Annotated in this window: 55 protein-coding genes and 1 tRNA gene (2 of these 56 only partly in view); 15 read left to right on the top strand and 41 right to left on the bottom strand. The window is 57.7% G+C overall.

What is annotated here, in order from left to right:
- The 3 genes from alsA to M2416_RS13840 all read right to left on the bottom strand — a co-directional run.
- On the bottom strand, positions 1–379 hold the 5' end (the start) of the coding sequence (gene alsA / locus M2416_RS13830) for a D-allose ABC transporter ATP-binding protein AlsA (protein ID WP_123709964.1). It extends 1,154 nt beyond the left edge of the window; 379 of the gene's 1,533 nt are visible here — the first part of the coding sequence; the start codon lies at positions 377–379; the stop codon falls past the left edge of the window.
- Positions 380–450: 71 nt separating this feature from the next.
- Entirely contained in the window at positions 451–1,386 is a 936-nt protein-coding gene (gene alsB, locus M2416_RS13835; protein WP_259224883.1) for a D-allose transporter substrate-binding protein, read from the bottom strand.
- Positions 1,387–1,451: 65 nt separating this feature from the next.
- Complete coding sequence (locus M2416_RS13840) at positions 1,452–2,339, bottom strand: MurR/RpiR family transcriptional regulator (RefSeq protein ID WP_041143655.1); 888 nt, start codon at positions 2,337–2,339, stop codon at positions 1,452–1,454.
- Positions 2,340–2,698: 359 nt separating this feature from the next.
- Between M2416_RS13840 and rpiB the strand changes: the two genes are divergently transcribed.
- Positions 2,699–3,148, top strand: a complete 450-nt coding sequence (rpiB, locus tag M2416_RS13845) for a bifunctional allose-6-phosphate isomerase/ribose-5-phosphate isomerase RpiB (RefSeq protein ID WP_143717732.1) — start codon at positions 2,699–2,701, stop codon at positions 3,146–3,148.
- Positions 3,149–3,217: 69 nt separating this feature from the next.
- Positions 3,218–3,568 carry a DDRRRQL repeat protein YjdP gene (gene yjdP / locus M2416_RS13850; protein ID WP_076947081.1) on the top strand — a complete coding sequence of 117 codons (351 nt, stop codon included), beginning with the start codon at positions 3,218–3,220 and terminating at the stop codon, positions 3,566–3,568.
- Positions 3,569–3,614: 46 nt separating this feature from the next.
- Here the strand turns inward: yjdP and phnP are convergent, their stop codons facing one another.
- The 12 genes from phnP to M2416_RS13910 form a co-directional block, all read right to left on the bottom strand.
- On the bottom strand, positions 3,615–4,373 hold the full coding sequence (gene phnP, locus M2416_RS13855) for a phosphonate metabolism protein PhnP (RefSeq protein ID WP_259224892.1): 759 nt from the start codon (positions 4,371–4,373) through the stop codon (positions 3,615–3,617).
- A gap of 65 nt (positions 4,374–4,438) precedes the next feature.
- Positions 4,439–5,002 (bottom strand): ribose 1,5-bisphosphokinase, encoded by a 564-nt coding sequence (gene phnN, locus M2416_RS13860; protein WP_041143659.1) that lies wholly within the window; start codon positions 5,000–5,002, stop codon positions 4,439–4,441.
- Positions 5,002–6,138, bottom strand: coding sequence for an alpha-D-ribose 1-methylphosphonate 5-triphosphate diphosphatase (phnM, locus tag M2416_RS13865; RefSeq protein ID WP_076947079.1), 1,137 nt, complete (start codon positions 6,136–6,138; stop codon positions 5,002–5,004). The genes phnN and phnM overlap by 1 nt, the downstream gene beginning before the upstream one ends.
- The gene (phnL, locus tag M2416_RS13870) at positions 6,135–6,821 is read right to left on the bottom strand and encodes a phosphonate C-P lyase system protein PhnL (protein ID WP_259224894.1); all 687 of its coding nucleotides are present in this window, start codon (positions 6,819–6,821) and stop codon (positions 6,135–6,137) included. The genes phnM and phnL overlap by 4 nt, the downstream gene beginning before the upstream one ends.
- An 85-nt stretch (positions 6,822–6,906) precedes the next feature.
- Positions 6,907–7,665 (bottom strand): phosphonate C-P lyase system protein PhnK, encoded by a 759-nt coding sequence (gene phnK / locus M2416_RS13875; RefSeq protein ID WP_259224896.1) that lies wholly within the window; start codon positions 7,663–7,665, stop codon positions 6,907–6,909.
- Positions 7,662–8,510 carry an alpha-D-ribose 1-methylphosphonate 5-phosphate C-P-lyase PhnJ gene (locus M2416_RS13880; RefSeq protein WP_041143663.1) on the bottom strand — a complete coding sequence of 283 codons (849 nt, stop codon included), beginning with the start codon at positions 8,508–8,510 and terminating at the stop codon, positions 7,662–7,664. Before M2416_RS13880 ends, phnK begins: the two co-directional genes overlap by 4 nt.
- Positions 8,503–9,567: a carbon-phosphorus lyase complex subunit gene (locus M2416_RS13885; RefSeq protein ID WP_259224897.1), complete on the bottom strand. Its 1,065-nt coding sequence runs from the start codon at positions 9,565–9,567 to the stop codon at positions 8,503–8,505. Before M2416_RS13885 ends, M2416_RS13880 begins: the two co-directional genes overlap by 8 nt.
- Positions 9,567–10,151, bottom strand: coding sequence for a phosphonate C-P lyase system protein PhnH (gene phnH / locus M2416_RS13890; protein ID WP_041143665.1), 585 nt, complete (start codon positions 10,149–10,151; stop codon positions 9,567–9,569). The genes M2416_RS13885 and phnH overlap by 1 nt, the downstream gene beginning before the upstream one ends.
- A complete protein-coding gene (phnG, locus tag M2416_RS13895) occupies positions 10,148–10,600 on the bottom strand; it encodes a phosphonate C-P lyase system protein PhnG (RefSeq protein ID WP_045853406.1) in 453 nt (150 codons plus the stop codon). Before phnG ends, phnH begins: the two co-directional genes overlap by 4 nt.
- Entirely contained in the window at positions 10,601–11,326 is a 726-nt protein-coding gene (phnF, locus tag M2416_RS13900; RefSeq protein ID WP_259224907.1) for a phosphonate metabolism transcriptional regulator PhnF, read from the bottom strand.
- Positions 11,327–11,487: 161 nt separating this feature from the next.
- Entirely contained in the window at positions 11,488–11,922 is a 435-nt protein-coding gene (gene yjdN, locus M2416_RS13905) for a VOC family metalloprotein YjdN (protein ID WP_076947090.1), read from the bottom strand.
- 243 nt (positions 11,923–12,165) lie between these two features.
- The gene (locus M2416_RS13910; protein WP_041143668.1) at positions 12,166–12,501 is read right to left on the bottom strand and encodes a zinc ribbon domain-containing protein YjdM; all 336 of its coding nucleotides are present in this window, start codon (positions 12,499–12,501) and stop codon (positions 12,166–12,168) included.
- Between the two features lie 542 nt (positions 12,502–13,043).
- On the opposite strand from M2416_RS13910, the gene proP reads away from it, so the two are divergent.
- Positions 13,044–14,546, top strand: a complete 1,503-nt coding sequence (proP, locus tag M2416_RS13915; RefSeq protein WP_259224919.1) for a glycine betaine/L-proline transporter ProP — start codon at positions 13,044–13,046, stop codon at positions 14,544–14,546.
- Positions 14,547–14,611: 65 nt separating this feature from the next.
- Here proP and melR read toward each other — a convergent pair whose 3' ends face one another.
- Positions 14,612–15,550: a transcriptional regulator MelR gene (gene melR, locus M2416_RS13920; protein ID WP_076947077.1), complete on the bottom strand. Its 939-nt coding sequence runs from the start codon at positions 15,548–15,550 to the stop codon at positions 14,612–14,614.
- Between the two features lie 259 nt (positions 15,551–15,809).
- Between melR and M2416_RS13925 the strand changes: the two genes are divergently transcribed.
- Together M2416_RS13925 and melA are read left to right on the top strand one after the other, a co-directional pair.
- Entirely contained in the window at positions 15,810–16,499 is a 690-nt protein-coding gene (locus M2416_RS13925; protein ID WP_259224922.1) for a hypothetical protein, read from the top strand.
- Positions 16,500–16,896: 397 nt separating this feature from the next.
- Positions 16,897–18,243, top strand: coding sequence for an alpha-glucosidase/alpha-galactosidase (gene melA, locus M2416_RS13930; RefSeq protein ID WP_076947074.1), 1,347 nt, complete (start codon positions 16,897–16,899; stop codon positions 18,241–18,243).
- A 59-nt stretch (positions 18,244–18,302) separates the two neighbouring features.
- On the opposite strand, the gene cbpM is transcribed toward melA, so the two are convergent.
- From cbpM to M2416_RS13945, 3 genes are all read right to left on the bottom strand, one after another.
- On the bottom strand, positions 18,303–18,608 hold the full coding sequence (cbpM, locus tag M2416_RS13935; RefSeq protein ID WP_041143674.1) for a chaperone modulator CbpM: 306 nt from the start codon (positions 18,606–18,608) through the stop codon (positions 18,303–18,305).
- The gene (cbpA, locus tag M2416_RS13940; RefSeq protein ID WP_259224947.1) at positions 18,608–19,525 is read right to left on the bottom strand and encodes a curved DNA-binding protein; all 918 of its coding nucleotides are present in this window, start codon (positions 19,523–19,525) and stop codon (positions 18,608–18,610) included. The genes cbpM and cbpA overlap by 1 nt, the downstream gene beginning before the upstream one ends.
- Before the next feature lie 136 nt (positions 19,526–19,661).
- A complete protein-coding gene (locus M2416_RS13945) occupies positions 19,662–20,324 on the bottom strand; it encodes a TerC family protein (RefSeq protein ID WP_259224958.1) in 663 nt (220 codons plus the stop codon).
- A 235-nt stretch (positions 20,325–20,559) separates the two neighbouring features.
- On the opposite strand from M2416_RS13945, the gene M2416_RS13950 reads away from it, so the two are divergent.
- Complete coding sequence (locus tag M2416_RS13950) at positions 20,560–21,351, top strand: DsbA family protein (protein ID WP_259224960.1); 792 nt, start codon at positions 20,560–20,562, stop codon at positions 21,349–21,351.
- A gap of 118 nt (positions 21,352–21,469) precedes the next feature.
- Here the strand turns inward: M2416_RS13950 and M2416_RS13955 are convergent, their stop codons facing one another.
- The 13 genes from M2416_RS13955 to aspA form a co-directional block, all read right to left on the bottom strand.
- The gene (locus M2416_RS13955; RefSeq protein WP_374761795.1) at positions 21,470–23,485 is read right to left on the bottom strand and encodes a TonB-dependent copper receptor; all 2,016 of its coding nucleotides are present in this window, start codon (positions 23,483–23,485) and stop codon (positions 21,470–21,472) included.
- 122 nt (positions 23,486–23,607) lie between these two features.
- Complete coding sequence (locus tag M2416_RS13960) at positions 23,608–24,057, bottom strand: DUF2946 domain-containing protein (RefSeq protein WP_259224974.1); 450 nt, start codon at positions 24,055–24,057, stop codon at positions 23,608–23,610.
- A gap of 104 nt (positions 24,058–24,161) precedes the next feature.
- Positions 24,162–25,169 (bottom strand): FecCD family ABC transporter permease, encoded by a 1,008-nt coding sequence (locus M2416_RS13965; RefSeq protein WP_259224976.1) that lies wholly within the window; start codon positions 25,167–25,169, stop codon positions 24,162–24,164.
- Between the two features lie 2 nt (positions 25,170–25,171).
- A complete protein-coding gene (locus M2416_RS13970; RefSeq protein ID WP_259224979.1) occupies positions 25,172–25,921 on the bottom strand; it encodes a class I SAM-dependent methyltransferase in 750 nt (249 codons plus the stop codon).
- Entirely contained in the window at positions 25,918–26,865 is a 948-nt protein-coding gene (locus M2416_RS13975; protein WP_259224984.1) for an ABC transporter substrate-binding protein, read from the bottom strand. The genes M2416_RS13970 and M2416_RS13975 overlap by 4 nt, the downstream gene beginning before the upstream one ends.
- On the bottom strand, positions 26,865–28,949 hold the full coding sequence (locus tag M2416_RS13980; protein ID WP_259224992.1) for a TonB-dependent siderophore receptor: 2,085 nt from the start codon (positions 28,947–28,949) through the stop codon (positions 26,865–26,867). The genes M2416_RS13975 and M2416_RS13980 overlap by 1 nt, the downstream gene beginning before the upstream one ends.
- Positions 28,950–31,855: 2,906 nt before the next feature.
- A tRNA-Phe gene (locus M2416_RS13985) sits at positions 31,856–31,931 on the bottom strand.
- Between the two features lie 115 nt (positions 31,932–32,046).
- Positions 32,047–34,134: a DUF1176 domain-containing protein gene (locus tag M2416_RS13990; RefSeq protein ID WP_259225000.1), complete on the bottom strand. Its 2,088-nt coding sequence runs from the start codon at positions 34,132–34,134 to the stop codon at positions 32,047–32,049.
- 68 nt (positions 34,135–34,202) lie between these two features.
- Positions 34,203–34,778, bottom strand: a complete 576-nt coding sequence (locus M2416_RS13995; RefSeq protein ID WP_071844997.1) for a transcriptional regulator — start codon at positions 34,776–34,778, stop codon at positions 34,203–34,205.
- Positions 34,779–34,813: 35 nt separating this feature from the next.
- A complete protein-coding gene (locus M2416_RS14000) occupies positions 34,814–36,625 on the bottom strand; it encodes a protein-disulfide reductase DsbD (RefSeq protein WP_259225002.1) in 1,812 nt (603 codons plus the stop codon).
- The gene (gene cutA / locus M2416_RS14005) at positions 36,601–36,924 is read right to left on the bottom strand and encodes a divalent cation tolerance protein CutA (RefSeq protein ID WP_041143683.1); all 324 of its coding nucleotides are present in this window, start codon (positions 36,922–36,924) and stop codon (positions 36,601–36,603) included. The genes M2416_RS14000 and cutA overlap by 25 nt, the downstream gene beginning before the upstream one ends.
- A gap of 95 nt (positions 36,925–37,019) precedes the next feature.
- A complete protein-coding gene (locus M2416_RS14010) occupies positions 37,020–38,321 on the bottom strand; it encodes an anaerobic C4-dicarboxylate transporter (protein WP_045853385.1) in 1,302 nt (433 codons plus the stop codon).
- Positions 38,322–38,437: 116 nt separating this feature from the next.
- Positions 38,438–39,874, bottom strand: a complete 1,437-nt coding sequence (gene aspA, locus M2416_RS14015) for an aspartate ammonia-lyase (protein WP_041143685.1) — start codon at positions 39,872–39,874, stop codon at positions 38,438–38,440.
- A gap of 339 nt (positions 39,875–40,213) precedes the next feature.
- Here aspA and M2416_RS14020 point away from each other — a divergent pair, with 339 nt between their 5' ends.
- Positions 40,214–40,684: an FxsA family protein gene (locus M2416_RS14020; protein ID WP_041143686.1), complete on the top strand. Its 471-nt coding sequence runs from the start codon at positions 40,214–40,216 to the stop codon at positions 40,682–40,684.
- A gap of 70 nt (positions 40,685–40,754) precedes the next feature.
- Here M2416_RS14020 and yjeH read toward each other — a convergent pair whose 3' ends face one another.
- Positions 40,755–42,017, bottom strand: a complete 1,263-nt coding sequence (gene yjeH, locus M2416_RS14025; RefSeq protein WP_259225004.1) for an L-methionine/branched-chain amino acid transporter — start codon at positions 42,015–42,017, stop codon at positions 40,755–40,757.
- Between the two features lie 230 nt (positions 42,018–42,247).
- Here yjeH and M2416_RS14030 point away from each other — a divergent pair, with 230 nt between their 5' ends.
- The 3 genes from M2416_RS14030 (at position 42,248) to M2416_RS14040 (ending at position 44,719) form a co-directional block, all read left to right on the top strand.
- Positions 42,248–42,541 carry a co-chaperone GroES gene (locus tag M2416_RS14030; RefSeq protein WP_041143688.1) on the top strand — a complete coding sequence of 98 codons (294 nt, stop codon included), beginning with the start codon at positions 42,248–42,250 and terminating at the stop codon, positions 42,539–42,541.
- 44 nt (positions 42,542–42,585) lie between these two features.
- Positions 42,586–44,232, top strand: coding sequence for a chaperonin GroEL (gene groL / locus M2416_RS14035; protein WP_041143689.1), 1,647 nt, complete (start codon positions 42,586–42,588; stop codon positions 44,230–44,232).
- A 133-nt stretch (positions 44,233–44,365) separates the two neighbouring features.
- Positions 44,366–44,719 carry a DUF4156 domain-containing protein gene (locus M2416_RS14040; RefSeq protein WP_041143690.1) on the top strand — a complete coding sequence of 118 codons (354 nt, stop codon included), beginning with the start codon at positions 44,366–44,368 and terminating at the stop codon, positions 44,717–44,719.
- Positions 44,720–44,763: 44 nt separating this feature from the next.
- On the opposite strand, the gene epmB is transcribed toward M2416_RS14040, so the two are convergent.
- The gene (epmB, locus tag M2416_RS14045; protein WP_041143691.1) at positions 44,764–45,792 is read right to left on the bottom strand and encodes an EF-P beta-lysylation protein EpmB; all 1,029 of its coding nucleotides are present in this window, start codon (positions 45,790–45,792) and stop codon (positions 44,764–44,766) included.
- Positions 45,793–45,832: 40 nt separating this feature from the next.
- On the opposite strand from epmB, the gene efp reads away from it, so the two are divergent.
- The 4 genes from efp to sugE all read left to right on the top strand — a co-directional run bounded on the left by efp (position 45,833) and on the right by sugE (position 47,361).
- On the top strand, positions 45,833–46,399 hold the full coding sequence (gene efp / locus M2416_RS14050; RefSeq protein ID WP_041143692.1) for an elongation factor P: 567 nt from the start codon (positions 45,833–45,835) through the stop codon (positions 46,397–46,399).
- A gap of 77 nt (positions 46,400–46,476) precedes the next feature.
- Positions 46,477–46,608 carry an entericidin A/B family lipoprotein gene (locus tag M2416_RS14055; protein WP_041143693.1) on the top strand — a complete coding sequence of 44 codons (132 nt, stop codon included), beginning with the start codon at positions 46,477–46,479 and terminating at the stop codon, positions 46,606–46,608.
- A 149-nt stretch (positions 46,609–46,757) separates the two neighbouring features.
- Positions 46,758–46,904: a lipoprotein toxin entericidin B gene (ecnB, locus tag M2416_RS14060; protein WP_071844879.1), complete on the top strand. Its 147-nt coding sequence runs from the start codon at positions 46,758–46,760 to the stop codon at positions 46,902–46,904.
- Between the two features lie 139 nt (positions 46,905–47,043).
- On the top strand, positions 47,044–47,361 hold the full coding sequence (sugE, locus tag M2416_RS14065; protein ID WP_259225016.1) for a quaternary ammonium compound efflux SMR transporter SugE: 318 nt from the start codon (positions 47,044–47,046) through the stop codon (positions 47,359–47,361).
- Here the strand turns inward: sugE and M2416_RS14070 are convergent.
- From M2416_RS14070 to frdA, 5 genes are all read right to left on the bottom strand, one after another.
- Positions 47,358–47,888, bottom strand: coding sequence for a lipocalin family protein (locus M2416_RS14070; RefSeq protein ID WP_076947047.1), 531 nt, complete (start codon positions 47,886–47,888; stop codon positions 47,358–47,360). The genes sugE and M2416_RS14070 overlap by 4 nt on opposite strands.
- Before the next feature lie 111 nt (positions 47,889–47,999).
- Entirely contained in the window at positions 48,000–48,359 is a 360-nt protein-coding gene (frdD, locus tag M2416_RS14075) for a fumarate reductase subunit FrdD (protein WP_041143696.1), read from the bottom strand.
- A 10-nt stretch (positions 48,360–48,369) separates the two neighbouring features.
- Positions 48,370–48,765: a fumarate reductase subunit FrdC gene (frdC, locus tag M2416_RS14080; RefSeq protein ID WP_259225028.1), complete on the bottom strand. Its 396-nt coding sequence runs from the start codon at positions 48,763–48,765 to the stop codon at positions 48,370–48,372.
- 10 nt (positions 48,766–48,775) lie between these two features.
- The gene (frdB, locus tag M2416_RS14085) at positions 48,776–49,510 is read right to left on the bottom strand and encodes a fumarate reductase iron-sulfur protein (protein WP_041143698.1); all 735 of its coding nucleotides are present in this window, start codon (positions 49,508–49,510) and stop codon (positions 48,776–48,778) included.
- Entirely contained in the window at positions 49,503–51,293 is a 1,791-nt protein-coding gene (gene frdA / locus M2416_RS14090) for a fumarate reductase (quinol) flavoprotein subunit (RefSeq protein WP_076947045.1), read from the bottom strand. The genes frdB and frdA overlap by 8 nt, the downstream gene beginning before the upstream one ends.
- 274 nt (positions 51,294–51,567) lie before the next feature.
- Here frdA and epmA point away from each other — a divergent pair, with 274 nt between their 5' ends.
- Positions 51,568–52,545 (top strand): elongation factor P--(R)-beta-lysine ligase, encoded by a 978-nt coding sequence (epmA, locus tag M2416_RS14095; RefSeq protein WP_045853374.1) that lies wholly within the window; start codon positions 51,568–51,570, stop codon positions 52,543–52,545.
- Positions 52,546–52,623: 78 nt separating this feature from the next.
- On the opposite strand, the gene mscM is transcribed toward epmA, so the two are convergent.
- Both mscM and asd read right to left on the bottom strand, forming a co-directional pair.
- Positions 52,624–55,950, bottom strand: a complete 3,327-nt coding sequence (gene mscM, locus M2416_RS14100) for a miniconductance mechanosensitive channel MscM (protein WP_041143701.1) — start codon at positions 55,948–55,950, stop codon at positions 52,624–52,626.
- A 23-nt stretch (positions 55,951–55,973) separates the two neighbouring features.
- Positions 55,974–56,580, bottom strand: partial view of an archaetidylserine decarboxylase gene (asd, locus tag M2416_RS14105; protein WP_259225036.1) — the 3' portion only. Its footprint extends 320 nt past the window's final position; the window shows 607 of its 927 coding nt (coding positions 321–927); the start codon falls outside the window, past its right edge; it ends in the stop codon at positions 55,974–55,976.

Genomic DNA, 56,580 nt, shown 5'->3' on the forward strand with positions numbered 1-56,580 from the left:
CCGCCCGTAAGCGCATCTCTTTCCAGTCGATAATATTGACGCCACAGACTTTTTTTGTCAGATGTCGGCCAATATATAAATTTTCCAGCACCGTTAATTCATCGATCACGCTGAGTTCTTGATAAATAATGCCGATGCCAAGCCGCGCGGCTAATTTATGATCGAGCTTGTCATAATTAACGTTGTTAATCGTAATGGTACCTTTGGTCGGTTCATGGATCCCCGACAAAACTTTCATTAGCGTTGATTTACCGGCACCGTTTTCCCCGAGCAATGCATGTATTTCATGCGGGTAAACGGTTAAATCGACCGATTTTAATGCGTGAACCGGACCAAAGGATTTGCCGATCCCCGCCATTGAAATATATGGCGTGACCATAATCACTCCTTATTTATTCTTACCCGCTGGTAGCCATGAGGGTAAAGGGAATTCAATCACCCAGCGGAAAGTTACTTCGTGACCAGAATCGAGTCCACCAGCTTAAATTCTGGCGTTTTATCCAGAGGAATGACCTTACCGGTCTTCGCGGCATCGACCATCATTTTCAGGCCCGTAGCGCCGATATTGGTCGGGTTCTGGGCGATGGTTGCGGTCATCTGTCCGGCAGCGACCATTTTGCGCGCCTCGGGAATACCGTCAGTGCCGACGACCAGTACCGTTTTGCTTTTACCGGCGTTGGCTACGGCCTGGGCAACGCCCATTGCCATCGTATCGTTAGCGCAGTAAAAGGCTTTCAGGTTGGGGTTACGCTGCAGAACATTGGTAGCGACATCCAGCGCTTTAATGCGATCCCAGTCGGCAGGCTGGCTGGAAACAAGCTTGATCTGGCTGGCTTTTTTGAAGGTCTCCGCCGCACCGCTGCGGCGGGCTTCCCCTGAGGCATTGCCGGCTTTACCTTCGATGATGGCCACTTCGCCGCCCTCAGCGCCCAGCTTGCCGATAATAAAGTCGGCCCCTTTCGCCCCGACCGCGACGTTGTCAGTGGTGACGAATCCTTCAACGTTACCGCCGGCCTTCTTCAGGTTATCCATGTCGATCTTTTCATCGAGGTTAACCAGAAAAATACCTTTCTTCCAGGCTTTGGCTACCGGCATGACCAGGTTTACCGAGGAGAGCGGGGCGAAAGCGATACCTTTGTAGTTCTTGTTGCTTAAATCTTCAAATAGCTGCAGCTGTGATTGAAAATCGCCTTCTGAGGGGGAGGCAAAAACATCGACGCTGACGCCGAGGGTTTTGGCCTCGTCTTCAATACCTTTTTTCATGTCAACCCAAAACGGGTTTGATAACGTTTTTAATACCACGGCATAATCGGCGGCGGCAAAAGCGCTGGTGGATAGCATTACGCCCATAGCCGCGCCGCTGAAAATTTTCAGATATTTATTCATAGTCGTATTCTCGGTGTAGGATACAGTAATATTGATCCCACCGATCGTGGGATCGGTGTTTTTATTTACTTCAGCGCGCCTGGTGAAAAGAAATCAACAATAGCGCCGGTTTTTTGCATATTTAAAGTGGCCTGTTCAATATTCAGTTGGGCGACGGAAACAAAAAAAGCATCTAATAATGTCAGTTGTAGTATACGCGCAGAGGCGTTCCTGCCTAATAAGGGCGTTTCTGGTGCTGGCGAGCAAATAATAAAATCAGCTAGTTTAGCAATCGGCGAATGGTAGCTGTGCGTAATACAGATAATTTTAGCCCCGTTCTTTTTCGCCAGTTCGACTGCGGATTTAATATCGCTGGTGCGCCCGGAGTGGGTGACGACCAGCACGACATCGCCTTTTTTCAATAACGAGGCGGACATCATCATGATATGTGCATCCGGATAGGTCTGGCAGCGCATGCCGATGCGCAGAAACTTGTGCTGGACGTCGGCACAGATGGCGTTCGAACCGCCCGCTCCGTACAGATCGCGCTGGTTGGCCTGGGCGAAAAAGCGCGCCGCACGATGAATCTCATCGACGTTCACGATCGACTGGCCTTCCATGATGGTGCGCAGGGTAATGTTAAACACCTTATTCACCACGTCCTGCGGCGCTTCATCAAAGGAGAGCTCGGCAGGGAGTACCTGTTCAGATTGAGAGAAATACTCCACCAGGGCGCTGCGCAGGTTACGAAAACCGCTGAAACCCAGCAGTTTGGAAACCTTAACGATCATCGCTTCGGAAACCGATAGCGCTTCCGCCACATCTTTAATGGCGGGGGCATCGCTCAGGTTGCCGGGTTTAAGCAACCACTCGACGATCCGGCTTTCATTTTCGGTCATCCCTTCTTGCTTCATACGCAACCAGGGGGCGAGACCGATACCGTTGGGGAGCGAACTGGATTCTGACTGACTCATCGCTTTCTCTTGTCCATAAAATGAAGACGACACTATATCACCACACTCCAGGCAGAAAATATACAATCAACTTCACAAAAATATAAATTTTATAAAGTTGGGTTTTTTGTGAAGTTGCGCTGCGTGTGGAGATGTTTGCTTTAATTAAATCAAATTTAAAACAATTAGTTATGTTTTTATTGGCCTGGTTTGCTGCTGGCGCATGCCGTAGATAGCTCGTTTTGTGCGCTTGATTTGTGAAAAATTGCCGTGTAGAAAGATGCTTAAAGGCGGTTTTTTGCGCGCTTTATCGCCGTTATTTACGGCTTAAATCACAACGTCAATAGTTTTTGTAAAGTTAACAACAGGCGAGGCTAAGTATGAAAAGGATTGCCATTGGCTGCGATCACGTGGGGTTCATCCTCAAAGACGAGATCCTTATGCACCTGCAGATGCGGGGTATCGAGGCTTTGGATAAGGGGACGTGGTCGTCCGAGCGGACGGATTATCCGCGCTACGCCAGCGCCGTCGCGCAGGCCATTGTGACAGGTGAAGCGGATGGCGGGATCCTGATCTGCGGTACCGGCGTTGGGATCTCGATTACCGCCAATAAGCATCCCGGCATTCGTGCGGTGGTGTGCAGCGAACCCTATTCAGCCCAGCTTTCACGTCAGCATAACAATACGAATGTGCTGGCATTCGGCGCGCGTGTGATAGGCCTGGAGCTGGCCAAAATGATCGTTGACGCCTGGCTGGATAGTGAATTTGAAGGCGGTCGTCATCAGGCACGAATTGACGCAATCGCGGCGATTGAGCAGCAGCAGATTTGAGATTCCTCCGCTACTCGCGGCGACGGGCGTTGATTACCGTAGGGCCAGCCCCCCGAAGAGACTGGCCCTATGAAACGCTATTTGACCGCTTTGATCCTCTGCACCCTGTCGCTGAGCAGCCAGCTTGCGCACGCCGATCTTATTGACGACGCCATCGGCAATATTCAGCAGGCGATTAGCGATGCTTACCGCCCTGGCGATAGTCGCTCCGATGACGACGATCGCTATAACGACGGCCGCGATGATGATGGACGCTATCAGGGCAGCCGTCAGCAAAGCAGCGATCGCCAGCGGCAGTACGACGATCGGCAGCGTCAGCTGGACGATCGCCGTCGACAGCTTGACGATCGCCAGCGCCAGCTGGATCAGGATCGTCGGCAGCTGGAAAACGATCGCCGTCGGCTGGACGACGACTACTGATCCTGCCCCGATCGCGCCGCTTCCCCTGCTTGTGCCGGGACCGGGCTTAATCCAGCACGATCTCCATACCGTCATAGCCCGCCTCAAACCCCGGCGGCAGCGCGTTGTCCATCATCCAGGCATCAAACTGGTGGCCGATATGGGTGAGAATGACCCGCGGGCAGCCCACGATCAGGTTGATGGCCCGCACCGTATTTAAATCGCAGTGGTTACGCGGGGTTTGCGGACGCGGCTCGTGGCTGCAGTCGATAATCATCGCCTGCGGCTGGTTATTGAGCAGGAACTTCAGCGTCTTCTCCGGCAGCCCGGCGGTATCCGACAGCCACGCCACGCGGCTGTGCGCCGACTCCAGCAGATAGCCGAACGTCAGCTTTGAATGGTTTAGCGGCAGCGGGGTCACCCTGAGCCCCTGCAGCTCGAACATCACAAAGGGCGCAACGGTATGGCTAAAATCCAGCAGCCCGGGATGCTTAAACAGATCGTCACAGCCCGCTTCATCCGGCGGACCAAAAACCGGGATCCGCGCGCCCACGCCCCAGCGCAGCGGGAACAGGCCCTGGACATGATCCATATGGTAATGGGTGAGCAAGATCTGCTGAAAAGTTCCGGCGGGCCAGCGCTCCATCAGGTCCGGCAGGCCGGCGTCCAGCAGGGTCACGGCGTGGTTGAACTTCACCGCCGCGCTGCAGGGGCGGCGGCGGTGGGCCTCATGAGTGCGGGCACGGCGACAGGCGGCGCAGTCGCAGCCGAAGACCGGCACCAGCTGGGCGCCGCCGGTGCCGGTTAAGCGGATAGTCAGGCTCATACCTCCTCCTTACAGCGCTTTTTTAAAACCAGGATGGCCTGGCGTACCCTTCGCGTCGCTGACGGTCAGGCATGCTGATTCTCTTGCCTGGCGTAGCGGCGGCGCAGAAGCGTGAAGAACTGCTCCACCGATTGCCCGAGAGTGCCGTCGTTGTTGAGCGTCAGGCAGTCCGTTGGCGCGTAGCGCGCGGCGCGCTCAAGCCGCTGGGCGATCTCCGTTTCATTTTCCCGACCGCGCTGCTGCAGACGCTGGCGCAGCACGTCCGGCGTGACCTGCAGGCAGATAGGCAGCAGGGCGTCGGCGTAGCGCGCTCGGGCCTGCGCCAGATGCGCGCGGGAGCCGTTGGCCACCACGTCGAAACCGGCGTGCAGCCAGAGGTCAATTTCGATGCCAATGCCGTAGTAATTATTATTGGCGTGCCAGCTCAGCGCAAAAAGCTGGCGCTCGGCGCGGCTAAAAAACTCCTGCTTGCTGAGGGCGATATGGTTCTCGCTCCCGGCGTTAAAGGGGCGCGTAATATAGCGATGCGCAACCAGCAGCTGCGAGTGCTCGCGCTGGCGGAGCGCCGCCAGCAGGCTATCTTTTCCTGAGCCGGAAGGCCCCACCAGCCAAATCAGTTTCCCGGACATTAGAAGACCCTCTTTCCTTGACGCCAGACGTGGTCGATATGCACATGCTCCCCGCGGCGATGGGCCAGCACGAGGTCGGCGCGTTTACCTTCGGCAATGGCCCCGCGGTCGCCTAGCCCCAGCGCCTGCGCCGGATTTTTGCTCACCAGGCGAATCGCCTGCGGCAGCGTAAAGCGGTTGCCGTCGTCATCGGCGATGCGGAAGGCGGCATCCAGCAGGCTGGCGGGATAGTAGTCGGATGAGAGAATATCCAGCAGATTGTCGGCCGCCAGCCGGTGGGCGGCGACGTTGCCGGAGTGCGAGCCGCCGCGCACGATATTCGGCGCTCCCATCAGCACGTTCATGCCGTGCTGACGCGAGGCCTCAGCGGCGGCTAAGGTAGTGGGAAATTCGGCGATCACGCTGCCAAGCTGGTGCGATTCGACGACGTGTTCACGAGTGGCGTCATCGTGGCTGGCGAGGGCAATCTTACGTTCGCGGCAGATGGCGGCGATGGTTTCGCGGTTCGGCTGTGACCAGGTCGCCGCCAGCGCCATCTGCTCCTCTTCGAAGCGGTCCATCTCTTCGTTGGTCAGATGATATTTCCCCTGGTAGTAATCGCGGTACTTGCTGCGGTCGGCGTACTGGCGCTGTCCCGGAGAGTGGTCCATCAGGGAGACCATGCTCACCGGCTCGCGGCCAACCAGCTTCTCAAACAGCGGCAGGGTGGTGTGGTGCGGCAGCTCGCAGCGCAGGTGCAGGCGGTGCTCGGCGCGGTTAACGCCGCGCTTTTGCGTCTCCTCGATGGCGTTGATCATCTTTTCCAGATTCTCCAGCCGGTCGCCGCCGTCGCGGACGTCGCCGATGGCCACCGCATCCAGCACGGTGGTGATCCCGCTGGCGATCATCAGCGCATCGTGGCTGCTCATCGCCGAGTGGGCGGGCCAGTCAACCTTCGGGCGCGGGGTAAAAAACTTGTCCAGATTATCGGTATGCAGCTCGATGAGCCCCGGCAGCAGCCAGCCGCCCTCGCCGTCGATAGCCTGCGGCAGCTGGCTCTGGCTTTCGGCAAACGCGTAAATCATGCCCTCCTGCACCTCCAGCGAACCGTCCACCACTTCATCTTCGAGAACCAGTTTTACGTTGTTGATAATCATGCTGTTATTCCCATCGGATGCAGCCGGTCGGCCACCAGGTTGCGTATCGTTTCATCATGGAAAATGCCGACGATAGCCGCGCCTCGCGCTTTAGCCTCGTTAATCAGCTCCACCACCGCGGCGCTGTTTTTGGCGTCGAGGGAGGCGGTAGGCTCGTCGAGCAGGAGGATCGGATAGTCAACGGCGAAGCCGCGGGCGATGTTGACCCGCTGCTGCTCGCCGCCGGAGAAGGTGGACGGGGCAAGGTGCCACAGGCGTTCCGGGACGTTCAGGCGCGTCAGCAGGCGCGCGGCCTTGGCGGCGCACGCTTCGCGCGGGACGCCGAGATCCAGCAGCGGCTGCATCACCACCTCCAGCGCCGAAATCCGCGGAATGACCCGCAGAAACTGGCTCACCCAGCCGATGGTGGTTTTACGCACTTCCAGCACCTTGCGCGCCGAGGCGCTCACCAGGTCAACCCACTCCTCGCCGTGGCGGACGTGAATATGCCCGGTGTCCGGCAGGTAGTTGGCGTACAGCGAGCGCAGCAGGGTGGATTTACCGCTGCCTGAGTGGCCGTGCAGCACCACGCACTCTCCGGTGTTAACCGTTAGCGAAGCGTCGGCGAGCACCGGCAGGCGGACGCCGTTTTGCTGATGCAGGACAAAGGTTTTATGTACGTTTTCAACGCGGATGGCGTTCATTTGTTGCCTCATTGTGCCTGAGTTTTCCCGGAGGCGACGCGACGCGCCCGTCCGGGCTACCTGACCCAGCGAATGTGTTCGTGGGCTAGTTCTGCAAGACCGACGACACCAGCAGCTGGGTATAGGGATGGTGCGGATCGTCGAGCACCCGGTCGGTTAAACCACTTTCCACCACTTGACCCTGCTTCATCACCAGCAGGCGGTGAGCCAGCAGGCGCGCGACGCCGAGATCGTGGGTGACAATCACCACCGCGAGGTTCAGCTCCACCACCAGGCTGCGCAGCAGGTCAAGCAGGCGAGCCTGCACCGACACGTCCAGTCCGCCGGTGGGTTCATCCATAAACACCAGCTTCGGCTCGGTGACGAGATTGCGGGCGATCTGCAGGCGCTGCTGCATACCGCCGGAAAAGGTGGTCGGCAGGTCGTCGATGCGCGACGCCGGGATCTCCACCTCTTCCAGCCAGCGTCCGGCGGTAGCGCGAATATTGCCGTAGTGGCGCGCGCCGGTGGCCATCAGGCGTTCGCCGATATTGCCCCCCGCTGAGACCTGGCGTCGCAGGCCGTCCATCGGGTGCTGATGCACCACGCCCCACTCGGTGCGCAGCAGGCGGCGGCGATCCGCTTCGCTCATCGCGTACAGCGAGCGGCTGTGGTACAGCACCTCGCCCTGCTGCGGCGCGAGGCGCGCGGAGATGGCCTTCAGCAGGGTGGTTTTGCCGGAGCCGGACTCGCCGACGATGCCCAGCACTTCCCCCGGGAACAGCTCAAAAGAGACGTCGCTGAAGCCTTTGCCCGGCGCGTAGAGGTGGGTCAGGTTATTGACCGCAAGTAACGGTTGGCTCATTTTTGTTGCGCCTCGCTCTGTTGGCGGCAGTAGTCGGTATCGGAGCAGACAAACATGCGCTTGCCGCTGTCATCCAGCACCACTTCATCAAGATAGCTGTGGCGCGAGCCGCAGATGGCGCAGGGCTCATCCCACTCCTGGACGGTGAACGGATGATCGTCAAAATCGAGGCTTTCCACCGGCGTATAGGGCGGGACCGCGTAGATGCGCTTTTCGCGCCCGGCGCCGAACAGCTGCAGCGCCGGCATCATGTGCATTTTCGGGTTATCGAATTTCGGGATTGGCGACGGGTCCATCACGTAGCGGCCGTTGACCTTCACCGGGTAGGCGTAGGTGGTCGCAATGTGGCCGAAGCGGGCAATGTCTTCGTACAGCTTGACCTGCATCACGCCGTACTCTTCCAGCGCGTGCATGGTGCGGGTTTCGGTTTCGCGCGGCTCGATAAAGCGCAGCGGTTCCGGGATCGGCACCTGGAAAATCAGGATCTGATCTTCCGTCAGCGGCGTTTCCGGGATCCGGTGGCGGGTCTGGATAAGCGTCGCGTCTTCGGTGCGCTCGGTGGTGGCGACGCCGGTCACCCGGGTGAAGAACTGGCGAATCGATACCGCGTTGGTGGTGTCGTCGGCGCCCTGGTCAATCACCTTCAGCACGTCGTTCTCGCCAATCACGCTGGCGGTCAGCTGGATACCGCCGGTCCCCCAGCCGTAGGGCATCGGCATTTCGCGGCCGCCGAACGGCACCTGATAGCCGGGGATGGCGACGGCTTTCAGAATGGCGCGGCGGATCATGCGCTTGGTTTGCTCATCAAGATAGGCGAAGTTATAGCCGGAGAGGGTATTAGCCACGTTCGTTCTCCCGTTGCAGGCGTTTCAGCAGCGCCAGTTCGGCCTGGAAATCGACATAGTGGGGCAGCTTAAGGTGCGACACGAAGCCCGCGGCCTCGACGTTATCGGCATGGGCCAGCACAAACTCTTCGTCCTGCGCCGGACCGGCCGCCTCCTCGCCGTAGTCCGGCGCCTGGAGCGCGCGGTCAACCAGCGCCATCGCCATCGCTTTGCGCTCGCTCATGCCGAACGTCAGGCCGTAGCCGCGGGTGAAGTGCGGGGGCTCGTCTTGCGGGGCAACGAAGCCGTTGACCATTTCGCATTCGGTCATCAGCAGCTCGCCAATATTGACCGCAAAGCCCAGCTCCTCCGGAACGATCTCTACCGCCACGTAGCCGCTGCGTATTTCACCGGCAAACGGGTGGTTGCGGCCGTAGCCGCGCTGGGTCGAGTAGGCCAGCGCCAGCAGATAGCCTTCGTCGCCGCGCACCAGCTGCTGCAGGCGCGATGAGCGCGAGCAGGGGTAAACCGGCGGGCTGCGGGTGATATCGTCAGGCTCGGCGAGGGTCTGCTGCTCTGCTTTCGCCAGCCCCTGCTGGACCAGCAGGTTAAAGACGTGCGGCGTGGCTTCCGGCGGCTGCTCGGCGGTTTTCAGCGCCGGCGCCTCGCCGTTGGCCAGCAGGGTAAAATCGAGCAGGCGGTGGGTGTAATCGTAGGTCGGGCCGAGCATCTGGCCGCCGGGGATATCCTTATAGACCGCCGAAATTCGCCGCTCCAGGCGCATGCCGGCGGTGTTTACCGGCTCGCTGACCGCCAGCCTCTGCAGGGTGGTGCGGTAGGCGCGGAGTAAAAAAATGGCCTCGACGCTGTCGCCGCTGGCCTGCTTGAGCGCCAGCGCCGCCAGCTCGCGATCGGCGATGCCGCCTTCGGTCATCACCCGGTCAACCGCCAGGTTCAGCTGCTGGGTAATCTGTTCAACGCTAATTTCAGGAAGCCGTCCATCGCCTCGTCGTTTGTGTTCCTGAAGGGCGTGAGCGGCGACTATCGCCTTCTCACCGCCTTTGACGGCAACGTACATTAGCAAACCTCCACGTGGGTGGTGCGCGGGATGGCCAGCAGACGTTCTCCACAGGTCAGGATCAGGTCAATGCCTAAGGGGAACGGGTGCGGGCGCTCGGTCAGTTCATCAATGATGCAGTCCGGCAGCTGCGGGGCGATCATCCGCTCTTCGGCAATGCCGGCGCCGGTCAGACGCAGCATGCGTCCGCCGCTGAGGCTCGGGAGCTGGACGATCAGCGTTACGCCGGTTTCCGGAGCGACAACGGTGCCGGCGGAGAGCTCGTTCAGCTGTTCGGCGCTGATGCGCTCGTTGGTGACGGCAAAAACCGCCTGCTGCGGCTGCTCAACCAGCGGCGCGCCGGTATGAAAACGCAGGTTCTGGCCGACAAGATCGTTATGCAGCGCTGCGGTAAACCAGACCGGCGTGTCGCGATCGGCAAGCGTCAGCAGGAGGCTGGTCGAGGCGACGTTCAGCGGCTGCCAGCCGTGCTGAAGCTGCTGCAGGGAGACGATAACGCCCGGCTCGCTCATGGCTTTCAGCAGGCGACGAAAACTGTGTTGGGCATCCTGCGCCGGTAGGGTAAAGGCGGTTTGTAAGGTCATGCGTTATCTCCGCGAACCAGAGTGAAGAAATCGACCCGGCTGGCGTTGACCTCGGCGCGTCGGGCTTCAATGCGCGCGCTTCGTTGTTCTTCCAGCGGGGTAATCAGGGTTTCCATTAAGGAATGAAAGTGGTGTGGCGACTGCATCAAGGCGTCGATGGCCGCGCAGCGTTCGGCATGGGGGCGATCGCGCCCCAGTATCCAGCTGTAGCCGAGCGTGCCGTCGGCGAGGCGGATCGCCGCCCGGGTCAGGGTGGCATCACCGGCGAAGAAACGATCGCCGATGCCCCCCATGCGCGCCTGGAGCTGCACGAGGCCGGTCTCCGGAGCGCGAATGGATTCGTACTGCGGCGCCAGCTGCAGGGTCTGCATCCGCGCCAGAAGCTCCTGCGGTTCACTGTGGGCCAGCACGGACATCCAGCGCTGGCGGGTTGCGGTATCAAAGTGCATTCAGTGCTCCATGGTGAATTCGATCATGTCCGCCCGGGTGAGGCTGACGGAGTACTCCGTCGCGTTCTGCTCGCCGGGACGGTGGTTGAGGGTTCTTACGCACAGCAGCGGCGCCATGTTGGGGATCCCCAGAATGTTGCTCTCTTTGGCCTGCGCGCGGCGGGCGCTGATTTTGGTGCGCGCGCGGGTAAGCTCGACGTCCAGCTGTTGGCGCAGAAAATCGTGCAGTGAACCCTGGCTGAAGGTTTGCAGCGCGGGCCAGAAGCGCAGGTCGGTGAAGTAGTGGTCGATCAGGCACAGCGCGACGCCGTTCACCCGGCGCAGGGTGCGCAGATGGATGACGTTATCGCCTTCGTTGATCGCGAAGGCCTCGGCGACGTGGCTGCTGGCAGGGCGCACCACCGACAGCAGCTTTTCGCTGGTCGGATGGCTTCCCTGCTCGAGTAGGTTCTGGCTGAAGCGCGCCTGGGCGTTCAGCGGATAGTCGATCGGCCGCATCAGCACCAGCACGCCGACGCCCTGACGGCGCTGAACCCAGCCGCGTTCAACCAGCTGGTCTATTGCCCGGCGCAGAGTATGGCGGTTGACCTCAAAACGGGTGGCCAGCTGCTGCTCCGCGGGCAAATAGTCGCCGCAGCGGTAGTGGTGACGAAGCTCTTGCTCTAGCCTGGCGGCAATTTCCTGATACCGGGTAGGATAACTGGTCGGATGTCTGGATAAGTACATGTCAGTCGAGCCTCACTAAGCAGAAGAAGGGATTTCCCTCTGAGAGTGGCCCGATCCTGACCTGTTTTTGTTACATTTCGGTTAAAACATAATGACCGCAGGATGAAGAGTTAGCGCAAAGGTGATGACAGGGCGGGAGAGCCCGCCCTGAGGGAGAGGCATTAAGGCTGCTTGACGACGTTCACCATCCACGGGATGCCGAAGCGATCGAAAACTTTGCCAAAGCCGTGGGCCCAGAAGGTTTCCTGCCAGGCCATTTCGATACGTCCTTCTGCGGCGAGGCTGTCAAACCAGCGTTTACCTTCATCCAGGTCCAGTGTATCCAGCACCAGCGTGAAGCCGGCATAGCGTTCGCTGTCGCTGGTGGGGCTGTCGCCCAGCATCAGCTCGCTGCCCGCCACGCGCATGCTGGCGTGGGCGATGCAGTCGGCGGCGAGATGCTGACCGGAGGGGCAGCCGTCCTCGGCATCCTGCATATTCTGCGGCATCTCGCCGTAGGTGATCTGCTGGACAAGTTCTGCGCCCAGCGCCTGCTGGTAGAACGCGATGGCCGCAGCGCAGTTGCCGCTGAAGGCGATATAGGGGCTTAAAGACATAATCATGACCTCAGATAACGATTGACCCATTAAGCGTAGAGGGTGCCTGGCGATTTAAGCCAGGCGGCGGCGTCAGGAGGTGGATGAGGACAATATCTGGCCTGCGCCAGGCGCGATGCGCTCGGCAGTCATCGCCGAGGAGGCGGGAAATAGGCGGGACGATAGCGCGGAGATATATTCGTTCATTTTCCCGGCCGGCGGGTGTGGCCGGGAAAATAACGATTCAGCGAAAAGGAAATAGCGTTAGTTCTTTTTGACGAACTCGGATTTGAGCTTCATCTGACCAAAACCGTCAATTTTGCAGTCGATGTTATGATCGCCTTCTACCAGGCGGATATTCTTCACTTTAGTGCCGATTTTCAGCATCGAAGAGCTACCTTTAACCTTCAGATCTTTAATCACGGTGACGCTGTCGCCATCGACGAGTAAATTGCCGTTGGCATCTTTCACCGTCAGCGCATCATTATCTTCCGCCGGCTCGGCATTGTTCCATTCATGGGCGCATTCCGGGCAGATAAACATGCCGTTGTCTTCATAGGTGTACTCAGAATGGCATTTAGGACACTGTGGGAGTTGCATGGCGTTCCTCATGATTACTGTATAAAACAGGCCGTTGGCCCATTAAAAGGCGGCTGATAGCCGAAAGTGATTGCTATTATAGCGCAGTGACGGCCATTTGTCGGCCACTTTTTCCGATAGTACCGCTGCGGGAATATTCTCTTTATCGATCAAAAATCAGCAATATTCGATGTGCTGCCGGAGGTGGGATATCCAAAAATAAATCACTGCCTGTGCATATTCATTGAACTTATTAATGCCGCCTGGCTCTGTAATATGGCGAACAATTTTTCGTGAAGTTGATCCCAAATTTAAACGCTGTTAGGGTAAAAAGGCGAGTTCGTAAATTCATCAGGTCTATTCGTAGCTCTATTTATTGTTTCATTTACGCCAGAGCAGGCGTCAACAGGTTCGGTTGTACGGACTGTCAGCAGACAGTGCAGGCAAACCTGCTACGCTTGAAAAGAGGAGCACAGCAATTGGCCGCTCCCAACGCACGACGCAAACGGTATTGCCGTTTGGCGGAGATCCGTGCGCTCACGGCGAAGCTTTAGAGGAAAATTATGCTTAAAAGGAAAAAAGTAAAGCCAATCACTCTGCGGGATGTGACCATCATTGACGATGGCAAGCTGAAAAAAGCGATCACCGCAGCGTCGCTGGGTAATGCGATGGAGTGGTTCGATTTCGGCGTGTATGGCTTCGTGGCGTACGCCTTAGGTAAAGTCTTCTTCCCCGGTGCCGATCCCAGCGTGCAGATGATTGCCGCGCTAGGGACATTCTCCGTTCCGTTCCTGATTCGTCCGCTAGGCGGCCTGTTCTTTGGCATGCTCGGCGATAAGTACGGTCGACAAAAGATTCTGGCGATAACCATCGTTATCATGTCGATAAGTACCTTCTGTATTGGTCTTATTCCGTCGTACGCCTCGATTGGTATCTGGGCACCGATTCTGCTGCTGCTGTGTAAGATGGCGCAGGGCTTCTCGGTGGGCGGAGAGTACACCGGCGCCTCAATCTTCGTCGCCGAATACTCGCCTGACCGTAAGCGCGGCTTTATGGGCAGCTGGCTGGACTTCGGTTCCATTGCCGGGTTTGTCCTCGGCGCGGGCGTGGTCGTGCTGATTTCAAGCGTTGTCGGCGAGGAGAATTTCCTCAGCTGGGGCTGGCGCCTGCCGTTCTTCCTCGCGCTGCCGTTAGGGCTTATTGGTCTTTATCTGCGTCACGCTCTGGAAGAGACTCCGGCGTTCCAGCAGCACGTTGAAACCCTGGAGCAGGGCGACCGCGAAGGGCTGCAGGACGGTCCGAAGGTCTCGTTCAAAGAGATTGCAACCAAACACTGGCGTAGCCTGCTGACCTGTATCGGTCTGGTGATTTCCACCAACGTGACCTACTACATGCTGCTGACCTATATGCCGAGCTACCTGTCGCATAACCTGCACTACTCGGAAGATCACGGGGTGCTGATTATCATCGCGATTATGGTCGGGATGCTGTTTGTGCAGCCGGTTATCGGGATGCTCAGCGACCGCTTCGGCCGTCGTCCGTTTATCCTGATTGGTAGCGTGGCGCTGTTCACGCTGTCGATTCCGGCCTTTATCATGATTAACAGCAACGTTATCGGCCTGATTTTCGGCGGTCTGCTGCTGCTGGCGGTGGTGCTTAACTGCTTTATCGGGGTGATGGCTTCTTCGCTGCCCGCGATGTTCCCGACCCATATCCGCTTCAGCGCGCTGGCCAGCGCCTTTAACATCTCGGTGCTGGTTGCCGGTCTGACGCCAACTCTGGCGGCCTGGCTGGTGGAAACCACGCAGAACCTGATGATGCCGGCCTACTATCTGATGGTGATTGCGGTGATTGGTCTGATGACCGGCCTGACGATGAAGGAGACGGCGAACCGTCCGCTGAAAGGGGCGACGCCTGCGGCTTCGGATATTCAGGAAGCGAAAGAGATCCTCGGCGAGCACTACGACAATATCGAAAACAAAATCGAAGATCTCGATCAGGAAATTGCCGATTTGCAGGAAAAACGTTCCCGTCTGGTGGATCAGCACCCGCGAATTAACGACTGATTAATTCGCCTGGAATGTGAAAAATGCCGCCGCGGGCCTCCCCCGGCGGCATTTTTTATGGCCGTTTAGGCCTCATTCGGCGGCAGGTTCTGTCGGCGCTGCTGGCTGAGCCGGCGGTACTGCTGCGGCGGCATGCCGACGTACTTGCTAAAGGTGCTGTAGAAGCGGCTGCTGGAACGAAAGCCGGCGGTCAGGGCGATATCCAGGATAGTTTTATCGGTATCGCTGAGCAGGGCGCGGACGTGGTTAATGCGCATGGCGGTGATGTACTGCTTCATGGTCTGCTGCATCACCCGTTGAAAAATGCCCATCGCGTAGTTGGGGTTGAGCTTAACGTGTTCGGCAACCGCATCGACGGTCAGCGCCCGATCGTAGTGCGCGGCGATAAATTCGAGCATCTGGCTGACGTAAAACTGCGCGTGCCGCGAGACGCTGTGCTTGTGCGTGCGCGAGGTTTTGTTGACCAGAATCGGCTGCCAGCCTGAGAGACTAAAGCGCTTGAGCATCAGGGCGATCTCTTCGATAGCCAGCTGGCGGATCTGCTCGTTGTCGCTGGCGAGCTCCTGCTGCCAGCGCTGGACTTCAAAGACGCTGAGCTGCTGCGCCGCGAGAGATTTAATGACCATGCCGTGGGTGACGTTGTTGATAAGCTCCCGGTCCAGCGGCCAGGACAAAAACAGATGCATCGGCAGGTTAAAGATGGCCATCTGCCGGCAGCTGCCGGGACGGGTGAGCTGATGCGGCGTACAGGCCCAGAACAGGCTGATATAGCCCTGCCTGATGCTCACCACCTCGTTGTTAATCAGATACTCCACGTCGCCGTCGAAGGGGACGTTAACCTCTACCTGACCGTGCCAGTGGCTGGTGGTCATAGCGTGCGGGGTGCGCAGCTCGATATCCATGCGCTGGTACTCCGAATAGAGCGCCAGCGGACTGCGGGTATTTTTCTCGTCGCTGCTGCTCATATGCGGGTCGGGAGGCTGCGGCGTAAGGTTTTTTTCCATAGGGCTTCGGATTCCTGCATCGTCATAGCTGCTGTTTTTTGCACCGATATGCGCCTATCTTAGCGGATCCAATCGCCCATTTTCTCTGCTTTTCTGCCATTTTGTTCCCGAAAGCTCAGATTTTGTGGCGGGTAACTATGGGGTATGCGGATTTTTTTCATGCTGAGCATCGCGTTACCCTGTATCCGACGATTTACAGAACACTTCCCCCTTGATAAAAATCATCGTTGGACTTAATGAGAATTAGCATGGAGACGCTATGTACTACAGCAATGAAGTCATAAGATATTTGCAGTCTAATAAAATCCTCGCACTGAAGTTCGACCGCGCATTAACGGGCGTCGGAAAGGCTGTATCAAGGCATATTGAAACGATGGGGGCCGGTGCAAAACGCGCGCTGTACTACGCATCCTGTTTTACTGATGAATATCAGGACGTTTGTCAGCAACAAAAGGCCGAAGATATACGCTTCAGGAATGGCGTTATTTATCTTATTGAGCATGGGGATGTTGTCTATGATATGCTTAAAATATATTTTTCAGAACTATTTAAATACAAAACCTCCGCTCAGATAGAACACATCAAGAAAATGTTAATGGCGGTTAATGTGCATATCGCCGCAAGCTCGCTGACAAGCTCAGGGTTCGCGTTAGCGACGGCCTCTGCTATCGCCATCGGTATGAATCTAAGCCTTGATATGAGCGCCTTAGCAGGGGGCAGAGCTGCGGGGGTTTTAGCAGGGTTTGGCGTATATGGCGTCGTGCAGAAGGCGGCGGATAGCGCTCATCGCCTTCATTATATCTATCCGTCCTATTACGCCGCGCTGTATGCACAAGAGCTGGAAATGATGTATTTCCTGGTAGAGCCACTGTTTGAGCGGGCAGGCGCGTTTAAGCAAGAAACATCAGATGAGAGCATTGCTGACATCATCACCAGGATGGTTCGATAATCATGATCAATTTTATTAAACGGTTTTTCAGGCGGATATTCAGATCGTTGGTTTCGTATTACGGACCCAGCCTATTAACAATCATATTCGCACTGTTACAGGGCTTATTATCCCCGGATTCTTCCATCTGGCTTATACCTGCATTCTTCATATTCATGATATTTATATTTTATCGCTATGTGAAATGATGCTCTTCAAAAATTAGCCTTCGTTTAATGAGTGGATTAAAGCATCCATTTTCTCTGCTTTTCTGCCATTTTGTTCCCGAAAGCTCAGATTTTGTGGCCGGTAGCGGTCGATCTGAGTTTCCGGGAGTGCTCTGCCGGGAAGAGGGCAGCGCGCGGCGCGTCCGGCGTGCCACTCTGCGGGTGTCTAATGACTTTACGGAGAGAGCACTATGTCTGCCCCAAAAATTACCTTTATCGGCGCCGGCTCAACGGTTTTCGTTAAAAATATTCTCGGCGACGTTTTTCAACGCCCGGCGCTGAGATCGGCCCATATCGCGCTGATGGATATCGACGCCAACCGGCTGGAAGAGTCGCATATCGTGGTGCAAAAGCTGATGGACTCGGTTGGCGCTCACGGAGAAATTAGCTGCCATCGCGACCAGAAAGCCGCGCTGATGGACGCGGATTTTGTGGTGGTCGCTTTCCAGATCGGCGGCTACCAGCCGTGTACGGTAACCGATTTTGAGGTCTGCAAGCTGCACGGGCTGGAGCAGACCATCGCTGATACGCTCGGGCCGGGCGGGATCATGCGGGCGCTGCGGACGATTCCGCACCTGTGGCGCATCTGTGACGATATGACCGAGGTCTGCCCGAACGCGACGATGCTGAACTACGTTAACCCGATGGCGATGAACAGCTGGGCGATGTACGCGCGCTATCCGCATATCAAGCAGGTCGGCCTGTGCCATTCCGTACAGGGAACGGCGGAGGAGCTGGCGCACGACCTCGACCTTGACCCGGCGGATCTGCGCTACCGCTGCGCCGGGATTAACCACATGGCATTCTACCTGTCGCTGGAGAAAAAGACGGGGGACGGCAGCTACGTCAGCATCTATCCGGATATGCTGCAGGCCTTTGCCGAAGGGCGAGCGCCGAAGCACCGCGAGAACTCGCGCTGCCAGAATATTGTTCGCTATGAGATGTTCAAAAAGCTGGGCTACTTCGTGACGGAATCATCGGAGCACTTCGCGGAATATACCCCGTGGTTTATCAAGCCGGGGCGTGAAGATCTGATCGCCCGCTACCAGGTGCCTCTGGACGAATATCCGAAGCGCTGCGTGGAGCAGGTGGCGAACTGGCATAAAGAGCTGGAGACGTATAAAACCAGCGATCGCATCGACATTAAGCCCTCGCGGGAATACGCTAGCACGATTATGAACGCGATCTGGACCGGCGAGCCGAGCGTGGTGTACGGCAACGTGCGCAACGACGGGCTGATCGACAACCTGCCGCAGGGGTGCTGCGTGGAGGTCGCCTGCCTGGTGGACGCCAACGGTATTCAGCCCACCAAAGTTGGCAAGCTGCCCGCGCACCTGGCGGCGATGATGCAAACCAACATCAACGTTCAGACCCTGCTGACCGAGGCGATCCTCAGCGAAAACCGCGATTACGTCTATTACGCGACGATGATGGATCCGCACACCGCGGCGGTGCTGGGGATCGAGGAGATCTATGCGCTGGTGGACGATCTGATTGCCAGCCACGGCGAGTGGCTGCCCGAGTGGGTCCGGCGTTAACTCACACCTCAAACCTCAAATCAAACCCCGCCAGGCGCAGCGCCTGGCGGGCAGGCGGGTTAGCTGTGGGTCAGAAAGCGCGCCAGCTGCTGGTGCAGCAGCCGGTTTTCGCGGGTCAGGCGCGCGTTCTCATCCAGCAGCGTCAGCGCCACGGCGATGCCGGGCCAGTCGAGCTCCAGCTCGCGGCGCAGGCGCACCGCGCGGTGCATTATCGTTACCGCGCTGTCATCGAACAGCCAGACCTCGGTTTGCGGCTGGCGCGGTTCAATCATCCCCAGACCGACAATTTCGCTAAGCTCGTCCTCAGAAATGCCGGTGTGCAGACAAAACTCGGTGATTGAGAACGTCACTGTCATCTTAGCCATTATGCTTTCCCCCATGTTTTACGCGGCTCAAAGCTCGCCTCTGCTTCTGCGAGCTGCTGCCAGAGCGCGCTGGCTTTTTCATTTGGTTTCGGCGGCATAACGATTTTTATCACCGCAAACAGGTCGCCGGTGGCGGTTTTGCTCGCCAGCCCCTTGCCTTTGATCCGCAGGCGTTGCCCCGGCTGGCTGCCCGGGGGGATTGTCAGCAGGATGCTCTCTTTGAGGGTGGGGACCGTCACCTTTGTGCCGAGCGCGGCTTCCCACGGGGCCAGCGGCAGGACGATTTCCAGGTTATGGCCCACGATATCGAAAAGCGGATGCGGGGCCAGATGGATAACCAGCCACAGGTCGCCAATCGGGCCGCCGTTCTCGCCCGGTGTACCCTGGCCCTTCAGGCGGATGCGCTGGCCGTCGCTGACGCCGGCGGGGATTTTTACGTTCAGCGTTTTAGGCGTCTCGCTCTCGACCATGCCGAAAATGTTATACACCGGCAGCCTGTAGCTGATGGTTCGGGTCTGCTCGGCGAGCGTCTCCTCGAGGAACATCGCGACTTCGATTTCTATATCGTGGCCGCGTGCGGCCTGCTGGCGCCGGGCGTGGTGCGCCTGCTGGCCAAACATCGATGAGAAGATGTCGTCGAAGTCCTGCTGGCTGTAGTTCTGCTCGTGGGAGGCCTGCTGTTGGCCAAAGTGCGGGTCGTTGCGGTGCTGCCAGAGCTCGTCGTACTCGGCACGGCGCTGCTCATCTTTCAGCACCTCCCAGGCTTCGGCAAGATCTTTAAACTGGGCTTCAGCATCGCTCTCTTTGCTGACGTCGGGGTGATATTTACGAGCCAGGCGACGGTAGGCGGTCTTAATGGTTTTGAGATCGTCCGTTGGCTTAACCCCTAAAATGGCATAATAATCCTTTAATTCCATATCGTTATCTCATCTTTACAGAATGGGGTGGTAACAACTTTCCCATTAAGCTTAGGGCAAATGAGCAGGCGCGTGAGAGGAATGTGCCTGAAACTTGACGCCGTCGGGATCGACGGCGAAAGAGGGGGCCGGTGGCCTAACGTCGGCGCAGCCCGGCGGCGATGACCAGCCCGGCGCCAACGGCCCCGGCGATGGTCGGGAGCGCGTCCGGCGCCGCGGGGAACAGGCGAATAATGGTCGGGTCGGTGACCAGCATGGCGCCGGCAATCCAGCCGATTAACGCGCCGCCGAGCAGGACAACGGATGGAAAACGGTTCAGTATCGCCAGCACCAGCTTACTGCCCGCGACGATGATCGGAATGCTGATCAGCACCCCCAGCGCCACCAGCAGCAGGTGGCCTTTGCCGGCGGCGGCTACGGCCAGGACGTTATCGAGGGACATAATGACGTCCGCCACCGTGATGGTGACGGCGGTACGCCACAGGCTGCCGGAACTGCTGACCTCTTCGTTCTCCTCCTGATTGGCGACCAGCTTGATGCCAATCCACAGCAGCAGCACCGCGCCGACGATTTTTAGCCACGGTAAGGAGAGCAGATAGATGGCCACGGCCAGCAGCAGCACGCGGGCCACGATGGCGCCAAAGGTGCCGATAACGATCGCTTTGGTCCGCAGGTGCGGCGGCAGCTTGCGGCAGGCCATGGCAATCACCACCGCATTATCGCCGCCAAGCAGCAGGTCGATAGCGATGATTTGCAGCAAAATAACGGTAAAATCCCACTGAATAACTAGCTCGTTCATGCCTGACTCATCTAACCGGGAATAGGCCCTTCCCGAGGATAAAAGGAGGGAAAAGGGTACCCTCGTTCGTCCGCGTTGACCACCGTTAGGGCGAATATGAACGGCGGCACGGCTGCCCTGGATTGAAAAATAAAGTTACGAATCAATGCATCGCCTGATGATTATTCGCCGGTAAAGGATGCTACTTTGTCTCAACAGACTCACCTGCCGTTTACCTATCGCAAGGATCATCCTCATGTCCGGCTCTAAAAAAATAGTGACCATCGCCTTGATTGGCGCCACGCTGCTTCCGGCCCTGGCTATGGCGGCTGACGCCCCCGCTGCCACCTTTACGCCGGAGCAGGAAGCCCGCATCGGCAAGATTGCGGCGGATTATTTAGTCGCCCATCCGGAGGTTCTGCTGCAGGCAAGCCAGAAGCTGCAGCAGATTCAGCAGGAGCAGCAGGCCAGCGCCGCAACCCAGGCGGTGATTAAGAATCAGGCCGCGCTGACGCAGGATAAAAATACGCCGACCTACGGATCGGCGGATGGCAAGGTCACGGTGATCGAATTCTTTGATTATCAGTGCATTTACTGTAGCCGTCTGGCGCCGGTGATGGCTCAGGTGATTAAGGAAAATCCGCAGACCCGTTTTGCTTTTAAAGAGTGGCCTATTTTCGGCAGCCGCTGGGAAACGTCGCTGACCGCGGCGAAAACCGGTCTGCAAATCTATCAGCAGAAGGGGGCGGAAGCCTACCTGACCTACCATAACGGGATTTATGCCACCGGGCATAACGAGGGCAAGCTGACGGCGGCGGATATTCAGCAGCAGGTGAAGAAGGTCAACTTCGACGCGAAGAAGGCCGCCGACGTTGAGCCAGCGCTTGAGGCGACTAACCAGCTGGCGCAGGCCATCGGTTTAAGCGGCACGCCGGGCGTTATCGTGATGCCGACGACCGGCGCCACGGAGGCGAATATTACCGTCTTCCCGGGCCTGGCGGATAAAGACTCGCTGGATGCGGCGATTAAGAAAGCCGGCGGTAGCTGATTGCCGGGGCGGATGAGGCTGATAAACCCCGGATAACCGGGGTTTATCAGCGCTGAGACTCGCCGGCGGGATAGCGGACGCGGCTCGGTTTTCCCGACCCGTACGGGCCGGGAGCCTGTCAGAACGTAACGTTCAGCTTGCCCCAGAACGTTCTTCCTGGTTCGTTTACCGACGTATTTGCGGAGTAGCCAAAGCTGCTATTCCCGGCCAGATTTAAATGCTCGCTGTAGGCCTTATCGAACAGGTTATCCACGCCTGCGCTCAGCTTAACCGACTTGTTGACCCGATAAGCCGCGTTAGCTGAAAAGACCGCAAAACCGGCGCTGTTGGCAAAATCTTTGCCGACGACGTTGCCTTCGTTGATGGCAACGCGATGCTGGCTGCTAACCATGCGCAGCAGCCCGGTGCTGCTCCAGTCGCCGCGCTCCCAGGTGAGCCCCAGCCGCGCCTCCAGCGGCGGGATTTGCGGTAGCGGCTGGTGGTCAGCGGTATTTTGGCCCCATGAATAGGCCAGACTGGCATCGGCTTTCCAGGCGTCGCTGAGCTGGTAGCTGGCACCGGCTTCACCGCCCATAATGGTGGCATTCACGTTATCGACCTGGCTGATATAGGCGTTGCTGGGGTCGTAGCGGAAGAGAATAAAATCGTTCACCCGCCCTACATAGGCTGATACCCAGCCGCTAAGCCGCTCCCCTTTGTACTGGGCGCCGATATCAATCTGCGTCGTTTTTTCCGTTTTGACGTTATCAAAGGCGTCGGTCGAGCCGTCCGGGCCGTAGGTCGGCGAGAACAGCTCCCAGTAATCAGGGAAGCGCTCGGTATAGCCGATACCGGCGTAAAACATGACCGGCATCGCGACCAGGTTGCGTTCTACGCGGACAAAACCGGCGGGCAGCGTATCGGTTCGCTCCGCGGATCCCGCGTCGCTGAAATTGTCGACCAGCACCCGGTCCAGCCGGGCGCCGCTAACTACCTTACTCTGCTCCGTGGCGTGCCACGTCAGCTCGCTGAACAGACCGTAATCATGGAAGCGGGCATCTTTCGCCCAGCCGTCGTCGCCCTTGCTGCGGTGGGTATTGAGCTGCGTATCGGCGCCGCTGCGTAGCTCAAAGTCAGACCACAGCCAGGTTCCCATCATCCGGCCGCCTACGGTTCTGCGGTCCAGCTCCATCGCCATCGGCATGCTCATGTTCATCGAGTCGCCGGAGTCCATCCCGCCCGCCATGTCGCCCATGCCACCGGTCATATCCATCCCCGACATTCCGTCTCCAGGCGAGCGCAGGGAGTAGTTATCCATGACATGATCGGCGTAGTTGTAGTAGATATTGGCTTCGAATTTATCGAAGACCTCGCCAATATTGGACTTTTCGACGCGCATGCCGAGGCTTTCGCGTTTGAAGCGGGAGCCATCCATGCTGCGCCCGGCGTAGCGGGCTTCACCATCTCCTTTTCCTGCCGTGAGCTCGACGAGCGTATCTTTGTCCGGCGTCCAGCCGAGCGCCATATCGCCGTTCCACTTATCCCATTTTGCCGGTACGCGATCGCCATTCCCGTCCTTGTAATCATCGGCGCGCGATTTATTCCCCGTCAGGCGCAGGTAGCCCAACTCGCTCCCCAGACTGAGGTCCGCATTCTCATCCCAGCGGTTATTTGAACCGGCCAGCAGGCTGGCTGTGCCCTGAATGCCGGGCTTGTCGAAACGCGGCGGCTCGCGGTCAAAGCGCAGGGTTCCGGCTGAATTTCCCGCTCCCCACAGTACGGTTTCCGGCCCTTTAATCAGCGACAGGAGATCGTAGCTTTCCGGGGAAATATAGGAGCTGGGCGCGTCCATGCGCGCCGGGCAGGCGCCCAGCATTTCGCCATTATTGGTCAGGATGCGCAGGCGCGATCCGAACATGCCGCGGAAAACGGGATCGCCGTTGGTCCCGCCGTTACGAATCTGCGAAAAGCCGGGGATCGTTTTCAGGTAATCGGAGCCATCGCTGGCGGGGACCGGCTGACGCGGCGTTTTGGGCGAGGTGACGATCTCCAGCGGAGAGGAGACCGGCGCCGTGACGATCATGACGGCGTCATCTTGCATCGTATCCTGATGGTGCTGTTCATCCGCGGACGCCGCGTTTGCATGCAGCGTCATCAGGATCAGAGAGGCGAGCGGAGTGCGCCCGAGAGTAAGTTTTTTCATTACATGGCCTGCTGTTTTTCTGGCGTAGCAATACCCTGCTCATCAGGCGATGGGCAAAAGCTGCGCAATATCGGTTATTTGTCGTTAAACGAAGAGAGAAAAACGGCAGGCGGCGCGCGGGCGCGCTGAGGCGTCCAGGCGCGGAAAATCGGCGCGCAAACGATCGGAATTAACGGATGACGAACAGTAAAAAGCAGCAGCAGCCAGAGCAGCATCGCCAGCAGTAGCTGGACAAACGGCAGATGGATCAGCAGCTGACAGTAGCCGCAGGCGATCTCCTCCATCGGCGACATCGCCTGACCGGACATCATCTGATGATCCATGGGGACGCTCTCTGCGCAGCGCGCCGCCGCCGGCATGTCATGGTGCATACCCGGCATGGGTATGGAAGAGACGGCGGCGGAGTGCCGGCAGGCTGCCTGGCGGGCAATGGACTTCGAGACAACGGGAGCAACGAACAGCATCGCGATGGCAAGCAGCGCCAGCCATGCAGCTATGGGATAAGTTCGTGTGCGTTCGTGCAAAATGCAGCCAGATGTCAGAGTAATTTAGCTGAGTGTATCTCATTCGCATTTTGAATGTTGTAAAAATCCGGGGCGCTCATTGCGCGGCTGCTCAGCGCCGCCGGCTATCGCGACGTGCGGGCGATCAGAAAAAGAAATATCGGCACCCCGAGCATCGCCGTCAGGATGCCGACAGGGAGTTCGCGCGGCGTAAACAGCGTGCGGGCGAGGGTATCGGCCAGAACGGTAAAGATAGCACCGCACAGCATGGATGCCGGCAGCAGCGCGCGATGGCGGTATCCAATGAGCATGCGGGCGATATGGGGCACGGTCAGCCCAATAAAACCGATAGCCCCACAGCAGGCGACAACCACCGCCGTTAACAGGGTCAGCAGGCAGTACATCGCCAGCTTGATAGTACCGACCTCCACGCCGAGCGATGCCGCCGTCGCGCTGCCGAACGTCAGGACATCCAGCTCTATTGCCCGCCACCAGCAGATGAGAAATATCGGCAGCAGAGCCGTAGTGCAAAGCGCTACCTGTAGCCAGGATGCCTGAGCGAAGCTCCCCAGCAGCCAGAACATCACGCCTCGCGTGGTATCGGCATCCGTTTTCCAGAGCGTAATTAATGATGTGGCCGCAGAGAGCAGCTGCGTCACGGCGACGCCGGTCAGCACAAAGCGGCTGGACTGGCCGGATAGCGATTTACGTGCCATCAGCAGCACCAGAGAAAAAGCCAGCATGGCGCCGCAGAAAGCGCCGGCAGGCACCGCGGCCCAGCCCACGCTGAGGCCGAGCGCAATGACCAGTACCGCCCCGAAGCCCGCGCCGGATGAAATACCCAGCACCCAAGGGTCGGCAAGGGGGTTGCGGGTCAGCGACTGGAGAACCGTCCCGGCCAGCGCCAGCGCCGCACCGGCGAGGGCCGCCAGCAGAGTCCGCGGTATGCGCAGCGACCAGACGATTCTTTGATGAAGCGTTCCCGCCGTATCGCTATGCCAGTAGCCTGCCAGCACGGCGTGCGCCACCTCCTGCATGGAGAAGGTCACCGGGCCATACATTACGGCAATGCACAGGGCCAGCAGCAGCGCCGGAAGCAGCATGGCGAGACGCAAAGCGGGGGAACGCAGCATGATTATTTCCAGCCGGCGACGATATAGTCATCGAGGAATTGCCAGAGCGTGCCGGTTTCCGTAAAACCGGCCTGACGCAGGGCGGCAAGCTGGAATTCTACCGTGGTGGCCAGCGGCGTCGGGCGGTCGGCAAAAATGGCGGCGCGCGCATCGATTACCTCGGCCAGCTCGGGATGACGGCTGGCCGCTGTAAACCAGCTGTCCCAGTCCTGCACGCCGGCGGCCCATGCCTTTTCCTGGGTGCTGTCGTCATGAGTCTGGGCAAGCAGCGCCTGACGCGGGTGACGCTGGTCAAAGCGCTGGTGGTCGGCGTTCATGAACATCCCACCTTCATCCAGCAGGTTAAAAACGTTGCGATAAAGCGCTACCTGCTGCTCCGGCAGCAGCCAGTGGATGGCGGTGCTGGATACCACGGCCTGGGGTTTACTGGCGATGACGCTGAAGCAATCTGCGGCTGCCATATCGCCGCTGAAGAACTGAATGCGCCCCCGGTATTCCGCCAGCGCTTCTTTAGCCAGCGCCATCAGCAGCGGATCGAGGTCAATAGCCGTGACGGTTGCCGCCGGAAAACGTTGCAGAAGACGCAGGCTGAACGAGCCCGGGCCGCAGGCCAGATCCACCACGTGGAAGGCTTCTCCATAGCTCATCGCCAGCACATCCAGCGCGGCGTTATAGCGCGCTTCGCGGTGGGCGATGTAGGCGCTTTGTTGTTGATCCCAGTTCTTGAGTAATTCGCGGGCGGGAAAGGTCATCGTTGTTCCTTAGCGTGTATTTGCGTGACAAGCCGGTGTAGAGCCAGAACCGAACGCGCGGAGGCGTCCATGTCATAGCCGGGTAAGATGATGTAACGCTTTGCTTTCACCGCCTTCATGCCGGCGGTGAGCGGGTGATGTTCAAGAAAATCGATTTTGCTGCGGGCGCTGTCGCCGGCTCCGCCCCGGCGCAGGTCGCCCAGAATCAGGTAGTCGGGATCTCGTTCGGCGATAACCTCCCAGCTCATGGCGGGCCACAGCTCCTTGCTATCGGAAAAGATGTTTTGGCTGCCAATGGTTCGGGTTAACAGCTCGGCCGCGCCATGGCCGCCGGCCACGTAAGGGGTCGCCGTCCCGGAGTACCACCACATCAGCGTTCTCGGCGGCAGCGTTATGCGGCTGTCGGCGGCAACCCGCCGCTTCAGCTCGGCGATCAGCGCCTCGGCGCGCGGCTCTACGGCATAAATACGCGCAATATTGCGCAGCTCGGCATAGATGCTGGCGAAGGTGGCGGACGCAGGGGAAGCGCTTTGCAGGCCATTGCACATCCCTTCGATCAGCCAGCTTTTGATTCCCCATTCGGCCATCCTTTCACGACCGGCGGTTTCCGGGCTGTTAAACCAGTAGTAGCTGCCGGAATAGATAAAATCGGGCCGGGAGGCCAGCAGCGCTTCAGCCGACCAGGGGGCATCATCGAGACGAGCGGTTAGCGGTATGTACCAGGGAGACGGCGCGGTATCTTCATCCGGCCGATAGCCGATGGCGCTGATAATGGCATCGCCCAGACGCAGGGCGAGCATGTTTTCCATCGCGGTCGGCATATAGACCACGGTCCGCTGTGGGGCTCGTTCAAACGTCCAGGCGTGCCCGCAGTTTTGCAAGGTCACGGGATGGGCAAAGCTGGCAGAGGCTGCCAGCAGGGCGAGGGCGGCAAGACGTCTCATCAGAAGCGCATATTGATATAGGCTTCATAGGTGCGGCCTGGCGCAATCATCTCCTGCCCGGCATAGGTTCGCTGCCAGGTGTAGAAACGATCCGTCAGGTTGCGCACGCGGGTGCCCACGATGACGTCCTTCAGCACGGCATAATCGGCGTTCAGGTCGAGAGTGGTGTAATCCCCCATTTTGTTGGTGTTGGCGTCATCGTTATAGCTGCTGCCTACATAGTGGAGCTGCGCGCCGAGGCCCAGCCTGTCGGTCGGCATATAGCGCCCGGCAAGATTTGCTGTCCACTGCGGAATGTAGCGCGGCCGGTTGCCGGAAAGGTCCTGCGTACCCTGTTTGAAATCGTCGAAGCGGGCGTGGGTATAGGCGGCATTACCTGTCAGCGTGACGTTATCCAGCGGCTTTAGCGCCCCGCTCAATTCGATGCCTCGAGAGGTCTGCTTGCCAACCGCGTTCCAGACCTCCGCCTGGGTTGCCGACTGCTGGTAAAGATTCTTTTTCTGCAGATCGTAAACGGCGAGCTTTATTGCGCCGCGGGCGAACGTCCCCTTTACGCCCGCTTCGTACTGCCGAACGTCGGTAAGGGGCAGCGACGTCTGTTCAGGGCTGATAAAGAAGATATCGCTGCCGGGCTCTTTACCCGTTGCGTAGTTGGCATAAAGCGTCCAGCTATCGTTAATGGCCCAACTCGGCCCCAGGCCAAAGCTTATGAAGCTATAGTTCCGAGCACGGGTTTGATTATCCTGCTGATAGTGCCAGTGCGTGTCCAGATTGGTGTAGCGTGCCTGGCTTAGCAGGGCGACGGCGTCGGTGATATTCAGGTTGTCTTCCAGCAGCAGGGCGTACTGGTTCTGGGTGATATGGCGGACGGGCGAGCGCATCTTGCCGCCGGCGCCGGTGCGGAAATCATTGGCGGCCGGGTCGGTCAGGAGAACATCTTCCCCGCCCGGAAAACCGTTGGAATAGTACTGGAACTCACGCTTTGAAAAATCGACGCCGGCGGTCACGCGGTTGGCGAATGACGCAATCGGGCGATCCCAGGTGACCATGGTCCGGTTGCCCGTCAGCTTGTCATCGTGCGCAAGATCGCCATAAGAATCGCGGGTCACGTAGCCTGCTTTCTGCGCCGGATAGTAGCGCTCAACGTTCTGCCATTCGCGGAAGCCTTTGTAATAGTAGAACTGGTTTTCAAAGGTTAAATCAGGCGTCGCGTACCAGGACTGGGTCGACTGGAACGAGGTCGCCTGGCTGCGGATATGCGCATCCTGAAGGTTGTTGTAGTTCAGGTGACGTAAATCGCGATCGACTTTGCCGTTGATCGCCGGCGTGCCGAAGTAGGGATTGCGCATGTCCGTTAAGCTACGGTCGATATCAAAGGTTATCTGGGTGTTAGCGGTCGGCGTCAGCAGAAGCTGCGCGCTGACGCGCTCCGGACGGCTGCGCTCTTTCTCAACCTGGGTGCCGGTACTGGACGCGCTGACGTCCACGCGGCCGGCGGCCATCCCCTCAACCAGCGTGCCGCCCGCGCCGATATGGGCGCGATGGCTGTTATAGCTTGACCAGCTATAGTCGGCCTCCACCGGCTGGCGACCGAAGGTGGCTTTGCGTGAAGTCAGGTTGACGCTGCCGCCGGCGGAGCTCAGGCCGTTCAGAATCGAGCCGGTACCGTAGAGGATGTCGACGTTTTCGTAGTGCACCGGATCGGCTATTTGAATCGTGCTGCCGGGTACCGCCACGCCGTTTAGCAGCCAGGAGATGCTCGAGAAGCCGCGCAGCGAAACGCTGTTTGAGAGCGTTGGCGAGCTGGTGCCGGACATTCCCGGCGCGCTCTCGACGACTTCGGTGAGGGTCCGTTTGCCCTGTGCCTGGATAGTTTTCGCGCTGAGGGTTTCCGTATGGCGCGGCGTCTGTTTATCGCTCAGGCCGAGGCGAGAGGCCGAACCGGATGAGAGAAGCGCCGAATCGGCCAGGGCGGCATCGTCGGACGCGCCGCCGGTGACCACCAGGGTTTCATCTGCGGCATAAGTCAGAGGTGCAATGTTTACTGCGACTGCGAGAGCCAGCAAAGAGGGCTTAAGTTTCATCGTTCGCCATTAAATTATTAAATGTTATGTTATAACGTAACATTTAATGTGAGGGAAAAAAAGTAGGCCAATGCGATCGGGTGAGAAGGGGGCTTTTGAGGTAGCTTTATGAAAAGCGCGCGGTGGCTGCAGTTGCGAGATGCATCGTGCCAGAAACGCGGGCTTGTTTAACACGGTTGCGTTTAGCGGTGCAGGGCTCGGAATCATTTCCACGATTAACATTCTGTTTGCTATGAGTTCCAGTTTTTCCTGTGAATTTGTTGGGTGAATAGCTGCAGACGCTTTAAAAGCGTCAGTGGCTATCCCTCGGTTATTAATAATAATGTGATGATCCGATCGGCCGAGGCAATGTGGAAGGGCCGCGCGCTATGATAATGTAGGTAATATTCAGCCATGCAATTACGCTATAGATAGGTGCTTCTTATATTACGCTAGTCTTTTTTAAGGAGTAATTAATCATTAATGTCAGGTGTTGTACTTTTCCGATAGCAGAAAAATGCAACAAGTAAGGTTGAAAAAATAACAGACTGAATTATTGTTGCAGTAAACCTCCTTTCTTCGGGGTAACAGAGTGAAAAAATATATCCACTAACGAGTAATAAGTGAAAAACGAATAAAACCAGCATTGCCATAGTTTCATTTTTACCTCTTTGGTATTATTGTTTCATTTCTTCTTCATCTCGTTATTCACGAAGTGCAGATGTTGATAAGGTGTCAAGTATTTCGTGCAATTTCTGCTGAGATAGATTTTTCATTTTATTTTATATTCGTTCAGGAATATCTGATGTTATCTGGGTTTTGTATGTATATAGCGATCCTGACGCTGATGCGATAATTCCACTAGTGGTCTACTATTCCTTTCGGCGGCCTATAAATGCATTCACAGGTAAAATATATGCCTGTATAAAGTGGAATAAGAGCCTATCCCATTAGGGCTGTTTTACTTGCCATTTTGGCCCTGGGTACTGCCCAAAATCCTCACGTACTACATGTACGCTCCGGTTTCTGCGCGCTGTCGGTGTCCAAACAGGCTGCGTCAATAACCCCGGCTGGGATAGGCGCTAACATCTTTTTTGTTGATCATCCGGTAAAAAAGGTTAGGTCATTTATTTTTTGAGAACATGAATAATCCACCACCAAAAATCAAGGTGGAAATAATTGATTGAATGACCGGTTTTATTAACCCCTTTTCTTCATTGAAATAAATATTAACTAGTAGTGTGAGAATAAAAAGAATCAGGCTTGTCAGACTAATTCTGAGTATTGTTATTCCACCAACATGTCCCAGCATAACCTGCTGCTCCCCCAACTGTACCAAGGATTCCTCCGCCCACCCAACCAGCAACGGTACCGAAGACAGGCAGCGTCATAGTGCCGGTTGCCATCCCGGCAACTGCACCGGCAATACCAACGCTTACTGCAGACTGTCCAGGTCCATTAAGGGTACATTCAGCACCAGCAATAGTATTTATTTCCGCAATAGCCAATTCTCTCATGTGCTATTTCCCTTGTTAATTATTTATCTTTTCTACCTATACCCAATAAACCTGTATATTGAGGTTTATTGGGTGTAGGGAACTATGAGTTACTATTACCTACAGCGTCGCCATACGACTCGCTGATTTTGTTCCTCAGATATAATGTATTAGTCATTCAGCATATTGATAATACAGGCCGGGAATATACTATTTATCCGTAAGTAGCATACGAACCACTGATATCTCCTTTAAAGGTGAATGCTTCTCATTTATCCATTTAATTAAAAAATGTCATATTTAACATGCATAGTCAATGGTTAATTTTTAATGAGTTTTATGTTTATAACTTAAATAAATCAAGACTATAGTTTTGAGATGGATGTATATGCTGCCATTATGTTCTTAAGAAGAGTATTTGTAAGCCAATGAAGGGAGTATGAAGAATAAAATTATGAAAATTAAAAATAACCTGATGAGATTAGATAATAATCCCTGAAGGAATACTCTGTTCAAGGTGAAAGGAATAATGAAATAAATATGAACGCGCTTCAGTCATTAGTTCGTGCTATTTTTGTTCATTCATCCCATAGATATCTGTGCTGTAGTTTCTTACTTCTTCATTGTTCATTTTGATTTCTATCTGTCAATGTTTTATACATGGCGCAAACGGGACTGGAGTCGGAGAGGTGTTATGTTTAACGCGACCTGTATCGTTCCCGATGGCAGAGGGTTTGCTCTATATATCAAGGGGAAAGCGAACTCCAGTCATTGATAAATCTAGCTGGAATGAGGGCGATGATATACGGTCTTATCTACCCGGAAAAGAAGAGGGGAAAGGGCGGTGGATATATGGATTCCGGGTTTAATATATAAATCAACAGAATGGGTATTCCACCGTTTTGATTAAAACTGTCGGAAAATGTAGTCTGGTACATGGGATTTACCGGCTGACCGACTCGGACTAACGCCGAAGGCGTTGAACGGCGCGCTCGTCGCGCCGGCCCCGCAGGGGTGAGCCGCTGGCAGCGAATAATCGAACGTAGTTCGATGGAGAGTCCGGCTGCAGAAAAGCAAAAACCCGCCTTTTGGGCGGGTTCTTTGAATAGTGGTGCCCGGCTCGGACTAACGCCGAAGGCGTTGAACGGCGCGCTCGTCGCGCCGGCCCCGCAGGGGTGAGCCGCTGGCGGCGAATAATCGAACGAAGTTCGATGGAGAGTCCGGCTGCAGAAATGCAAAAACCCAGCCATAGGCTGGGTTCTCTGAATAGTGGTACCCGGCTCGGACTAACGCCGAAGGCGTTGAACGGCGCGCTCGTCGCGCCGGCCCCGAAGGGGTGAGCCGCTGGCGGCGAATAATCGAACGCAGTTCGATGGAGAGTCCGGCTGCAGAAATGCAAAAACCCGCCTTTTGGGCGGGTTCTTTAAATAGTGGTGCCCGGACTCGGAATCGAACCAAGGACACGGGGATTTTCAATCCCCTGCTCTACCGACTGAGCTATCCGGGCAACGGGGCGAATTAAACCGTAATCCACTCCGCGCGTCAACCACATTTCTTGATTTTCCTGCCGATTGCTTAACTTTGCGGCAGTTTTGCATCAGAAGCCGCGTTTTGACCATAATTCACATCATCCCGTTGTCGCCCTGACGGATTTTCCAGCCGCTGACCGCAGAGATGACGTGGCGTAAACCGGAAAGGGTATAGTCGCCGATCACCTCTTCGTCTTCGCGCGGGGAGCTGATGGTAATCTCCGCATCGACGCCGTGGCGGTAGGTCCCGTGGTGGCTAAAAATCGTGCCGATGAAGCATTTGTCGTTCAGCCAGACGGGAATATAGGCCACCGTTTCATAGATATAGTTTGAGGCGATGCCGCTGTAGTAGTTATCCGCATCGTCGGAGGAGGTGCCGGGAGGAATGGGGCAAATCGGCGCGTCGCTATCGGTTTGCGGCCTATCTTTCAGCAGGGTGCCCTGCATAACCTCCAGCGACCTGAGTAAATCCGCCTTATCTTTGGCATTCAGCGCCGGGGTTAACGGCTGGTCTTTCTCCGGCGAGCTGATGGTATTCAGCATATAGCGGTAGCGAATCGTCACCGCCGGAGTCCTGTCCGTCGGGCTGAAGGGACGCAGCAGATACAGATTATCCTCGCCGAACTGGCCGTTGTACCAAAGCGCATACACCTGGCCGTTAATTCTGACCCACTGGCTCCACTGGTTGGCCCCGCGCCCGTTGAGGGAGAACAGCGCGCCGGGTACGCCGGCGTCAAAATCATCGTCGTCATCGCTATCGCTGCCGTTGACGCTATCAAAGGTGTCATCGCCGCGTTTTAAGACCCCGGTATAGCTGAATAAGCCGGTTCCGCCGACGTAGCTGTCGATAATCAAATCGCGCCTGCCGTCGTTATCGAGATCGATAAGCGTAAAGCTGACCTTGCCGTTTTCCGAGTCAGCGCTAATATCGGAATGGAGAAACGCCTGCCACTCATCGTCGCTGATATCGGCGGAAGGCTTGTTTGTTGACACTAAGGTATCGTCGGCATAGGTCAGCGTAAAGTTGGTGACGTGGCCGGTGAGCGGGAACTGCTCGGCGATCTTATTCAGCTCCAGCTCCGGATTGGCCTTTTGCTCTTTCAGCACGGCGCTATACAGCGCCTTGAGCGCGAGATTATCGGCATCTTTCTGCTGCTTAGGACGCACCTGGCTGACGAAGGTCGGCAGCATCCAGGTCCCGCCGGGGGTAATTTCGCGGCACATGCCGGTGGTATATTTCAGGCTCTGGACGAACGATTTACCGTCCCAGACCCGCTCCTCCCCGCTCACGCAGTCGGCGATGCCGCGGCCTTTGTTGAAAAACGCGATCGCGCCATCGGCATAGCTGGAGGCATCGGTGGAGATCGGCTGAGGTTTAGCCTGCGCGGCACTGTCCACCACCCACATGGCGTAACCGTCGTTATAGGCGGCCCGCCAGCACAGGGCCTGGATAAGCCAATGGCTTTTATCGATGGCGGTGGCGGTTATTTGCCGTTCCCGGGCGGGGATATCTTTGTTTTGCCAGTCGTCACAGCGGCTATTCAGCAGCGGGATCAGCTCCGGGAGGAGGCGCTGGCGCTGTTTGGCGGTCAATGGTTCGGGCTGCGCGTTGTGGAGCGTTGGGGCGGCGATAATCTCCGGGGCGGGCAGCGCGTTCAGCGTATTGCTATCGTCGGCATCGCCTTTGCGCAGCAGCGCGTCCGCGGTACCCAGGCGCTGCTGAAATTCGTCGATCTTGAGAAATACCGCGCTGCTGCCCGCACTCGAGAGCGGCTTGCGCGCGCCGTTAAGCGAAATCTCAATGCGGCTTTCATGCTCCAGGGCCTGGATCAGCGCCGCCGTTTGCGTGCTATCGAAGCGGAAGTGGCTGTCGTCTTTAGCATCCAGCGTCCCGCGATCCTGATTGTCGATCAGCAGGCGCACGGTGGCGTCAGGGGGGATATCGCGATCGGTCTGGGCAAAGGTCACCTGGCCGCTTACGCGCTGATCCGGGCCCGCGCTGCGGGTCAGCAGGACGCTGACTTCACCGAGGTTGACGCCGTAGCCCGCGGCCCGGCAGGTGCCGGTATTATCACAGGCGACTTCCCAGTCTTTATACGCGAAAGAAAAACCCTGTACGGGAGCCGCCAGCAGCGATATCGGACATAGCCCGATGATGGCAACCCAAAGGAGAGAACGCATATAAAACCCTGTCAGCATGTCGGTGAGAGGGAAATTATATGCGCGAAGGATCGGTTAAGATATCGGAATCAGGTTAGCGCGCCGCCCATTCGACACTGGGCAAAACGCAGGATGTCCTCCGCCAGGCGCTGGGCGGTATCGACGTCGGCCTGGCTGCGCTTCACCAGCAGGCGGCTCAGGCAGCCTTCGACGATAAGCTCCATCTGTTTGGCAACCATCGCCGGGTCATCCACTTCCAACTGGGTCAGCAGCTCGTGCGTATAGGCGAGCGAAGCCTGCTTCTGCTGTTCAGCCAGCTGATGAATCGGGTGCTGGGCATCCGGATAGAAGGTGCAGGCGGCAATAAACAGGCAGCCGGGATAGCGGTGATTGCTCACGCATCGGGTCAGCGCCGCATAGCGCGCCAGCAGCTTTTGCTCCGCCGTTAGCGTCTCGTCCAGCAGCAGCTGGCGACGCCATGCGTCAACCTGATGGCTGAGATAGCGGAGGGCGTCATACAGTAGCGCTTCGCGGTCTGGCCAGAAGCGCTTGAGGTCATCGATCGGATAAGCAACGCGCTCGGCGACCATCTCCAGCGTGGTGTTGGCGATACCTTCGATTTCAAGAATTTGTATGGCTTCACCCAGAACATCTTCACGTTGCACGGTTTTCTCCTCCATTTTACCTCCTAAAGTGTCGTTCACGGTTGCCGATCGCGCAAATGGGCGCTGAATGCCGCGGCATCCATAAAGCCGGTGACGCGCTGCGCGGGCTGCTCCTCTCCCTGCGCGTTAAAGAACAGAATCGTCGGCAGGCCGAGCACCCGCAAATGCTTCAGCAGGGCGACGTCCTGCGGGCTGTTCTTCGTGACGTCTACCTGCAGCAGAACGGTATCTTTCAGGGCCTGTTGTACTTCCGCTGTGCTAAAGGTGTATTTTTCGAACTCTTTACAGGCCACGCACCAGTCAGCGTACAAATCTAGCATAACCGGCCGGCCTTTAGCCTGCGCCAGCGCCCGATCGAGCTCATCGACGGTGCTGACGCGGGTAAACGCCAGGTGCGCCTGCTGTTGCGCCGTCGGCGCGTCGAACGCCCAGTCCTGCAGCGGACGAACGCTCACCAGCGCGGCGGCCAGCAGCACGATCTGCAGGATGCGCTGCCACGGACGGGTGGCGCCAAGGGAGGTGATAAAGGCCCAGCTAAAGAAGGCCACCGCCAGCAGCGACCACAGGCGCATCCCCCATACTTCGCCCAGGATACGCTCCAGTAAAAACACCGGCAGCGCCAGGATGACAAAACCGAACGCGGTCTTCACATGGGCCATCCACGGGCCGCTCTTCGGCAGCAGACGGTTGCCAAACACGGTGACCAGAATCAGCGGTAGCCCCATGCCGAGCGCGTAGAGATACAGCGTGCCGCCGCCCAGCCACAGGTTACCGCTTTGCGCGATGTACAGCAAAATCGCGCTCAGCGGCGCCGTTGTACAGGGCGAGCAGATAAGCCCGGCAATGGCGCCCATGGCAAACACGCCGCCTGCGGAACCGCCGCGTTGGGTATTGCTCATCAGCGTCAGGCGCGTCTGCAAGGATGACGGCAGCTGCAGGGTAAACAGGCCAAACATCGACAGCGCCAGCAGAATAAAGACCGCCGACAGGCCGATCAGCACGTACGGATGCTGCAGCGCCGCCTGGAACTGCAGGCCCGCGGCGGCCACCACCATACCCAGCGCGGTATAGGTCAGCGCCATCCCCTGGACATAGATAAACGCCAGCAGCAGCGCGCGAGCGGTAGAAAGCCGGCGTTCGCCACCGAGTACGATACCCGAGATCAGCGGATACATCGGCAGCACGCAGGGCGTAAACGCGATACCGATACCAATTAATAGCGCCCAGAGCGCGGAGAACGGAAGCTGGCTGCCATCCGTCGCGGCTGCGGGCCGCTCTGGCGCTGAGGGCGCGGCGGCTGCAGCCGGCGGCCGTTCCGCCAGCGCCGGACGAGGCTCTACCGGGAGCGGCGGGTTAAGCTTCGGTGCGCCAGCGACGGGAAGCGCCGGGCGCGCGGGAGCCTGCCCGTCGCTGGAGAGCGCCAGCGCCGCGCTGAGCGGCACCACTTTAGTTTCCGGCGGATAGCAGAAGCCGGCGTCGGCACAGCCCTGCCAGGTCACGGTCAGCGTGGCCCCTTTGGCGGCCTGGGTGAGCGTAACCGGCACGGTTAGCCGCTGGCGATAAATCTCACTTTTGCCGTAAAACTCATCGTCGTGCCATTCGCCGGACGGCAGCGATGGCTCAAGGAAAGCGGCGTCTGCGGCGCTGAGCTTGATCTGTTTGCGGTAGAGATAGTAACCCTCCTTGATTTGCCAGGTCAGGTTTACCTCGTGCTGGCTCTGCTGAAAATCAAAGGCAAAAGCCTGGTCAGCAGGCACAAAATTTGAGCGGCCGGGCGTATCAAAGAGCCCAGCGAAGGCGGACGTACTGCAGAGCAGCAGAATCAGCGTAATGATGCGTTGAGCCATGAGAGGTAATCAGTGTCTCCGTGAGTGACGGGTAAAACCAGTAATTCGGGGGTTTGATACGGGTGATGGGACTTCAGGCACTCCAGCAGCGCCTGCTGATGGGCGCGGTCGGTTTTCAGCAGCATCTGCACTTCATACTCCTGCTCCAGCTTGCCTTCCCAGTAGTAGAGGGAGGTTGCGCCAGGCAGGAGAGTGGCGCAGGCGGCCAGCTTTTCTGCCAGCACTTTGGCCGCTAAATCCTGGGCGGTCGCTTCATCCGGCGCGGTGCAGAGTACAACAACGGCATCAGGCGTAGTCATCGTGAACCTCGTATCAGCGAAAAGAGGCACTATAGCACGCAAGATGCGGGGGGATTAATGAAACGGGCCACGATGTGGCCCGAATTTAAGCAGTTTTACAGCACGATGCCGCCGATGATGAACCCCAAAATGACGCACAGGGTTATGGCGATCACTCCGGGGATCAGGAAGGCGTGGTTGAAGACGTATTTGCCGATGCGGGTGGAGCCGGTGTCATCCATTTCGACCGCCGCCAGCAGCGTCGGGTAGGTCGGCAGGACGAACAGCGCGGAGACCGCAGCAAAGGAGGCAATGGCGGTCAGCGGACTCACGCCAAGCAGCAGCGCCGCAGGCATCAGCGCCTTGGTGGTCGCAGCCTGGGAGTAGAGCAGGGTCGCGGCGAAGAACAGCACCACCGCCAGCAGCCACGGGTAGTTGTGCAGCAGATCGCCCGCCACCGCCTGGATATCAGAGATATGCGCCTTCACGAAGGTATCGCCCAGCCAGGCAACGCCCAGCACGCAGACGCAGGCGCTCATCCCGGATTTAAAGGTGCTGGCGTTCAGCACTTCGCTGGTATCGATCTTACAGGTGATGCTAATCAGCGTGGCGATGGTCAGCATGAAGACCACGATCGCTTCGTTGCGCGGCAGTACCGGGTTCTGAATCAGTCCGACGGTATCGCTGATGGCGGTAGCGTAGAACATGACCGCGACGATCCCGATCAGGAACAGCAGCACCGAACGTTTGGCGTGCGGCTTCAGCTGGAATACCTGGCTTCCGCGCAGTTTGACTTCCCCTTTTGCCAGGCGCTCCTGGTAAACCGGGTCATCTTTCAGCTCGCAGCCGAGGAAGTTACACACCACGGCGGTGATCATCACGGCAATCAGCGTCACCGGAATACAGATAGCCAGCAGCGTCAGGTAGCTGACGCCCAGCGGCTCCAGAATGCCGGCGAAAAATACCACCGCGGCGGAAATTGGCGAGGCGGTAATCGCAATCTGCGAGGCCACGACGGCAATCGACAGCGGGCGGGAGGGGCGAATGCCCTGCTCCTTCGCCACTTCGGTGATTACCGGTAGGGTCGAGAAGGCGGTGTGGCCTGTTCCCGCGAGGACCGTCATAAACCAGGTGACCAGCGGGGCGAGAAAGGTGATGTACTTCGGATGACGGCGCAGCAGGCGCTCTGCAAGGCTGACCAGGTAGTCCATGCCGCCGGCAACCTGCATGGCGGCAATCGCGGCGATGACCGCCATGATGATCTCAATGACGTCGAAGGGGATCGCGCCGGGCTTGATTTGAAAGATTAAGGTCAGGACGAGGACGCCCAGACCACCGGCGAATCCGATACCGATACCACCCAGCCTGGCGCCCAGGTAGATAGCCAGCAGGACAATGACGAGCTCTGCACCAAACATATGTTCCTTCCTTGTTTTTTAACAAGTTGATATTGAATTGTTGTGATTTCGTAAACCCAGAAAAGCAAAAAGGCATGTCATTGCTGACATGCCTTCGTTGAGTTTAACCTGAAAGCTTACTGTTCGCTTTCATCGGTAAAACGCTTTGCTTTATAGGCCGGATGCATCAGGTTGTGCGGAGAGAAAATATCGTCCAGCTCCGCTTCGGTGAGCAAACCTCGTTCCAGCACCACTTCCCGCACGCTCTTACCGGTTTCGGCGCAAATCTTGCCGACGATATCGCCATTGTGGTGGCCGATAAACGGGTTGAGGTAGGTGACGATGCCGATGGAGTTGTAAACATAGCTTTCGCACACCGCTTTGTTAGCGGTAATGCCGTTTACGCATTTTTCCAGCAGGTTATAGCAGGCGTTGGTCAGGATATGAATGGACTCGAACATCGCCTGGCCGATAACCGGCTCCATCACGTTCAGCTGCAGCTGGCCGGCTTCTGAGGCCATCGTGACGGTGGTGTCGTTGCCGATCACCTTGAAGCACACCTGGTTAACGACTTCCGGCACCACCGGGTTAACCTTGGCCGGCATGATGGATGAACCCGCCTGCAGCTCCGGCAGGTTGATTTCGTTCAGGCCAGCGCGCGGGCCGGAAGAGAGCAGGCGCAGGTCGTTACAGATTTTAGACAGCTTCACCGCCAGGCGTTTCAGCGAGCTATGCACCATGACGTAGGCGCCGCAGTCGGAGGTGGCTTCAATCAGGTCTTCCGCCGGAACAACCGGCAGGCTGCTGACTTCCGCGAGTTTTTGTACCGCCAGCTGCTGATAGCCGTCCGGGGTATTCAGGCGCGTGCCGATGGCGGTGGCGCCGAGGTTCACTTCCAGCAGCAGCTCTGCGGTACGCAGAATGCATTTTGTTTCTTCGTTCAGCAGAACGTTGAAGGCGTGGAACTCCTGGCCGAGGGTCATCGGTACCGCATCCTGCAGCTGGGTACGACCCATTTTCAGGACGTCCTGGAACTCAACGGCTTTGCTCTGGAAGCCTTCGCCCAGCTGGTTAATAGCGTCGGTTAATTTCAGCAGGGAGGCATACACCGCGATGCGGAAACCGGTCGGGTAGGCATCGTTAGTGGACTGACATTTGTTAACGTGGTCGTTGGGGTTCAGGTACTGGTATTCACCTTTCTGGTGGCCCATCAGCTCAAGACCGATGTTTGCCAGCACTTCGTTGGTGTTCATGTTGACGGAAGTACCCGCGCCACCCTGGAACACGTCAACCGGGAACTGATCCATGCACTTGCCGTTATTCAGCACTTCATCACATGCGGCAATAATGGTATTCGCGACGCCTTTAGGAATGGTTTGCAGCTCTTTGTTGGCCATGGCAGCGGCCTTTTTCACCATCACCATACCGCGCACAAACTCGGGAATATCGCTGATTTTGCTATTGCTGATGTAGAAGTTTTCAATCGCTCTCAGAGTATGAACGCCGTAGTAGGCGTCAGCTGGAACTTCCCTGGTACCCAACAGATCTTCTTCGATACGAATGTTGTTTAACATGTGAACCTTCTTTTTCAAGCTGCCAATGAATTCACCAAATACGCAGAATTTATAGGATTTAGCGCATTTTCTCACCGAAGATTATTTCCTTAATCGGCCTGGTGCCCACGATCATATGCTGATGATAGCGAATATCAGTAATCTTGATCACTTATTATGTAGTGAGGGCTATAAGAATTATTAATCTGTGAAATGAGTCACCGCTTTGCAGTTCTTGAAAAAAATAAGCGTTTCTGCTGATTGAAAAGTCCCGCGTTAGCCCAATATTGATGGGATGCGAATAGCACATCTTATAGCTGCGGGTGCCGATAGCGGCGCACGCTAATGAAGGAGACGCCGGTGCGTTGGATTCCGTTTTTTGCCTTTTTTTTATACGTTTACATTGAAATCTCGATCTTTATCCAGGTTTCCCATGTCCTTGGGGTGCTGCTGACGCTGATTTTAGTGATCTTCAGCTCGGTGGTCGGGATGTCGCTGGTGCGCAACCAGGGCTTCAAAAACTTTATGCTGATGCAGCAAAAAATGGCGGCTGGCGAAAGCCCGGCGGCGGAAATGATCAAAAGCGTATCGCTGATTATTGCCGGCCTGCTGCTGCTGTTACCGGGCTTCTTTACCGACTTCCTCGGCCTGCTGCTCCTGCTGCCGCCGGTGCAAAAACACCTGACCCTCAAGCTGATGCCGCATCTGCGCTTTAGCCGGATGCCGGGCGGCGGCTTTAGCGCCGGTACCGGAGGTGGTGATACCTTTGACGGGGAATACCAGCGTAAAGACGATGAGCGCGACCGTCTGGACCACAAAGACGATCGCTAATCCAGCCAGCCCGGCGACCGCCGGGGGCGTGGAGTGACCAGCCGGATACGCGCAGCGCGATCCGGCTTTTTTATGGCTGGGCGCCCGGGGTTTCGTTCAGCGACCGGTGCCGGGGTAAAAGCAGCCACAGCGCCGCCAGCACCACCAGCGCGTACAGGCTTTTCCAGCCGACCATCGCCAGCAGCAGCAGGCAGAGCAGGCTACCGATTGCCGCCAGCACCCGATAGCGGCCCTGCAGCAGCCGGCAGCCCGCCAGCATACACAGCAGATAAATCATAATAAAAATGCCGTTGGCGTAGACGATCAGCGCGTCGAGGTTGATATCGAGCCAGTAAATGCACAGCGTACTGATGACGCAGCAGGCCAGCACCGCATTGAGCGCGTTGCGCGGGATTTGCCGGGCTGACAGGCGGGCGAGGCGGCTCTCAGGCCTGTACTGCGCCTGCGACCAGACCAGGCGGGCGAAGCTCTGAATATAGATGTTGAGGCTGGCGAAGCAGGCGAGGTAGCCAATGACGCAGGCGACCCACAGCGCCTGGACGCCGAACAGGCGCACCACGATGTCAGGCAGCGACGCGGCGGCGGCCATGCCCTCGCCGAAGGCGTGAAAATGCAGCACCAGTACCGTACAGGCCCAGTAGACGGTACCGGCTAGCAGCAGGCCAATCATCAGCGCGCGCGGAAAATCGCGCTCCGGGGATTTAAATTCTGAAGCCAGGTGGGCAAAGGCCTCGAGGCCGACAAAGCACCAGAACATGACCGAAAGCGCGGCAAAAAGCTGCGACCGATCGACTTCCTGCGGCGCCGGGAAAGGGATATGCGCCGGATCGATACCGCCGCGCCACCAGATAGCGACAATCAGGGCAACAATCAGGATCGCCACCAGCGTTTGCAGATTGGCGCTCGAGCTGGCTCCGCGCGAACCCACCCACCAGATAATGGCCAGCGTCCCCAGTTCGGCGAGTAGCAGCTGGCCGTCGTGCCAGCCAAACAGGGCCTGGCTGAAGCCGGTGGCGATATGCAACGCGGCGGGTAATCCCACCGGGATCACCGACAAAAACAGCCAGCCGGTCACGCGCTCCATGCGGGGGCCGAACGCCATATTGACGAAATGCGCCACGCCGCCGGCGCTGGGATAGTGGCGGCCGAGTACGGCAAAGACGATGGCTATCGGGAAAACCAGCAGGATCAGCGCCGGCCACGCCCACAGGCTGTTATCGCCCGCAACCAGCGCGGCCAGAGCGGGAACGGCGAAGACGCCGGTGCCCAGTAATGATGTGGAAAGGAGGCCGACTCCCTGAGCCAGACCTAACTCCTGCTTCAAACCACCCATGATGCAACCCTGTCCCGGACAAAACCCGAATGGTACCACAATCGTTTTTGCTTATGACGTTTGAGCGACGCGCCGGGAGTGTGCGCCCGGGCACGCGAAAAAACTTTTTTTCAACTCGCCCCTTGAAGCGGTAAAACTCCATCCCCATCTCTCAGGTCACTAGCCGGAAAACCGTATACGGGCCGGTGTCATCCATAACTGATAATGACTTTCTCAAAGGAGAGCTATCAATGAGTATTCGTCCGTTACATGATCGTGTGATCGTCAAACGTAAAGAAGTTGAAACCAAATCTGCTGGCGGTATCGTTCTGACCGGTTCTGCGGCAGCCAAATCAACTCGTGGCGAAATCATCGCTGTCGGTAAGGGCCGCATCCTGGAAAACGGAACCGTGCAGCCGCTGGACGTGAAAATTGGCGATATCGTCATTTTCAACGACGGCTACGGCGTGAAATCTGAAAAGATCGACAATGAAGAAGTGTTGATCATGTCCGAAAGCGACATCCTGGCAATTGTTGAAGCCTAATCTGCGAACGACACTGAACATACGAATTTAAGGGAAAGATTAAAATGGCAGCTAAAGACGTAAAATTCGGTAACGACGCTCGTGTGAAAATGCTGCGCGGCGTAAACGTACTGGCAGATGCAGTTAAAGTGACACTGGGCCCGAAAGGCCGTAACGTTGTCCTGGACAAATCCTTCGGTGCGCCGACCATCACCAAAGACGGCGTTTCCGTCGCGCGTGAAATCGAGCTGGAAGACAAGTTCGAAAACATGGGCGCCCAGATGGTGAAAGAAGTTGCCTCTAAAGCGAACGACGCTGCAGGCGACGGTACCACCACCGCAACCGTACTGGCTCAGGCGATCATCGCTGAAGGCCTGAAAGCCGTTGCTGCGGGCATGAACCCGATGGATCTGAAACGTGGTATCGACAAAGCCGTCGTTGCTGCCGTTGAAGAACTGAAATCCCTGTCCGTACCGTGCTCCGACTCTAAAGCGATTGCTCAGGTTGGTACCATCTCCGCTAACTCCGACGAAACCGTAGGTAAACTGATCGCTGAAGCGATGGATAAAGTCGGTAAAGAAGGCGTGATCACCGTTGAAGACGGTACCGGTCTGGAAGACGAACTGGACGTGGTTGAAGGTATGCAGTTCGACCGCGGCTACCTCTCCCCGTACTTCATCAACAAGCCGGAAACCGGTGCCGTTGAGCTGGAAAGCCCGTTCATCCTGCTGGCTGACAAAAAAGTTTCCAACATCCGCGAAATGCTGCCGGTTCTGGAAGCCGTAGCGAAAGCCGGCAAACCGCTGGTTATCATCGCTGAAGACGTTGAAGGCGAAGCGCTGGCAACGCTGGTGGTTAACACCATGCGCGGCATCGTTAAAGTGGCTGCGGTTAAAGCACCGGGCTTCGGCGACCGTCGTAAAGCTATGCTGCAGGACATCGCGACTCTGACCGGCGGTACCGTTATCTCTGAAGAGATCGGTATGGAGCTGGAAAAAGCGACTCTGGAAGACCTGGGTCAGGCAAAACGCGTTGTGATCAACAAAGACACCACCACCATCATTGATGGCGTGGGTGAAGAAGGCGCTATCCAGGGCCGTGTGACTCAGATCCGTAAGCAGATCGAAGAAGCCACTTCTGACTACGACCGTGAAAAACTGCAGGAACGCGTTGCTAAACTGGCAGGCGGCGTTGCGGTTATCAAAGTCGGTGCAGCTACCGAAGTTGAAATGAAAGAGAAGAAAGCACGCGTTGACGATGCCCTGCACGCGACCCGTGCTGCGGTAGAAGAAGGCGTGGTTGCCGGTGGTGGCGTCGCGCTGGTGCGCGTTGCGGCTAAACTGGCTGGCCTGACTGCTCAGAACGAAGATCAGAACGTCGGTATTAAAGTTGCGCTGCGCGCAATGGAAGCTCCGCTGCGTCAGATCGTTGCCAACGCCGGTGAAGAACCGTCTGTGGTAACTAACAACGTGAAAGCGGGCGAAGGTAACTACGGTTACAACGCGGCGACTGAAGAATACGGCAACATGATCGACTTCGGTATCCTCGACCCAACTAAAGTGACCCGTTCTGCTCTGCAGTACGCGGCCTCCGTTGCTGGTCTGATGATCACTACCGAGTGCATGATTACCGATCTGCCGAAAAGCGACGCAGCTGATTTAGGCGCTGCTGGCGGCATGGGCGGTATGGGTGGCATGGGCGGCATGATGTAATCGTGCGCTCTACCCCTTAGAAACAAAGAAACCCCCGGGCAGAAATGCTCGGGGGTTTTTCTTTTTTCCGGCTTTTTAGTATAAGGTGTACATCCGGGCCAGCGCGTCCAGCTCATTGATCATGGGGAATAACATGCAGGTAAGATATTTAGCAGGGATTGTCGGCGCAGCACTACTGTTAGCGGGTTGCAGTTCCAGCAACGAACTGAGCTCAGGCGGGCAGAGCGTACGCTTTGTTGAAGATAAGCCGGGTGCGGATTGCCAGCTGTTGGGGACCGCTAGCGGCAAGCAGAGCAACTGGCTCTCCGGGCAGAACGGCGGTGAGGGTGGCTCTATGCGCGGCGCGGCTAATGCGCTGCGTAACCAGGCCGCAGCAATGGGCGGCAACGTGATTTACGGCGTCAGCAGCCCGACGCAGAACCTGCTGTCGAGCTTTGTGCCGACCGATAGCGAAATGAACGGTCAGGTCTATAAGTGCCCGAACTGATCGCTTTCCCCTCTCTCCGCTGGGGAGAGGGGAAGGAACGCCAGCTAGCTCTGTCGTAGCTGCAAATCCAGCGGCGTCTTGCTCGGCTCTCCGCCGATTTCTCGCGCCAGCTTCGGTACCATATAGCCTGATACCAGCGTCAGCAGCTCGCGCATGATGGCCCGGGCTTCTTCATCTTCGACCATAAAGTGGGCCGCGCCCTGGACCTTATCCAGCACGTGCAGGTAATACGGCATCACCCCCGCATCAAATAGCGCATTGCTCAAATTAGCCAGCGTCTGCGCGCTATCGTTGACCCCACGCAGCAGCACGCTTTGGTTCAGCAGGGTGACGCCAGCGTGACGTAAACGCGCCATTGCCGCGCGAAACTCAGCGTCGATTTCATTGGCGTGGTTGATATGGTTCACCAGCAGTATCTGCAGCGAGGAGCGGGCGAAACGCGCAGCCAGCGCCTCGGTGACGCGCGCCGGGATGACAATGGGCAGCCGGCTGTGAATACGCAGACGCTTGACGTGCGGGATCGCTTCCAGCTGGGTGAGCAGCCAGTCGAGCTCATGATCTTTCGCCATCAGCGGGTCGCCGCCGGAAAAAATAATCTCATCGAGCTGCGGATGGGCGGAAATATAGTCCATCGCCGCCTGCCAGTTGCGCTTATTGCCCTGGTTATCGGCGTACGGGAAGTGTCTGCGGAAGCAATAACGACAATTTACCGCGCAGCCGCCTTTAACCAGCAGCAGCGCGCGGTTGGCGTATTTATGCAGCAGTCCGGGCACCACGCTGTGCTGTTCCTCCAGCGGATCGGTGGAAAAACCGGGGGAGGCAATGAACTCTTCTTGCGAAGTAAGCACTTGACGCAAAAGGGGATCGTTAGGGTTTCCTCGCTCCATGCGGGCGATAAAAGCCCGGGGAACGCGCAGCGCAAAGAGGCGCTTCGCATCGCGCCCCGCCAACAGGTTTGCATCAGCGTCTACATTTAAAAGATGCAGCAGTTCATCAGGACTGGTCACAACATCGGCAAGTTGCGTTAACCAATCTTCTCTGGATGGGGTATTTAGGGTTACAATATGCGCCATTTTGTGGCTTAGCTACCAATTAACAATTTCAGAGGGCCTTATGGCGACTTACTATAGCAACGATTTTCGTGCTGGTCTTAAAATCATGATGGACGGCGAACCTTATGCCGTTGAAGCGAGTGAATTCGTAAAACCGGGAAAAGGCCAGGCTTTCGCCCGCGTTAAGCTGCGCCGCCTGCTGACCGGTACCCGCGTAGAGAAAACCTTCAAATCTACCGACTCCGCTGAAGGCGCAGACGTTGTAGATATGAACCTGACTTACCTCTACAACGACGGTGAGTTCTACCACTTCATGAACAACTCCACCTTCGAACAGCTGGCCGCTGACGAGAAAGCCGTTGGTGAAAGCGCTAAATGGCTGCTGGATCAGGCTGAGTGCATCGTGACCCTGTGGAACGGTCAGCCTATCTCCGTGACCCCGCCGAACTTCGTTGAGCTGGAAATCGTTGAAACCGATCCGGGTCTGAAAGGCGACACCGCGGGTACCGGCGGTAAACCGGCGACCCTGACCACTGGCGCAGTGGTTAAAGTTCCGCTGTTTGTACAGATTGGTGAAGTGATTAAAGTGGATACCCGCTCTGGCGAATACGTATCCCGCGTGAAGTAATTCACGTCTCTGACGGTTGGCGCAGCGCGTTGCTGCGCCCCCTATAGCACGTAAGGTATCGATAGCAGGCAGGGAAGATGAACAACACCTTAAAGCTTGTGGTATTGCTGCTGCTCAGCGGCGCTCTGCTGGCCGGTTGTCATACGGTTCACGGCGTGGGTGAAGATATCCGCAGCCTGGGGCACGCGATCTCTCACGCCGCCAGCTAAGCACCGCTTTCCCCCTCTCTTCTGATTCCTGCCTCCCGACGTGGCGTATCGCTTTTTCTCTTAAAAAACGCTGAGATCCCTTCATGCCGGGTCAGTTTGTCTATGCTTATAGGGCACGATAACTAAAACTGGTAAATAAGGATGACATTATGGTGAAAAAAACGATTGCAGCGTTCTTTACGGTTTTGGCTCTTTCCTCTGTGCTGACCGCATGTAATACAACGCGTGGCGTCGGTCAGGATATTTCAGAAGGTGGTAGCGCCATTTCCGGTGCTGCGAGTAAAGCTCAGCAATAGCCCCTGACGGTACGGCTGACGGTCGTACCGTTCTTCCCATCTCCTGCGTCGTTGTTTATAATATCCGCGCTTTTTCACCCACCTTGCGGGACGACCCGTAAGCGTACCGCATCCGGGGACGGCCCCATCAAGGAGCCTTATGTCCTGGTTAATTTTGTTTATCGCCGGTCTGCTGGAAGTGGTCTGGGCGGTTGGTCTGAAGTACACCCACGGTTTTAGCCGCCTGCTACCCAGCGCCATCACCATCGTGGCGATGGTGGTCAGCATGGCGCTGCTGTCATGGGCGATGAAAACGCTGCCGGTCGGCACCGCTTACGCGGTGTGGACGGGGATCGGCGCCGTCGGCGCGGCGATTGCCGGTATCGTCCTGCTGGGCGAGTCCGCCAGCCCGATGCGTATTGCCAGCCTGGCGTGCATCGTCATCGGTATTATCGGCCTCAAGCTCAGCACCCACTAATAGTGCTGGTTGACCCAGATAAGCTTGCTCACGTCGAAGCCCTGCCGGGAGGCGATATCCAGCATCTGCTGTTTCACTTCCGGCGCGATTTTCGGCGTGCGCGCCAGCAGCCAGAGATAATCCCGATCCGGTCCGCACACCAGCGCGTAGCGATAATCTTTATCCAGCGCAATCACGTTGTAGCCGCCGTAGAAGGGGCCAAAAAAGGAAACTTTTAGCGCCGCCCGATTGGTCTCGCCGGTGAAGTAGGCCACGCCATCCGTTTTTTGCCACATGCCGCGATCGGGGTTATAGCCCTTATTGACGACGTTCAGTCCGCCGTCGTCGCGCAGGCTGTAGGTTGCGGTGACCTTCTCCAGGCCGCGCTCAAAGCTATGGTCGAAACGGGCGATTTCATACCAGGTGCCGAGATAGCGCTGGGTATCAAACGGGCTGACCACCGTCACGCCCTGCGGAGGCGTCGGGGTGCTACAGGCAACAACCAGAAACGAGGCGGCAACAGCGGCAATCATTGGCAGCAGACGCATACTATTTTCCTTACTGGTTTTTTGCTAAGTGTAGATTCTGGCGGGGAAAAAACGGGAAAATATTCTGCAAAAGAGAGCCCGGTAACACTCCGCTACCGGGCATCGTGAGGCTTAGATAAATAATACACCGACCAGCGTGACCACGCTCAGGATGGCGGCCAGGCCGTAGAACACCCACTTGCCGTTAGGGACGTGAATTTTCAGGTCGTGCATGGCGTGATGAATGCGGTGTAGCCCGCACCACAGCGGCAGGACGATCATCAGGAAGATAAATGCCCGGCCAATAAAACTCTGGGCAAAGCCGAGCACGCGTTCGTAGCTGAAGGCGTCAGCGGGCGCCAGGCCCAGCGGCAGCAGGATACCGACCAGCAGTATCATCACCGGAGCAATAATGGCGCTCCACATGCCGCCGGCGCCAAACAGCCCCCAGAATACCGGTTCATCGGAACGTTTTGGGTTGGGATTGATCATTCCAGCCTCCTTACCAGAACAGGGCGATAAACAGGATCGCCACGGTTGCTACCGCAGTCACCACCCACAGCCCTTTAATAACCGGCTCTGGCCCCATTTTCTCGCCTTTGACAATAATATTGGCGGCTTTCGGCGCCAGCTCAAACCAGGTTTTGGTGTGCAGCAGCGCTGCGCCGAGGGCGATCAGGTTGAGGATCACCACCACCGGGTTTTGCAGAAAGCCAACGTATCCCGCCCAGCTTTCCGCCCCGTGCTTGAGGGAAAACAGGCCATAAATCAGGACGATGCTGAACCAGACTGCCGGTACCGCCGTTCCTTCACGCAGCATGTAGAAGCGATAAAACGGCAGCTTCTTCCACCAGGTGGACGTCATCGGCCGCACGTAGGGCTTGCGTTTAGTCGTCATAATGCACTCCTTAGCGTGGTTTCAGGGTGGCGATAAGAAAGTCTTTCGAGCTCTCTACCTTGCCCTGCTGAATGGCGGCTGCCGGGTCGACGTGCTTCGGACAGACTTCCGAGCAGTAGCCCACGAAGGTACAGGTCCAGACGCCGTTCTGACCGTTAAGCTGCGCCATGCGCTCCTTTTTACCGTGGTCGCGGCTGTCCTCGTTGTAGCGATGGGCGAGGGTGATCGCCGCCGGGCCGATAAACTCAGGGTTAAGGCCAAACTGCGGACAGGCGGCGTAGCACAGGCCGCAGTTGATGCAGCCGGAGAACTGATGGTATTTCGCCATCTGCGCCGGAGTTTGCTTGTTTGGCCCCTGGTCCGGGGTACGCGAATTGCCGATAATATAGGGCTTAATCGCTTCCAGGCTCTCGATAAAGTGGGTCATGTCGACCACCAGATCGCGCTCGATCGGGAAGTTAGCCAGCGCTTCGACCTTAATGCCCTTGGTGTATTCACGCAGGAAGGTTTTACACGCCAGCTTCGGCACCTTGTTGACCATCATCCCGCAGGAGCCGCAAATTGCCATGCGGCAGGACCAGCGGTAGCTGAGATCCGCCGCGAGGTTGTCTTTGATATAGCCCAGGGCGTCGAGCAGTGAGGTCTGCTCGTCGTAAGGAACCTCATAGAACGCGCTGTGCGGTGCGGTGTCCACTTCCGGGTTGTAGCGCACCACCTCGATTTTCAGGGTCTTCATCTCAGCCATTGGTCGTCTCCTTCTTCTCGGCTGCTTCCGCTTCTGCGCCATATACGCGTTTTGCCGGCGGCAGAGTGGTGATCTTCACATCGCCGTACTCAAGGCGCGTGGTGCCATCGGCATCGCGGAATGCGAGCGTATGCTTGAGGAAATTGACGTCGTCACGCTCGGTGCAGCCTTCATCCAGGCGCTGGTGCGCGCCGCGGGACTCTTTACGCGCAAGGGCAGAGTGGGCCATACATTCCGCCACGTTCAGTCCGTGACCCAGCTCGATGGTATACAGCAGGTCGGTATTGAACACGCTGGAGCTGTCGGTAATGCGTACGCGCTTAAAGCGCTCCTGCAGCTCGGCCAGCTTATCGACGGTTTTTTGCATCAGCTCCGGCGTACGGTAGATCCCGCAGCCTTCTTCCATCGACAGGCCCATCTCGTCGCGGATCTTCGCCCAGTTCTCGTTGCCTTCCTGATTCATGAGCTCTTTCAGGCGTTTTTCTACGTCGGCGGTCTGCGCATCCAGCGCGCTGGCGTTGGCTTCTTTAGCCTCCGCCGCTCGCCTGATGGCCTGCTCGCCGGCGAGGCGGCCAAAGACCACCAGCTCTGCCAGCGAGTTGGAGCCAAGGCGGTTGGCGCCGTGAAGGCCGACCGATGAGCATTCGCCCACGGCGAACAGCCCCTTGATGCGGGTTTCACAGCTCTGGTCGGTTTCGATGCCGCCCATGGTGTAGTGCGCGGTTGGGCGCACGGGAATGGGCTCTTTAACCGGATCAACGCCGACGTAGGCCTTCGCCAGTTCGCAGATGAACGGTAGACGCTCCAGCAGCTTTTTCTCGCCTAAGTGGCGTAGGTCGAGGTAAACCACGTCGCCGCGCGGCGTTGGAATGGTGTTGCCTTTACGCCATTCGTGCCAGAAGGCCTGGGAGACCTTATCGCGCGGGCCGAGCTCCATATATTTGTTTTTCGGCTCACCGAGCGGGGTTTCCGGACCCATGCCGTAATCCTGCAGGTAGCGGTAGCCGTCCTTGTTGACCAGAATACCGCCTTCGCCACGGCAGCCTTCCGTCATCAGAATACCGGAGCCGGGAAGGCCGGTCGGGTGATACTGCACGAACTCCATATCGCGCAGCGGAACGCCGTGGCTGAGCGCGATGCCCATCCCATCGCCGGTGACGATGCCGCCGTTGGTGTTGTAGCGATAGACGCGTCCTGCGCCGCCGGTGGCCATCACCACCGCGTTAGCGCGGATTTGTACCAGCGAGCCTTCCATCATATTCATCGCCACCAGGCCATGCGCCTGGCCATCGTCGACCAGAATATCGAGGACGAAATGCTCGTCGAAACGCTGGATTTGCGGGAACTGAAGGGAGGTCTGGAACAGGGTGTGCAGCATATGGAAGCCGGTTTTATCCGCGGCAAACCACGTGCGTTCGATCTTCATCCCACCGAAGCGGCGGACGTTGACGCTCCCGTCCGGACGGCGGCTCCACGGGCATCCCCACTGTTCAAGCTGGGTCATTTCCGTTGGGCAATGATGGACGAAATAGTCGACGACATCCTGCTCACAAAGCCAGTCGCCGCCGGCGACGGTGTCGTGAAAATGGTACTCAAAGCTGTCATGATCCTGCGTCACGGCGGCGGAGCCACCTTCAGCAGCAACCGTGTGGCTGCGCATAGGATAGACTTTTGAAATCAGTGCGATTTTGGCATTTGGATTAGCCTGCGCTGCGGCGATTGCAGCGCGAAGACCTGCTCCGCCAGCGCCAATTACGGCAAGATCGGCTTGAAAAGTTTGCACGACATTCCTCCAGTTTTTGTTTATTTCGCCGCCGGGCTGGCGAAAATGTGTCACTGCTCCTTTATAGGTAAAGAAGTATAGCCTTAGGGTCGGTAGGGAAAATTGACGTGTTCGATTTTTTTATCGATATGTGCGGTGATTTATCAGCGCTATTTATGCTTTCTGGCGGTTAATAAATTTCCGGTATGCCTTAAGGGGCCGTTGGCACAAAATTTGTCTCACTCGCCGGTTACGAGTAGACTTCGTGCCCTTGTATGAAATCGGAGAAAGTACCATGAGTGAAACGGCAACCTGGCAGCCGAGCGCGTCGATCCCAAACCTGTTAAAACGCGCGGCTGTGATGGCGGAAATTCGTCGTTTCTTTACCGACCGCGGCGTGCTGGAGGTGGAGACGCCCTGCATGAGTCAGGCAACGGTAACGGATATTCACCTGTTTCCGTTCCAGACCCGTTTCGTCGGCCCCGGCTACTCTCAGGGGATGGATCTGTATCTGATGACCAGCCCGGAATACCATATGAAGCGCCTGCTGGCCGCGGGCTGTGGCCCGGTATTCCAGCTGTGCCGCAGCTTCCGCAATGAAGAGATGGGGCGTCACCACAACCCGGAATTCACCATGCTGGAGTGGTATCGTCCGTGCTATGACATGTATCGTCTGATTAACGAAGTCGATGATTTACTGCAGCAGGTTCTGGAGTGCCAGCCGGCGGAAAGCCTCTCCTATCAGCAGGCGTTCCTGCGCCATCTTGAGCTCGATCCGCTGTCGGCCGATAAGACGCAGCTGCGCGAAGCGGCGGCGAAGCTCGACCTGAGCAATATCGCCGATACGGAAGAAGATAAGGATACGCTGCTGCAGCTGCTGTTTACCATGGGCGTCGAGCCGCATATCGGCAAGGACCGTCCGACCTTTATCTATCACTTCCCGGCAAGCCAGGCGTCGCTGGCGCAGATCAGCACCGAAGATCACCGCGTTGCGGAGCGCTTTGAGGTCTATTACAAGGGAATTGAGCTGGCGAACGGCTTCCACGAGCTGACCGACGCCCGCGAACAGCAGCAGCGTTTCGAGCAGGATAACCGCAAGCGTGCGGCCCGCGGCCTGCCGCAGCAGCCAATTGACGGCAATCTGCTGGAAGCCCTGAAGGCGGGCCTCCCGGACTGCTCCGGCGTGGCGCTGGGCGTCGATCGCGTGGTGATGCTGGCGCTGGGTGCCGAAAGCATCGGCGAGGTTATCGCCTTTACCGTCGATCGCGCCTGACCGGACCGAGTCTCTCTTCGACCATCCCGGGCCAGAGAGCGGACCTGACCGGCGCACGAGCCGCCGGCCAGGTTGAACCTACAGGCTGCCAGCCGTGCGGCTGGATTTCCCTGCTGAGGTCATCGCTCTGCTGCTCTTCCTGCCGTCAATGCTCTCCAGACGCATCTGGAACGGCGGGAACGGCATATCGATACCGTGTTCGCGATAGCCTGCCAGAATCAGCTTATGGATCTCGTGGCGCAACGGCATGCGGTGACCCATCTCGGCGGCGTAAATACGCAGCTCGAAAATCTGAATCCCCTGCTGCAGATCGACGAGGAAGGCCTCCGGCGCCGGCGTATCGATAACCAGCGAACAGCGGTGGGCGGCGTTAATCAGGATCTGCGTAACCTCTTCGGTATTCGCATCCGCCGGGGCCGGCACCGTCAGCACCACGCGGGTGACGGAGTCAGACAGCGACCAGTTGATAAACTGCTCGGTGATGAACGCCTTATTCGGCACGATAATCTCTTTCCGGTCCCAGTCGCTGATGGTCGTGGCGCGGGTATTGATGCGGGTGATACTGCCGGTCAGATCGCGGATGGTCACCGTATCGCCAATACGTATCGGCTTTTCAAAGAGAATAATCAGGCCCGAGATAAAGTTGGCAAAGATCTCCTGCAGGCCAAAACCGAGGCCGACGCCGAGAGCCGCTACCAGCCACTGCAGCTTCGCCCACTCAATGCCAATCATCGAGAAGCCCACCAGGCCGCCAATCAGCATCAGCAGGTATTTGGTAATGGTGGTGATCGCGTAGCCGGTGCCCGGCGTGAGGTCCAGGTGCTGCAGAATCGCCAGCTCCAGCAGGGCAGGGAGGTTGCGCACCAGCTGGGTGGTGATAATCAGCACCAGAATCGCGATCAGCACTGCTCCAAGCGTAATCGGCTCGATGCTTTCAACGCCCTGCACCGTCGAGGTCGCGTCCCACAGCGAGATATTCTCGAGGAAGCCAAACGCCGAATGGATTTCTGACCACAGGACGATCACCGAGACCAGGGCGACCAGCATCAGCAGCGAGCGTACCAGCCGCAGCGACCGGATACTGATCGCATCGAGATCGATTTCACTGACTTCGATTTCCGCAGACCCTTCAGGGCTGCTGGAGTGCGCGGCCTCATCTTCGCCGCGCGCGCGTTGGGCCAGAATTTCCGCCCGGCGATGCTTGGCGCGATCGAAGGCCAGCCGGCGGCGCTGGATCAGCATCCAGCGGCGGATGATGTGATAGACCACGAGCAGTAAGAACCAGATCGCCACCGACGTTTCCAGCCTGGCCAGCAGCGCCTGGGCGGTCGCCAGGTAGCCAATGGCCGCCGCCAGCATGGCAATCAGCGGCGCGCCCAGCAGCAGGTTCCACAGCATGCGGTTAACCATATTATCGCCGCTTCCCGACTTATCGAGATACAGCGGAATACCGGCATGCTTGAGGCTCAGGGTGACCAGCGCCAGCGCCCCGCAAATCAGCAGGAAGCACAGGCGGCCGAGGGAGGCCGAGAACTCACGGTCGTTGAGGTTATCGAACATGATCAGCGCAATAATCAGCGGGACGATCAGCCCGATGCTCATCAGGTAGTAGCGCATGGCCTTGGTGACCCGGCTACGCGGCCAGCCGAAGTGGGCGATAAACAGGCCGTTCGGACGCGCAAAGGTCGCGCAAACCATCACCACCCACAGCAGCGGCACCGTGGCGGTGACGCTTTCGCCGATGGCGACCGCCAGCGGGAAGGGCCAGGCGGACTGCAGGCCATAGCCGAGCGTCATCCACAATACCGGCAGCGGCGAGGCCACCAGAATCGACCAGAACACGGTGCGCAGGGTGAGCCAGAAATGGTCCTGGGTCACTTTGCCCACGCGGGCGCTGGAACGCTCCAGGAAGCGGGTGAAGTGGCGACGCGAGCTGATGCTGAAACCGACCAGAATCAGCGCGCCAAACAGCGGCAGCAGCGTCTCCTTGCTGGTTAACATCATCGCGCTGGCTTTGCCCAACTGGCTAACGGTATCGAGAGAGACCAGGCGGCGCAGATCGTGAGCAATTTCCAGCGGCCATGAAAAACCGATAGGGCTGACGTCCGAGGTCCAGAACAGATAGCGGTGGGTCGCTTCGTTCATCTCTTTCAGGGCGTCCTCAAGCTGACCGTTGGCCACCTTGAGCTTGGTTAGCTCCAGAATCAGCGTATCGCCGCCCTGCAGCAGCGAGTTGAGCAGCTCGCTTTGCGTGCGCAGCTGCGCCTCAAGAATGCGATTCTGCTCGCTGGTCAGCTCCTGGCCGTCGGCCTGGCGCAGCTGGCGGAGCTGCGTCTGGCTGCCGAGCAGGTCCTCAAAGCGCAGCCGCTGCACCCGCAGCTGGGCCATCTCGGTATCCAGCTGCTGGGGTTTTGGTGTCTCCGGCAGGCGGGCGACCTGGGCGCGTAGCGCTTCGCCCAGCAGGCTGGAGGCGCCCAGCCACTGCGACTGCTCGCGTAGCGTATTGAGCGCCTGGCGAACCTGGAGCGTCTGGTTGGAGGCCTGACGCTGCTGGGAAGCCACCAGGTCCATGCGCTGAGCCTGCTGGTTCAGGGCCTGCGACAGCTCGCGGTTAATTTTAAACTGAGCCATCAGCTCCGGCGGCAGGTTTTCGCTGTTCTCCGCCAGCAGCTCGGTGCTTTCCAGCGCCTTTTCGGCTTCGCGCTGGCGCTGGCTGTTGAGCTGATTACGCAGAGCCTGCAGGTAGCCGTCGAGCAGCTTGCTCTGTCTTTGCGCCAGATCGGCGCGCATGCGCGACAGCTCCTGGCGATTGTTGGCGGAGAGCTGCGCCAGATCCAGCTCGTTGACCAGCGCCTTCAGGCGCGCGGATTCCGCCTGCAGGCTAAGATTTTGCGCCTGCGCCAGCGGGGTATTGCTGGTCTGCGTGCCAACGCGGCGCTCAACGTCGTTCAGCTGACGGCGGGCGTCGGTTTGCTGCTGCGGAAGCTGGTTTAGCGAATCGGCGATATCGCGGGCGCGCTCCTGCTCCTGCTGGGCCTGACGGCTGGCTTCGAGCAGCTGGCTGCTGACCTGCAGGATTTCCTGATTCAGGGCATCGGTGGAGAGCGTCGTTGATACCTGGCGCGGTTCATCGGCCAGGTTGTTGATCTGCGAGCGCAGGGTCTGGAACAGCTTGGGGAAGTTATCGATAACCTGCTGGTACTGGCGCGTGCGCTCGAGGGAAGCGCTACGCTCCTCGAGCGCGTTCAGCGCGGACTGCAGCGCTTCAACGGTACCAGGCTGGGCGGGTTTTGCCGCCTTCGCCTGTTCCAGTTCCTGAGCTATCTGTTTAGCGTCGGGGGCTGTCGCTGCGTACGCCCCCAGACTGAGGCTCCAGGCCAGCAGGAAAATATATATCAGGCGCACGGCATAACCCTTTTTTTCAGCTATTAACCTTCGTCTTGCGAATCGTCGCCCAGAATGCTGGCGGCGCCTTCGGTCGTGGACATGGTCTCAACGGCGATCGCCAGCGGCTGACCAAGCTTAGTAACGGAGAGGTTCTGCAGCTCCTCGAGCAGCTTAACCTTGCCCGGTGCAAACAGGTTGATCACCGTCGAACCGAGCTTGAAGCGACCCATCTCCTGGCCTTTCAGCAGGGCAATGGAGCCTTCATTGTCGCCCGCCGGCCAGGTCCAGCGCTTAATCACGCCTTCACGCGGCGGAGTCACGGTACCGGACCATACGGTTTCAATGCTGCCAACGATGGTCGCACCGACCAGAATTTGCGCCATCGGACCGAACTCAGTATCGAACAGGCAGATGACGCGCTCGTTGCGGGCGAACAGATTCGGCACGTTCTGCGCGGTCAGGTGGTTAACGGAGAACAGATCGCCCGGAACGTAGATCATTTCGCGCAGAATACCGTTACACGGCATGTGGACGCGGTGGTAGTCACGCGGCGACAGATAGGTGGTGGCGAAGTTACCGTTGCGGAACAGCTCTGCCATCTGGTAGTTGCCGGCCAGCAGTGCTTCCAGGGTGTAGTTGTGGCCTTTG

The sequence above is a fragment of the Klebsiella sp. BIGb0132 genome (assembly GCF_024810075.1).
In the GTDB taxonomy this organism is placed as follows: domain Bacteria; phylum Pseudomonadota; class Gammaproteobacteria; order Enterobacterales; family Enterobacteriaceae; genus Klebsiella; species Klebsiella terrigena.

What these genes read in the sequence shown, in the direction of transcription:
- alsB (WP_259224883.1), bottom strand. Translation starts at nt 1,386, where the DNA reads ATGAATAAATATCTGAAAATTTTCAGCGGCGCGGCTATGGGCGTAATG.
- M2416_RS13840 (WP_041143655.1), bottom strand. Translation starts at nt 2,339, where the DNA reads ATGAGTCAGTCAGAATCCAGTTCGCTCCCCAACGGTATCGGTCTCGCC.
- rpiB (WP_143717732.1), top strand. Translation starts at nt 2,699, where the DNA reads ATGAAAAGGATTGCCATTGGCTGCGATCACGTGGGGTTCATCCTCAAA.
- yjdP (WP_076947081.1), top strand. Translation starts at nt 3,218, where the DNA reads ATGAAACGCTATTTGACCGCTTTGATCCTCTGCACCCTGTCGCTGAGC.
- phnP (WP_259224892.1), bottom strand. Translation starts at nt 4,373, where the DNA reads ATGAGCCTGACTATCCGCTTAACCGGCACCGGCGGCGCCCAGCTGGTG.
- phnN (WP_041143659.1), bottom strand. Translation starts at nt 5,002, where the DNA reads ATGTCCGGGAAACTGATTTGGCTGGTGGGGCCTTCCGGCTCAGGAAAA.
- phnM (WP_076947079.1), bottom strand. Translation starts at nt 6,138, where the DNA reads ATGATTATCAACAACGTAAAACTGGTTCTCGAAGATGAAGTGGTGGAC.
- phnL (WP_259224894.1), bottom strand. Translation starts at nt 6,821, where the DNA reads ATGAACGCCATCCGCGTTGAAAACGTACATAAAACCTTTGTCCTGCAT.
- phnK (WP_259224896.1), bottom strand. Translation starts at nt 7,665, where the DNA reads ATGAGCCAACCGTTACTTGCGGTCAATAACCTGACCCACCTCTACGCG.
- M2416_RS13885 (WP_259224897.1), bottom strand. Translation starts at nt 9,567, where the DNA reads ATGTACGTTGCCGTCAAAGGCGGTGAGAAGGCGATAGTCGCCGCTCAC.
- phnH (WP_041143665.1), bottom strand. Translation starts at nt 10,151, where the DNA reads ATGACCTTACAAACCGCCTTTACCCTACCGGCGCAGGATGCCCAACAC.
- phnG (WP_045853406.1), bottom strand. Translation starts at nt 10,600, where the DNA reads ATGCACTTTGATACCGCAACCCGCCAGCGCTGGATGTCCGTGCTGGCC.
- phnF (WP_259224907.1), bottom strand. Translation starts at nt 11,326, where the DNA reads ATGTACTTATCCAGACATCCGACCAGTTATCCTACCCGGTATCAGGAA.
- yjdN (WP_076947090.1), bottom strand. Translation starts at nt 11,922, where the DNA reads ATGTCTTTAAGCCCCTATATCGCCTTCAGCGGCAACTGCGCTGCGGCC.
- M2416_RS13910 (WP_041143668.1), bottom strand. Translation starts at nt 12,501, where the DNA reads ATGCAACTCCCACAGTGTCCTAAATGCCATTCTGAGTACACCTATGAA.
- proP (WP_259224919.1), top strand. Translation starts at nt 13,044, where the DNA reads ATGCTTAAAAGGAAAAAAGTAAAGCCAATCACTCTGCGGGATGTGACC.
- melR (WP_076947077.1), bottom strand. Translation starts at nt 15,550, where the DNA reads ATGGAAAAAAACCTTACGCCGCAGCCTCCCGACCCGCATATGAGCAGC.
- M2416_RS13925 (WP_259224922.1), top strand. Translation starts at nt 15,810, where the DNA reads ATGTACTACAGCAATGAAGTCATAAGATATTTGCAGTCTAATAAAATC.
- melA (WP_076947074.1), top strand. Translation starts at nt 16,897, where the DNA reads ATGTCTGCCCCAAAAATTACCTTTATCGGCGCCGGCTCAACGGTTTTC.
- cbpM (WP_041143674.1), bottom strand. Translation starts at nt 18,608, where the DNA reads ATGGCTAAGATGACAGTGACGTTCTCAATCACCGAGTTTTGTCTGCAC.
- cbpA (WP_259224947.1), bottom strand. Translation starts at nt 19,525, where the DNA reads ATGGAATTAAAGGATTATTATGCCATTTTAGGGGTTAAGCCAACGGAC.
- M2416_RS13945 (WP_259224958.1), bottom strand. Translation starts at nt 20,324, where the DNA reads ATGAACGAGCTAGTTATTCAGTGGGATTTTACCGTTATTTTGCTGCAA.
- M2416_RS13950 (WP_259224960.1), top strand. Translation starts at nt 20,560, where the DNA reads ATGTCCGGCTCTAAAAAAATAGTGACCATCGCCTTGATTGGCGCCACG.
- M2416_RS13955 (WP_374761795.1), bottom strand. Translation starts at nt 23,485, where the DNA reads ATGACGCTGCATGCAAACGCGGCGTCCGCGGATGAACAGCACCATCAG.
- M2416_RS13965 (WP_259224976.1), bottom strand. Translation starts at nt 25,169, where the DNA reads ATGCTGCGTTCCCCCGCTTTGCGTCTCGCCATGCTGCTTCCGGCGCTG.
- M2416_RS13970 (WP_259224979.1), bottom strand. Translation starts at nt 25,921, where the DNA reads ATGACCTTTCCCGCCCGCGAATTACTCAAGAACTGGGATCAACAACAA.
- M2416_RS13975 (WP_259224984.1), bottom strand. Translation starts at nt 26,865, where the DNA reads ATGAGACGTCTTGCCGCCCTCGCCCTGCTGGCAGCCTCTGCCAGCTTT.
- M2416_RS13980 (WP_259224992.1), bottom strand. Translation starts at nt 28,949, where the DNA reads ATGAAACTTAAGCCCTCTTTGCTGGCTCTCGCAGTCGCAGTAAACATT.
- M2416_RS13990 (WP_259225000.1), bottom strand. Translation starts at nt 34,134, where the DNA reads ATGCGTTCTCTCCTTTGGGTTGCCATCATCGGGCTATGTCCGATATCG.
- M2416_RS14000 (WP_259225002.1), bottom strand. Translation starts at nt 36,625, where the DNA reads ATGGCTCAACGCATCATTACGCTGATTCTGCTGCTCTGCAGTACGTCC.
- cutA (WP_041143683.1), bottom strand. Translation starts at nt 36,924, where the DNA reads ATGACTACGCCTGATGCCGTTGTTGTACTCTGCACCGCGCCGGATGAA.
- M2416_RS14010 (WP_045853385.1), bottom strand. Translation starts at nt 38,321, where the DNA reads ATGTTTGGTGCAGAGCTCGTCATTGTCCTGCTGGCTATCTACCTGGGC.
- aspA (WP_041143685.1), bottom strand. Translation starts at nt 39,874, where the DNA reads ATGTTAAACAACATTCGTATCGAAGAAGATCTGTTGGGTACCAGGGAA.
- yjeH (WP_259225004.1), bottom strand. Translation starts at nt 42,017, where the DNA reads ATGGGTGGTTTGAAGCAGGAGTTAGGTCTGGCTCAGGGAGTCGGCCTC.
- M2416_RS14030 (WP_041143688.1), top strand. Translation starts at nt 42,248, where the DNA reads ATGAGTATTCGTCCGTTACATGATCGTGTGATCGTCAAACGTAAAGAA.
- groL (WP_041143689.1), top strand. Translation starts at nt 42,586, where the DNA reads ATGGCAGCTAAAGACGTAAAATTCGGTAACGACGCTCGTGTGAAAATG.
- M2416_RS14040 (WP_041143690.1), top strand. Translation starts at nt 44,366, where the DNA reads ATGCAGGTAAGATATTTAGCAGGGATTGTCGGCGCAGCACTACTGTTA.
- epmB (WP_041143691.1), bottom strand. Translation starts at nt 45,792, where the DNA reads ATGGCGCATATTGTAACCCTAAATACCCCATCCAGAGAAGATTGGTTA.
- efp (WP_041143692.1), top strand. Translation starts at nt 45,833, where the DNA reads ATGGCGACTTACTATAGCAACGATTTTCGTGCTGGTCTTAAAATCATG.
- M2416_RS14055 (WP_041143693.1), top strand. Translation starts at nt 46,477, where the DNA reads ATGAACAACACCTTAAAGCTTGTGGTATTGCTGCTGCTCAGCGGCGCT.
- ecnB (WP_071844879.1), top strand. Translation starts at nt 46,758, where the DNA reads ATGGTGAAAAAAACGATTGCAGCGTTCTTTACGGTTTTGGCTCTTTCC.
- sugE (WP_259225016.1), top strand. Translation starts at nt 47,044, where the DNA reads ATGTCCTGGTTAATTTTGTTTATCGCCGGTCTGCTGGAAGTGGTCTGG.
- M2416_RS14070 (WP_076947047.1), bottom strand. Translation starts at nt 47,888, where the DNA reads ATGCGTCTGCTGCCAATGATTGCCGCTGTTGCCGCCTCGTTTCTGGTT.
- frdD (WP_041143696.1), bottom strand. Translation starts at nt 48,359, where the DNA reads ATGATCAATCCCAACCCAAAACGTTCCGATGAACCGGTATTCTGGGGG.
- frdC (WP_259225028.1), bottom strand. Translation starts at nt 48,765, where the DNA reads ATGACGACTAAACGCAAGCCCTACGTGCGGCCGATGACGTCCACCTGG.
- frdB (WP_041143698.1), bottom strand. Translation starts at nt 49,510, where the DNA reads ATGGCTGAGATGAAGACCCTGAAAATCGAGGTGGTGCGCTACAACCCG.
- epmA (WP_045853374.1), top strand. Translation starts at nt 51,568, where the DNA reads ATGAGTGAAACGGCAACCTGGCAGCCGAGCGCGTCGATCCCAAACCTG.